Below are 57671 nucleotides of genomic sequence, written 5' to 3'. Positions count from 1 at the left end.
GACGAGCACCGCGCGGGAATTGGATTCGCCGGCCCAGCTCCGGGCCCGCTCGAGCGCGAGCGGCAGCGACGCGAGTGCTTCGACGGGCGTGTCGGGAATGGCCGAGTCAGCGATCGAGGCGAGCTCCTCGGCTGGCAGCGAGCGGGGCGAGTCTACCGGGGTGACGAACACCTGGTGTGCGATCGGCGCGAGCGTCTGCAGCAGGCCGTGCGCGTCCTTCTCCTCGAGCACACCGGTGACGAGCGCGAGCTCCTCGAACGCGAACGACTCGGTGACGGCGCGCACGAGCGCCTCGGCGCCGTGCGGGTTGTGGGCCGCATCGATGTAGACGATCGGGTCGGTGCCGATGAGCTGCAGGCGACCCGGTGAGGTGAGCTGGCCGAGGCCCTCGTCGAGCACCTCTTCGGGGATCGGGCGCTCGCCGCCGAAGAACGCCTCGACCGCGGCAATCGCGAGGGTCACGTTCTCGGCCTGGTGCTGGCCGTACAGCGGCACGAACGCCGGGTCGTAGGCGTGGCCGGTGATGCCGACGATGTCGACCTGGCGGCCGCCGACGGCAAGCCGGTCTTCGGCCAGCCTGAAGTCGGTTCCCTGGGCGTACAGGCGAACGCCCAGCCCCGCCGCTGTGTCGACGAGTTCGCCGAGCGCGTCGACGTCCTGCTCGGCGGTCACCGCGACGGCGCCCGGCTTCATGATGAGCGACTTCGTGTGCGCGATCGTCTGCGTGTCGGGGCCGAGGTGTTCGGTGTGGTCGAGCCCGATGGGGGTGAACACGGCGACCTGGGCGTCGGCGATGTTTGTCGCATCCCACTCGCCGCCCATCCCGACCTCGATGACGGCGACCTCGACGGGGGCGTCGGCGAATGCGACGAAGGCGAGCACGGCGAGGGCTTCGAAGTAGGTGATGCGGCCGTGGCCCGCCTCGGTGAGCTCGGCGTCGACGAGCTGCAGCGGCAGCTGGAGTTCGTCCCACGCCTCGGCGAGCGCCGCCTCAGCGATGGGCTGGCCGTCGATCTGAAAGCGCTCGGTGAAGTCGACGAGGTGCGGGCTCGTGAAGAGCCCCGTGCGCAGCCCGTGAGCGCGCAGCAGCGACTCGATCGCGCGGCTCGTTGACGTCTTGCCGTTCGTGCCGGCGATCTGAATGACCGGGTACGACAGCTGCGGCGACCCCGCGAGCTCCGCGAGCCGGCGCACCGGTTCGATGCGTGGGCGCGGGTTCGCCTCGCCCACGCGGGTGAGGAGCGCTTCGTAGACCCGCTGTGCGGTGCTCTGGCTCATCGTGCGTCCTCCGTCTCGGGCGCGTCGAGCCCGGTGGTGTCGATGGTGATGACGAGCGGTGCCTTCTCGACGCCGATCGCCTTCGCGCCGGTCACGAAGACGCCGCCGCCCGGGGACTGCAGGTCGTCGATGACGACGTCGAGGCCGATGGCCTCCTGCACGGCGATGCCGACCGCGAGGGTTTCTGCGGCGATGAGCGCAGCGTGTGTCTGCAGCGCGACCGCGTGCGCCGGTTCGGCGTTCAGCGCGAGCACGATGCGATCGCTGACCTCGAGGCCGGCGTTCTTACGCGCCTCCTGGATCGCGCGGATCGCGTCGCGGGCGACGCCCTCCGCTTCGAGCTCGGGGGTCGTGACAGTGTCGAGCAGTACGAATCCGCCGCCCTGGATGAGCGCGATCGCGGGTCCACCGTCGTCGGAGCCGGAGCCAGCCTGCAGCGTGAGCTCGTACTCGTGCGGCTCGAGCGCGATGCCACCGGCAACGATGACGCCGTCGGTCTCTGCCCAGTCGCCGGCCTTCGCGGCCTTGATCGCGGCCTGCACCTGCTTACCGAGGCGCGGGCCCGCGGCGCGCGCGTTCACGGCGAGCGTCTGCACGATGCCGTTTTCTGCCGCGCTCGACTCAGTCTCCTGGACGAGCTTCACGTCTTTCACGTTGAGCTCGTCGCGAAGGATGTCGGCGAACGGCGCGAGCGCGTTCGGGCGCTGGGTGACGACGGTGAGCGAGGCGAGCGGCAGGCGAACGCGAAGCCGGTTGGCCTTGCGCAGCGCGAGCACCTGTGAGGTGATCTGGCGCACTTCGTCCATCGCGGCGACGAGTTCGTCGTCGACGGGGAACTCGGAGGCGTCGGGCCAGTCCGTGAGGTGCACGGAGCGACCGCCGGTGAGGCCGCGCCACACCTCTTCGGTGACGAGCGGTGCCATCGGGGCGGCGACGCGGGCGAGCGTCTCGAGCACGGTGAAGAGCGTGTCGAAGGCCTGCTTGTTGCTTGCCTTGCCGTTCTCGCCGGTCGTCCCCTCCCAGAAGCGGTCGCGCGAGCGGCGCACGAACCAGTTGGTGAGCACCTCGGCGAAGGATCGGAGCGCCTCCGCAGCGGAGGTCGTGTCGAGCCCCTCGAGGTGATCGCCAACCTCGCGCACGAGCGTGCCGGTCTTCGCGAGGATGTAGCGGTCGAGCGGATCGGTGGAGTCCACGCGGCGCTCCGCCTCGATGCCGTCAGCGTTCGCGTACAGGCTGAAGAAGTACCAGCTGTTCCAGAGCGGCAGGATGAACTGCCTGACGCCCTCACGGATGCCCTCCTCGGTGACGATGAGGTTGCCGCCGCGCACGACGGGCGACGCCATAAGGAACCAGCGCATCGCGTCGGAGCCATCGCGGTCGAAGACCTCGTTCACGTCGGGGTAGTTCTGCAGGCTCTTCGACATCTTGTTTCCGTCGGAGCCGAGCACGATGCCGTGGCTGATGACGCTCTTGAACGCTGGCCGGTCGAACAGCGCGGTCGCGAGTACGTGCTGCACGTAGAACCAGCCGCGGGTCTGCCCGATGTACTCGACGATGAAGTCGGCCGGCTGGCTCTGTTCGAACCACTCGACGTTCTCGAACGGGTAGTGCGCCTGCGCGAACGGCATTGAGCCCGAGTCAAACCACACATCGAGCACGTCTTCGATGCGGCGCATCGTCGACTGGCCGGTGGGGTCATCGGGGTTCGGCCTGGTCAGCGAGTCGATGTAGGGGCGGTGCAGGTCGATTTCGCCGGCCTCGTTTCGCGGGAGCTCACCGAAGTCGGCCTCGAGCTCCGCGACCGAGCCGTAGACGTCCTCGCGCGGGTATTCGGGGTTGTCGCTCTGCCACACGGGGATCGGGCTGCCCCAGTAGCGGTTGCGGCTGATCGACCAATCGCGCGCGCCCTCAAGCCACTTGCCGAACTGGCCGTGCTTGACGTTCGCTGGGACCCAGTCGATCTCTTCGTTGATCGCGATCATGCGATCTTTGATGTCGGTGACGCGCACGAACCAGCTCGATACTGCGCGGTAGATCAGCGGGTTGCGGCAGCGCCAGCAGTGCGGGTACGAGTGCAGGTAGCTCTGCTCGCGCAGCAGCCGCTCGCTCGCCTTGATCATGCGGATGAGGGGGCGGTTCGCGTCCATCCACAGCTCGCCTGCGACGTCGGTGACCGCGTTGATGAAGCGGCCGCCCTCGTCGAGGCTGACGATCGTCGGCATGCCAGCGGCGGTCGTGAGGCGGTGGTCGTCCTCGCCGTAGGCGGGCGACTGGTGCACGATGCCGGTGCCGTCGGTCGTGGTCACGTAGCCGTCGACGAGCACCTGCCAGTAGTTCTCGGTGCCCCACACCTCGGTGTTCGCGAAGTAGTCGAAGAGCGGCTCGTAGCTCACCCCGAGCAGATCGGCTCCGAGCACCGTGGAGGCGATGGCCTCGCGCAGCGCGTCTGCCGATTCGTAGCCGAGGTCGGTGGCGTAGTTGCCGGCGAGGTCTGCGGCGATGAGGTAGCGCACCTCGCCCGCTGCTCCCCCGTCCGAGGCGCCCGCGGGTCCGGCCGGCACGACAGCGTAGCTAATCTCGGGTCCGACCGCGAGCGCGGCGTTCGTTGGCAGCGTCCACGGCGTCGTCGTCCAGGCGAGGGCGCGCACGCCCGTGAGGCCGAGCTCGGCGGCGCGCTCACCGGTGAACGGGAAGGTGACGGTCACCGACGGGTCCTGGCGCTCCTGGTAGACGTCGTCGTCCATCCGCAGTTCGTGGTTCGACAGCGGCGTCTCGTCCCGCCAGCAGTACGGGAGGATGCGCTGGCCTTCATAGGCGAGGCCCTTGTCGTAGAGCTGCTTGAACGCCCAGATGACGCTCTCCATGTATGACAGGTTGAGTGTCTTGTAGTCGTTCTCGAAGTCGACCCAGCGCGCCTGGCGGGTGACGTATTCTTCCCACTCAGCGGTGTACTCGAGCACGGACTCGCGAGCCTTCGCGTTGAAGGCCGCAACCCCCATCTCTTCGATCTCGCGTTTTTCAGTGATACCGACCTGCTTCATCGCCTCAAGCTCGGCAGGCAGACCGTGCGTGTCCCAACCGAAGCGACGCTCGACCTTCTTGCCGCGCATCGTTTGAAAGCGGGGGAAAACGTCTTTGGCGTACCCGGTGAGCAGGTGCCCGTAGTGAGGCAGGCCGTTGGCAAACGGGGGGCCATCATTGAAGACCCACTCCTCGCAGCCCTCGCGCTGGGCAATCGAGGTGCGGAACGTGTTGTCCGCGTCCCAGAACGACAGCACACGCTGTTCGACCTCGGGAAGTCGCGGAGATGGATTCACGCCGAACGCCGCGCCTTGCGCTGCAGCGTCGCCGGTCGTCTGCTGGGGATAGCTCATTGGGTACCTTCTCATCACGCGATTCTCACGCTGGGGCGAGAAAGTGAATCGATCCACTCCCCGCGGTACCACCCGGCTTGCGCTTGCCTGCTCCGCAGGAAAACACCACTTCATTCGGCTGTAACGGGCCACCCGTTCGGTTCTACTGAGCAGCCTGTGCGAGCTACCGTTCTTCCAAAGACTCCCCGGTGATGGCCGGATCGCAGTCGATTCAGCCATTCTACCCGAGATTTTGCCAGTGCACTCGCGTGACGGCGCACGGGCACAGAAAGACATTATGGGCGCGTTTGTCACGCCAGTGGGTAACGAATGGGTAACAACCGTAAAACGCGCTTATCCCTGATGGCAGCAGAATTCGGGCACATTCCTGTGAAACCAGTGTGAACATGCGATGCCGGTTCGGGGATAGCGTCGATGGAGGGGTTCTCGGTTCAACCACCGCCACACCGAGGCGGTGCTTAGAGCGCCAAAAACCCGCGGAAACACCGCACAGGAGGAACATGTTTGACCACAATGTCGACCAGCAGGCCGACTCGGAGGGCGACGAAATTGCGATCTCCGTCACGCACGCCACCAAAGTCTTTGGGCGCAGGCCGAAAGAGGCCGCGAAGCGCCTGAAACAGGGCGCCACCCGCGACGAGGTCAAGCCGCTCGGCACCGCAGCGGTGATCGATGCGAGCTTCGATGTTCGCGTCGGCGAAATCTTCGTTGTGATGGGGCTGTCCGGCTCGGGCAAATCCACACTTATCAGAATGCTCAACGGTTTGGGCGAGACCACCGACGGGGCAATCTCCGTTTTCGGCAGCGAGATCGTTGGCACCGCACCCGCCGAGCTGCGCGAAATTCGCCGCACCAAGATGGCAATGGTCTTTCAGCACTTCGCTCTGCTCCCACACCGCACCGTGCTCGATAACGCCGCGTACGGCCTAGAGATTCAGGGCGTCCCCCTCGAGGAGCGCCGGGCCCGCGCTCAGCAGTGGCTCGAGCGTGTCGGGCTCGCTACCTGGTCCGACTCCTTCCCCTCGGAGCTCTCCGGCGGAATGCAGCAGCGCGTCGGTATCGCGCGCGCGTTTGCCGCAGACACCCAGATCCTGCTCATGGACGAGGCGTTCTCGGCTCTCGACCCACTGATCCGCCGCGAAATGCAGGAGCTGCTCGTCGAACTCCAGCAGGAGCTCGGAAAGACCATCGTGTTCATTACTCACGACCTCAACGAGGCAATGTTCCTCGGTGACCGCATCGCCGTCATGCGCGACGGCCGCATCATGCAGCTGGGCACGCCAAACGATATTCTCACCGACCCCGCGAACGACTACGTCGCGCAGTTCGTGCAGGATGTGGATCGCGCCCGCGTGCTCACCGCGGGCGATGTGATGGAGCCACCACGCGCTGTCGTGCCGACCTCCGCCGGCCCGCGCGCCGCGCTGCGCATGATGCGCGACCTGCAGACCTCAGCATGCTTCGTCACCTCGAGCGGCCGCAAGCTCGTCGGCGTTGTGCGCGACAAAGACATGCTCCGGCTCGTTCGCGAGGGGGGAAGCAACATCAGCGATGCGCTCAAGCCCACGCCATCGATCGTCTCGCCCGAGCAGTACATCGCCGAGCTCTTCGAGTTGTCGGTCGAAAGCCCACTGCCCGTGGCGGTCGTCGATGAGCAGAATCGACTCATCGGAGTCGTGCCGCGCGTGACGCTGCTCGCGTCGCTCACGAACCTCCCGACAATGACCACGGAGATCCCAATCATCGAACCAACTCCCGACGTGCCGCGCGCGATCATCACCGCCACGCTCGACGCCACGACCGACGGGAATGCCGCGCCGGGCGGATCCTCGAGCCTCGCCGAAGGGAGCATCGCATGATCACCCGCATTCCCGTCGGCCAGTGGGTCTCGGACGGTCTCGACTGGTTCAACAGCACCTTCGACTGGCTGCTGCAGCTCATCACCACCGTGATCAGGTTCCTCGTTGAGGGCCTGTCTGACGCGCTCATCGCCGTGCCGTACCCCGTGCTCATCCTCGCACTCGCGCTCATTGGCTGGTTGCTGCGCTCGTGGCAACTCGCGATCGGCACCGCGCTCACGCTGCTGCTCATCGTCTTCATGGATCAGTGGGAGAACGCGATGCTCACGCTCTCGCTCACCCTCATCGCCGCGCTCGTCGCTGTACTCATCGCGGTTCCCGTCGGAATTCTCGCCGCGCGAAACGACACCTTCAGCGCAACGATCCGCCCGGTGCTCGACTTCATGCAGACGATGCCAGCTATGGTGTACCTCATTCCCGCTGTGGTGTTCTTCGGCATCGGCTTTGTACCCGGCGTGTTCGCGACCGTGCTGTTCTCGCTGCCCCCTGGCGTGCGTTTCACGGAGCTCGGGATCCGCGGCGTTGACAGCGAGGTTGTCGAGGCTGGTCACGCCTTCGGATCCACCCCCGGCAAGATCCTCCGCGGCATCCAGCTGCCCCTCGCGATGCCGACGATCCTCGCGGGCATCAACCAGGTGATCATGCTCGCGCTGTCGATGGCCGTCGTGGCTGGCATGGCCGGGGCAGACGGCCTCGGCAAGCAGGTTGTCGCGGCGATCTCGACGATGGACATCGCGCAGGGCGTCGAGGCGGGCCTGTCGGTTGTCATCCTCGCGGTATTCCTTGACCGGGTCACCGCGGCGCTCGGCGATCCGAAATCGTTCAAGCACTCAGCGCTCAGCGCGCTGCGCGAGCGCGGCCGGGCCCGCGCACAGCAGGGCACAGCGGTTCCCGCGTAGCGCCGAAGTGCCAACACACAGTCTTCACTGACCCACCCCAACCCGCACCGCAGGTGCGGACGAAAGGAACACATGAACAAGCGACACCTCACAGGAATCGTCGGACTCGCGGCCGCAGCAAGCCTCGCACTTGCGGGCTGCTCGGCTGGCGGGCCGGGCGCGGCAGAAGGCGGCGACACCGGCGACAGCAAGGGCACGATCACCCTCGGGTACCTTCCCGGCTGGACCGATGGGCTGAGCACGGCCTACCTGCTCGAAGATCAGCTTGGCAAGCTTGGCTACACCGTCGAAATGACAGAGCTCAATGAGGCAGGGGTACTCTACGCCGGCCTGGCCGGCGGCGACTTCGACATGTACCCCTCGGCGTGGCCCGAGGTCACTCACGCCGACTACATGGATAAGTACGGTGACAAGATCGAAGACCTCGGCGGGTACTACGACGGCGCTGTGCTCACGATCGCCGTGCCTGACTACATGACCGACGTGAACTCGATCGAAGACCTCAAGGGCAGCGCCGACCGCTTCGGTGGCGAGATCATCGGCATCGAGCCCGGTGCTGGTCTCACCGCCCAGACTCAGGACACGATGATGCCCGAGTACGGCCTCGACGGCGAGTACAAGCTCGTCACCTCGTCGACCGCCGCGATGCTCGCGACGCTCGGCGACAAGATCGACAAGCAGGAGGACGTCGTCGTCACGCTGTGGCGCCCCTTCTGGGCGAACGACGCGTACCCGGTGAAGGATCTCGAGGACCCGAAGGGCGCGATGGGCAAGCCCGAGACCCTCCACTTCCTTGGCACCAAGGGCTTCGCGGAGGAGTTCCCCGAGGCGGCCGAGTACATTGCGAAGATCAAGCTCGACGACGCGGCGTACGCGGCGCTCGAGGGCCTGGTTACGGGCGACGAGTACAAGAAGAACCCCGAGGGCGCCGTCGACGCGTGGCTCAAGGACAACGCTGACGCCTACGACGGGCTCATCGCGTAGTCGAGCCGACCGCTAAGCAGGGGTGGGGCCCAATCCACGCGATTGGGCCCCACCCCTGCCTTGGTCGAGCGCGGCTGCTGTCTGCTTAGAGCAGCTCTGCCCGCAGTTGCTCCGCCGGCTTTGGCGAAAGCAGCCCTGGCGCGACATCGAAGGGGGTGAGCGCGCCGGTCGTGCCACTGGCAGCAAGCCGCGCTGCCGCGCGGGCGTATGCGACGAGCACGCTCGACGTGAACTCCGGGTTCGAGTCGAGCGCGAGGCGGTACTCGATCGTCTGGGTCACACCTGGCGAAGACTCGCCGGAGCGAATCACGAAGCCGCCGTGCGGCATGCCCGCGTGATCGCGCGCGAGCTCCTCGGCCGAAATGAAGTGCACCGTCGTGTTGTACGGTTCGAAGTAGTCGGGCATCGTCACGATGGTCTCGCGAATCGCCTCGGGATCCGCCCCCTCTTCGAGCACGACGAAGCACTCGCGGTCGTGCTGCTCCCGCGTCGTAAGCTCCGGGTTCTCGCCCGCGCGCACCCGCTCGATCGCGCGCTCAGAGGGCAGCGTGTACTGCACGGCCCCCGCGACACCTGGAATGCGGCGCAGCGCGTCTGAGTGCCCCTGGCTCAGGCCGCGCCCCCAGAAGGTGTAGGTGTTGCCCTGCGGCAGAATCGCCTCGCCGAAGAGCCTGTTCAGCGAGAACAGGCCCGGGTCCCAACCCGTGGAGATGACCGCAACAGTGCCGCCGGCGCTCGCCGCGGCGTCAACGGCTGCGAAGTGCTCGGGAATCTTGGCGTGCGTGTCGAAGCTGTCAACGAGCGTGAACTTGGCCGCGAGCTCGGGGGTTTGCACGGGCAGATCGCTGCGCGAACCGCCGCAGAGAATGAGCACGTCGATCGCATCGGTGAGGCCGTCGAGCTCGGAAAGCGCGAACACCGGAGTCTCTGGCCGCGCGGTTTCGACGCTCAAGGGGTCGCGCCGGCTGAACACGCCGACGAGTTCGAGGTCGGGGTTCAACCCGATTGAAGTCTCTACGCCGCGGCCGAGGTTTCCGTAGCCAACAATGCCAACGCGAATGCGGTCTGTCATAGTTCTTCCTCCCGCTGCGGCAGCTGGGCACCGCAGCCTCTCTATGCTAGATGCCGCGCGGCTTGGGTGACGCAGTGTTACCGGGCGTGCTCGGGAAATTCGACCGGGTCGGGGCCGCCGAGTCCCGACGCAAACCTCGCGAGAAAGCTGTGAATGAGCGCGAGATCGGCCTGCGAGAGCCCGTCGCTCGCGGCGCTGACAAGATCGAGCCCCACCCCGACGAGCGTGACGTAGGCCGCCCTGCCAGCTTCGGTGAGCGACACGTACACGGAGCGCCTGTCTTCTACCGAGACCGCGCTCTCGATGAGGTTGGCTGCGCGCAACCGGGAGAGCGACTTCGAGAGGGCAGGCCGCGTGACGCCGAGTTGGGCTGCGACGTCTGCCGGGCTCAGCTGCGTTGTGCGAGCGCCGAGCACGTAGATGAGGCGAATCTCGCTGTCTTCGATCGCGAGGCCGGCGCTCTCGGCGATTCGCCCGGCGAGCGGAGTCGCACCCCACTGGCGGGCGACCGTGGCGAATGCCCCAAGCATTCCCAGTTCGATCTGCCGCGCGCCGGTGCCCATGCGGCCAGTATATATAGGTTGCGCACAATACATCTACGTTCTTTTCGGTGGATGCCGGTAGACTTTTGCGAAACACCTTCAGGCACCAGAGCCGATCTCCGATCGACTCGCTTACGCGGTGCCGTCCACATCGAACCCGACCTGCACGCCGTAATGCGCGCGAGCGTCGAGAAAACGGAGCCCACGCTATGAGCGCCATCCCCGACAAGCCGGCACTAGAGGGACTCGAGTCGAAGTGGGGGGCGGTCTGGGAAGAGACGGGCACCTACGCGTTTGACCGCAAGGGCGCCACCCGCGACGACGTGTACAGCATTGACACTCCCCCGCCGACGGCTTCGGGGTCGCTCCACGTCGGCCACGTGTTTTCGTACACGCACACCGACACCGTCGCCCGCTACAAGCGCATGAACGGCAAGCGCGTGTTCTATCCGATGGGGTGGGACGACAACGGCCTGCCAACCGAGCGCCGCGTGCAGAACTACTACGGCGTGCGCTGCGACCCGTCGCTGCCGTTCGACCCCGACTTCGTGCCACCGCACGACGGCACGAGCGGCAAGACAATTAAGCCCGGCGACCAGGTCGCGATTTCGCGCCGCAACTTCATCGACCTGTGCGAAGAACTCACTGTCGAAGACGAGAAGCAGTTCGAGGCACTCTGGCGCACGCTCGGCCTCTCGGTCGACTGGAAGCAGAGCTACCGCACGATCGGCAGGGAGTCGCTGCGCGCATCGCAGCTCGCGTTCCTGCGCAACATCGAGCGGGGCGAGGCCTACCAGGCCCAGGCGCCGACGCTCTGGGACGTCACGTTCCGCACAGCGGTCGCGCAGGCCGAGCTCGAGGATCGCGAGCAGCCGAGCGCCTACCACACGCTCTCATTCCACCGCACCGACGGCGGCGACGACATCCTCATCGACACGACGCGACCCGAGCTGCTCGCGGCCTGCGTCGCGCTGGTCGCACACCCCGACGACGAGCGATTCAAGCCGCTGTTTGGCTCCACTGTCACCACTCCGATCTTCGGCGTCGAGGTGCCCGTGCTCGCACACCACCTCGCGCAGCAAGACAAGGGCACCGGCATCGCGATGATCTGCACCTTCGGCGACGTCACCGACGTCGTGTGGTGGCGCGAGCTCGACCTGCCCAACCGGGCGATTCTCGGCTTCGACGGTCGCATCATCTCCGAGGCACCAGCTGCGATCACGAGCGAGGCCGGGCTTGCCGCCTTTGCGCAGATCGCCGGCAAGACCGTGTTCAGCGCGAAGCAGACCATGGTCGAGCTGCTGCAGGCCTCGGGTGAGCTCACCGGCGAAATTCGCAAGATCAACCACGCCGTGAAGTTCTTCGAGAAGGGCGACAAGCCGCTCGAAATCGTGTCGACCCGCCAGTGGTACATCAAGAACGGCGCGCGCGACGAGGGGCTGCGCGAGCGCCTGCTCGCGCACGGCAAGGAGCTCGAGTGGCACCCCGACTTCATGCGCGTGCGCTACGAGAACTGGGTTGAGGGCCTGTCGGGCGACTGGCTGATCTCGCGCCAGCGCTTCTTCGGTGTGCCGATTCCCGTCTGGTACCCGCTCGACGCAGACGGCAACCCCGTCTTCGACGAGCCCATCGTGCCGAGCGCTGATCAGCTCCCAGTTGACCCGTCGAGCGACGTGCCGGCCGGCTACACCGCCGAGCAGCGCGGCGTTGCCGGCGGCTTCCAGGGCGAGGTCGACGTGATGGACACGTGGGCGACCTCCTCGCTCACCCCGCAGCTCGCGGGCGGCTGGGAGCGCGACGAGGAGCTCTACGGCCTCGTTTACCCCTTCGACCTGCGCCCGCAGGGGCAAGACATCATTCGCACCTGGCTGTTCTCGACGCTCCTGCGCTCGGAGCTCGAGTCGGGCACGCTGCCGTGGCGCCACGCCGGCATTTCCGGGTGGATCCTCGACCCCGATCGCAAGAAGATGTCGAAGTCGAAGGGCAACGTCGTCACACCAGCGGGCATGCTCGAGCAGCACGGCTCAGACGCCGTGCGCTACTGGGCGGCATCGGCAAAGCTCGGCACCGACGCGTCGTTCGACCCGCAGAACCCGACGCAGATCAAGATTGGCCGAAGGCTCGCCATCAAGCTTCTGAACGCGGCAAAGTTCACGCTGTCGTTCGACGCGAGCGCCGCAGGCACAGTGTCAGAGCCGCTCGACCGCTCGATGCTCGCCGGGCTCGCCGACGTGATCGCCGACGCGACGCGCGCCTTCGAGGCCTACGACCACGCGCGAGCACTCGAGATCACCGAGTCGTCGTTCTGGACGTTCTGCGACGACTACCTCGAGCTCGTCAAGGAGCGCGCGCACGGCGGCACCGGGCAGGCGCAGGCCTCTGCTGTCACGACGCTGCGCGCCGCACTCTCCGTCTACGTGCGCCTGCTGGCGCCGTTCCTGCCATACGCGACCGAGGAGGTCTGGTCGTGGTTCGGCGAGGGCTCCGTGCACACGGCGGCATGGCCCGCGACTGCTGAGCTCGATGAGTTCGTTGGCGCGGAGGCAGACGCCGGGCTGCTCGCGCTCGTGGGCAGTGCGCTCATCGGCGTACGCGGGGCCAAGACCGATGCGAAGGTGTCGCAGCGCACGGCGGTCACCCTCGCGGTGGTGCAGGCCCCCGAGGCCGATGCCGACCGCCTGCGGCTCGCCGCGAGCGACCTCGCAGATGTCGGCCGCATCGCCGAGTTGCGCATCGAGGCCGCCGATACCGCCGAGGTGCGGGTCGCCGAGATCACTGTCGAAAGCGCGGAATAGGCGGCCTGCGCTGCCGCTGAGGCGCCGGGCACTCCCCCGGCGCCTCACCTCGTCGCTCGCGGACTCTTCGTTTTGGTCACGCGCAGCACAAACAAAGGAATTCAACATGCAGCTCGGATCTCGTTGGCAGACCTCGCAGCCCCCGCACCCCGCGGTGCCCGAGGCGCTGCACGGCGCTATCGCGGCGGCCGAGCGCGAGGCGTTCGAGGGCAACGCGGGTAGTGGTGCCGCCGCGGGCGGCGCTGCCGCGGGCGGGGCCGGGTCGTGGACGCTGACCTGGCTCGAGGGGCGGCCGAGGGTCGAGCTCATCGGCGCCGCCGGCGACGTGCTCGCCGATCTGCGGCTCTCGGCGAGCGGCGAGGTCGTCGCTCAGCCGATTCCGGGCGCGCGCGACACACACGATTCGTCTGGCACCGGCAGCGGGAGAGACGGTAGCGTGGCCGTAGCGGGCATCGGAACCGATGCCGCCGACGAAGACGACGATTGGCTGAGCTAGCATGACCCCGAACTTTCGCACTACCGGCGCATTGCTCGCGCTCGGGCTGCTCATTGCACCACTCGCCGCGTGCGCCCCTGAGCCGGGAACCGTGCGGCCAGACGGCACCGATCTCACCGAGAAGGTCGAGCCAGAGGGCGGGAGCTGGCCAGAGGAAAACCCAGACGAGGCCTACGCCAAGTCGCAGGCACTGCCCGACGATTTCCCCGACGCCTTCGCCGTGCCCGAGCAGGCCATTGTTGACGACGCCGGCAGCCGGGGAGCCGGCACCTGGTTCGTCGTGTTAAGGGCAGCCGACGCCGCGGCCGCGACCGCGCTGTGGGACGAGATCGTCGCAGGTGGCGGGTTCACCGTCAGCGACGAGATTGAAACCGGCGACGGCGGTCGGGCGGCCACGCTCACCTCCCCGACCCTGAGCGTCAGTGCTGTCACCCTCCCGGGCACCGACGGCGAGATGCTGCTGAGCTACGATCTCACCTCGGTGGTCGGCTAGGAGCCCCGCACCCCACCGCGCCGGGCTGCGTTCCACCGGGCTGCGTTCCAGCGGGCTGCGTTCCAGCGGGTAGCGTTCCACCGGGCCTGGCTCCGCCGCGCCGGTCTGCAGAACTCGAGCAGATCTACCGTAGATCGCCCAGATTCGGCTCGCTCCTGCCTTGGGAGCGCCGATTGCCCCGAATTCTGCTGAACCCGTTGGCGCGCAGCCGGCAGCCTACCGGCCCTGGGCGCCCTCGACACCCAGGCGGCGCAGCATTCAGGCGGGCCCGGAATAGCCGCGCGAGCTAGGCGCTTTCGCGGCCGCTCTGGGCAGAGAGCATGAGGGGCTGCTCGAGCTCGAGCACGGCCTCGCGGGTCACCACGACGCGCGAGATCTCCTCGTTCGATGGCACCTCGAACATCGCGGGCCCGAGCACGGTCTCGAGAATCGAGCGCAGGCCGCGCGCGCCTGTCTTTCGTGCGACCGCGAGGTTTGCGATCTCTTGCAGCGCGGCATCCTCGAACTCGAGCTCGACGTCGTCGAGCTCGAACATGCGCTGGAACTGTTTCACGAGCGCGTTCTTCGGCTCGGTGAGAATGCGCTTGAGCGCCTCGGTGTCGAGCGGGTCGACGGTGGCGACCACGGGTAGACGCCCGATGAACTCCGGGATCAGGCCGAAGCGGTGCAGGTCTTCGGGCTGCACATCGGCGAACAGCTGCGAGTCGTCGCGCTTTGCGCCCATGGGGCTGCCAAAGCCAATGCCGCCCTTGCCCTGACGCTGCGCGATGATCTCTTCGAGCCCGGCGAACGCCCCGGCGACGATGAACAGCACGTTCGTCGTGTCGAGCTGTATAAACTCCTGGTTCGGGTGCTTCCTGCCACCCTGCGGCGGAATAGACGCAACGGTGCCCTCGAGAATCTTCAACAGGGCCTGCTGCACACCCTCCCCCGACACGTCGCGGGTTATCGAGGGGTTCTCGGCCTTGCGGGTGATCTTGTCGATCTCATCGATGTAAATGATGCCCATCTCGGCGCGCTGCACATCAAAGTCAGCGGCCTGCAACAGCTTGAGCAGAATGTTCTCGACATCTTCGCCGACGTAGCCGGCCTCGGTGAGTGCCGTGGCGTCGGCGACGGCGAACGGCACCCCGAGCTGGCGGGCGAGCGACTGCGCGAGGTAGGTCTTGCCGCAGCCGGTCGGCCCGATCATCATGATGTTCGACTTCGCGATCTCGACCTGCTCGGTCGCGAACTCGGCACTCGTGATGGCGCTTGCGGCGCGCACCCGCTTGTAGTGGTTGTAGACGGCGACCGCGAGTGATTGCTTCGCGCGGTCTTGGCCGATCACGTACTGGTCAAGGAACCCGGCAATCTCGCGGGGCTTATGCAGCGTGAAGTCGCTCGGCTCGGCTGGCTGGTGCTCAGAGAGCCGCTCTTCAATGATCTCGTTGCAGAGCGCAACGCACTCGTCACAGATGTAAATCTGCGGCCCCGCAATGAGCTGAGCCACCTGCTTCTGCGACTTCCCGCAGAAGGAGCACTTCAGCACCTCGCTGCTTTCGCCAATACGCGCCATTCCGAAACCTCCTCGCGGCTACGCTTCGAGCCTAGTGGGCACCACCGACAAAGACTGACGGCGCGCCGCCCATCAGGGCCGCGCGCCGTCAGCTTGTGATCACACCGTTATCGTCAACCGACTACTGGCTGATGACGGGCTGCGGGTTCTTGCGGCTCGTCAGCACCTGATCGACGAGGCCGTACTCGAAGGCCTCCTGTGCGCTCAAGATCTTGTCGCGGTCGATGTCTTTGTGAATCTCCTCGACCGAGCGCTTCGAGTGCTTCGAGAGCGTCTCTTCGAGCCACTCGCGCATGCGCTGAATCTCGCGCGCCTGGATCTCGATGTCAGACGCCTGGCCGTGCCCGCCCTGGCCGCTCGACGGCTGGTGAATCAGCACGCGGGCGTTCGGCAGCGCGAGGCGCTTGCCTGGCGTACCGCCGGCGAGCAACACGGCTGCTGCCGAGGCCGCCTGCCCAAGGCAGACCGTCTGAATGTGGGGCCGCACGTACTGCATCGTGTCGTAGATAGCGGTCATCGCGGTGAACGATCCGCCAGGCGAGTTGATGTACATCGTGATGTCGCGCTCCGGGTCCTGGCTTTCGAGCACGAGGAGCTGGGCCATCACGTCATCGGCAGACGCGTCATCGACCTGCACACCGAGGAAGATGATGCGATCTTCGAAGAGCTTCGCGTATGGATCCTGCCGCTTGAAGCCGTACGCGGTGCGCTCCTCGAAGGTGGGCAGCACGTAGCGGGACTCTGGCATCTGGAGGTTGGTCATTTCGTCTCTTCCTATCGACTACTTGCTCGTGCCGCCGCCGCCGACGACCTCGGACGCACTGTCTCGAATGAAGTCGACGAAGCCGTATTCGAGGGCCTCTTCGGCGGTGAACCAGCGGTCGCGGTCGCCGTCTTCGTTGATCTGCTCGACGGTCTTACCGGTCTGCTTCGCCGTGATCTCGGCGAGGCGGTTCTTCATCGAGACGATGAGCTGCGCCTGCGTCTGGATGTCGCTCGCGGTGCCGCCGAAGCCGCCGTGGGGCTGGTGCAGCAGCACGCGCGCGTTCGGGGTGATGTAGCGCTTGCCCTTGGTGCCTGCTGTGAGCAAGAACTGCCCCATCGATGCCGCCATGCCGATGCCGACGGTGACGATGTCGTTGGGAACGAAGCTCATCGTGTCGTAGATTGCCATACCCGCGGTGATCGACCCGCCTGGCGAGTTGATGTACAGGTAAATATCCGCTTCCGGATCCTCTGCCGCGAGGAGCAAGATCTTCGCGCAGATCTCATTTGCGTTGTCGTCGCGCACCTCAGACCCGAGCCAGATGATTCGGTCTTTCAGCAGGCGGTCGAACACGCTGTTCACGGGCGACTGTTCAGCCATTCGGCGCTCCATTCGTAAGTTGCTTGATTCGAGAGTATCGACTGAGAATCGCCTCCGCAGGCGTGTTCGCCGTGGGCGTTGTTTCCGCCCCGAAATGTTCGCTGGAGACGAAGAATCCCCGGCCACAGGGGCCGGGGATTCCTCGAATGCGTCAGACGAGACTACTTCTCTTCTGCTGCGGCCTTCTTGGCTGCGCGGGTTGCGGCGGCCTTCTTGGCTGCTGCCGAACGAGCGGCCTTCTTCGCCTCTTCGTCAGCGTCGCCCTCTTCAGCGTCGGCCTTCGCCGCTGCCTTCTTGGCTGGAGCCTTCTTTGCGGCGGGCTTCTCAGCCTCGTCGGCCTTTGCCGCAGTCTTCTTCGCGGGGGCCTTCTTCGGCGCCTCGGTGGCGGCCTCGTCGGCGCCCTCAGCTGCGTCGTCACCCTCGTCGTCGGTGTCGACGGCTACGAACGCGCCGAGATCGACGGCGTTGCCGGCCTTGTCGACAACCTTGGCCTTGCCGAGTGCCACGGCGAGCGCCTTGTTGCGAGTGACCTCGCCGAGAATGACCTGCAGCTGGTTGCCCTGGCTGATCGCCTGGAGGAACTGGGTCGGCTCCATGCCGTACTGCTGCGCCGACTGGTAGATGTAGTCGGAGAGCTCGGCCTGGGTCGGGGTGACGTTCTCGCGCTCGGCGATTGCGTCGAGCAGCAGCTCCATCTGAATCTGCTTCTCGCTCGCAACGCGAACCTCTGCGCGGTGCTCGTCGTCTTCGAGGCGGCCTTCGCCCTCGAGGTGACGGTGCACCTCTTCCTCGACAAGCTCCTCGGAGATCGGAATCTCGGCCTGCTCGATGAGGGTCTCGGTGAACAGGTCGCGTGCCTGGCGGCCCTGCGCGAAGACCGAAGCCTGCGAGACCTGCTCCTTTAGGCTCTCGCGCAGCTCGGCGATGGTGTCGAACTCGCTTGCGAGCTGAGCGAACTCGTCGTCGGCCTCGGGGAGCTCGCGCTCCTTCACGGCGGTGAGCGTAAGCTCCACCTCTGCGTCCTGGCCCTCGTACTCGCCGCCGAGCAGCTGCGAGGTGAAGTTGGTGGTCTCACCGGCGGTGAGGGTCTCGACGGCCTCGTCGGTGCCGGCGAGCAGGTTGCCCGCGCCGACCTCGTATGAGACGCCGCTCGCCTGGTCAACTTCCTTGCCGTCAACCTTCGCGGTGAGGTCGAGCTCGACAAAGTCGCCGGTCTTCGCGGGGCGGTCAACAGTCACGAGGGTGCCGAAGCGCTCGCGCAGGCTGGTGAGCTCTGCCTCGACAGCCGCCTCGTCAATCTCAGCCTCGTCAACGGTGAGCTCGAGACCGGCGTAGTCGGGCAGGGTGAACTCGGGGCGCACCTCGACCTCGAAGAGCAGCACGAGCTCGCTCTTCGCGTCGGCAGCCTCTGGCATCTTCTCGATGTCGGCCGAGGGGCGACCCATCGGGCGAACGCCAGCTTCTGCGACCGCGCCCTGGTAGAAGTCGTCGAGCGAGGCGTTCACGGCCTCGGAGATCACGGCGTCGCGACCGAAGCGCTGGTCGATGATCTGCGCGGGGGCCTTACCCTTACGGAAGCCGGGAATCGACACCTGCTCGGCAATCGACTTGTACGCGGTCTTCAGGTACGGTGCGAGCTCATCCTGCGTGACGGTAACGGTCAGCTTTGAGCGGGTCGGTGTGAGCTTCTCAGCTTTCGTCTTCGGCAATTTGGCCTCTCATCGTCGGATCATGCTGCTATCAGCCTGTGTCGGGCCAAACGACCCTTGTCGGGGCGACAGGATTCGAACCTGCGACCTCCCGCTCCCAAAGCGGGCGCTCTAGCCAAGCTGAGCTACGCCCCGAGACTCTCGTCTCGCGGTTGCGCCGCGAGTGCGCAACCTGACCAATCCTAGTCCAATCAGCGGCCATTCAGCACACTGAGCGGAAAACGCGGGCGTTTATCGGCGTTTTCGCGCGGAATTCCGGGGGGAAAATCACGCCGCCAGGTGTGTCGCGCCGTGGTCTCGCTAGATTCCGCCGGGCTCGTCGGCGCCGCCCCGGCTGGCTGCAGTCGATAGCGGATCCACGGCGAATCTGCCAGAAACTGCTCACTACTACCTATTGACGGCTGATCGCCGATCTAGCGCCGGTCGCGCAGGGGGGGGGGGGGGGGCACGGAACCACACCGTGGCAACGAGACCGGCCACCGGAGGTCAGCGCGGCAGGGATTCTGCGCGGCGGAAACCTGCGTGGCAGGAATCACCGGGTGGAACTCCCCGGCGACGAATCTCCAAGCCCCGAACGGGCGAACGCAATATTTGGAGGGGATGACGGGAATCGAACCCGCGTAATCAGTTTGGAAGACTGAGGCTCTACCATTGAGCTACATCCCCAGACCACCCAAGCGGTCTGCAGCGCTGTGCGCCTCAATGAGCATACTGCATGAGGAGCGCGGCGTGCGAACGCAGTGCTGCGCGGGCGCGTCAGATTCGCCACGGTGGCTCCGCCCACAGCATCTGGCCGATCCACCGCGTGGGCAGCGGGCGGCGCTACCCCGCCGACTTTACGGTCAGGCCGCCGTCGACGACGAGATCCGTGCCCGTGATGAACTTCGCGCGGTCGCTCGCGAGAAACACCGCTGCCTCGGCCACATCCCACGGCTCGCCCATGTGGCCGAGTGGCACCTGGCGGTCGCGCTCCTCCCACATTTGCGCAACGTCGGCGGCGCCATACGTCGCGCTGAGTCCCGCAATACTCGCGACCATCGGGGTCTTGATATACCCGGGCGAGATCGCATTCACCCGAACGCCCGCGCGCGCGAACTCGATCGCGGTCGTGCGGCTGAGGTGCGTAAGCGCCGCCTTGGTCGCGTAATACGAGGCGTAGGCAGCGCCGCCCCACCTGAGCCCGGCGACAGACGAAATGTTCACGATCGCTCCCCCGCCCGCGGCGACCATGTGCGGGATAACGTGCTTCATTGCGTTGATCGCGGTCTTGAGATTCACCGCGATCACACGGTTCCACTCCTCGTCGGCGAGCTCGGTGACGCCGCCGAGTTTGCCGATGCCCACGTTGTTGTCGAGCACGTCGATGCGGCCGTAGCGTTGCACGACGTCTGCGACGAGCGCGGCAACCGCCGCTTCATCGGTCGCGTCGGCGCCGAGGCCCTCGGCCGTGCCGCCCTCGGCGACGATCATTTCGGCAGTGCGGCGCGCCGAGTCAGCATCCCGGTCGACGCACACCACGGTCGCGCCGTGCCTGGCCATGAGCAGCGCTGTCGCGCGCCCGTTGCCAATCTCGTCGCCGGCGGTGCCGGCGCCGACGACCATCGCGATCTTTCCCTCGAGATCATTCATCGTAACTCCTTTGTGTTGGTGTGGTCATGCGGCGGGCGCGGCGGGTCCGGGCACGGGCGCGCGAGCGGCCTCAGCGGCGGCTCCGCCCGCCGCGTCTGCGAGCCAAACCCCGGCGTCGCGAAGATCCTTCTTCAAAACCTTGCCGTTTGCGCTCCGGGGAAGCTTTGCGAAATAGAGGCGCTTCGGCGTGCGCACCGCGCCCAGCAGATCGCGACAGAACCCTCGGAGCTCTTCCTCAGTGGCATCGTGGCCAGCGTTCAGCTCGACGATCGCGGTCACCTGCTCGCCCCAGTCTGGGTGCGGCACGCCGATGACGGCGCAGTCCATGACCGCCGGGTGGCTCCAGATGGCCTGCTCGACCTCGCCGGGGTAGACGTTGAAGCCGCCGGAGATGATGAGATCCTTCGATCGATCGGTGATGAACAGGTACCCCTCGTCGTCGAGGTGCCCGAGGTCGCCGGTGCGCAGCCACCCGTCGACGATCGTCTCGGCTGTCTTTTCGGGATTCTTGTAGTACCCCCGCATGACAATGTCGCCGCGAACGCAGATCTCGCCGCTCTCGTTTGCTGGGAGCGCCTCGAACGTCTCTGGGTTGCGGGCGGTGACCTCGATGAGCGGGCCAGGGCGGCCGCACGAGGCGAGGCGCGCTGAGCTCGTGACGCTGCCATCGGGATCGAGATGCTCGGCCGGCGTCTTGAAGCTCACCCCGGCGATGGCCTCGGTCTGACCGTAGACCTCGAGGAAGATGGGCCCGAGCTGATCGATGCCCTGCTTGAGCTTCTCGGTCGACATCGGCGCTGCGCCGTAGAGCAGGTAGCGCAGCGTCGACAGGTCGCGCGGGGTTGCCTGGAGGTAGTCGAGCAGCCGATACACCACGGTCGGCGGGAGGAACATCTCAGTGACCCCGAAGGCTGCAATCGCGTCGAGAACGGTGTCGACCGTCGCGCGCGGGATAATTACCGTCGTCCCACCACGCGCGGTCGCCTGCAGCGAGAGAAACCCAGCCGAGTGAGTCATCGGTGCTGCCGCAAGATTCACCTGTCGATCGTGCGGGCCGTAGCCGAGCGCGAGCATTTGGTGGGCGACCATCACGCTCACGCTGCGGTGAGCGATCATGACGCCCTTCGGCAGCCCCGTCGTGCCGCCAGTCGGGGCGATCACCGCGAGATCCTCCGCCGAGACGGCCACTCCGGGATCGAGCTCCGAGAACTCCTGCACCCAGGAACGCAGATTCGTATCGCCCGCTGACGCTCCGAGCGCGACGATCGTGGCGGGCGCTCCCGGTAGCGTGCGCAGCTGATCGACGAGGGCGCGCAAGCTGGGGTGGTACACGAGCACGTCGACATCGAAGCGGTCGAGCAGCCCCGCCGTTTCGTCGACCGGATGATCCGGGTTCAGCGGTACCCAGATGCCGCCAGCGCGCCAGGTCGCTAAGACGCACAGCCACGCGAGCGGATCGTTGGGCGACAAGACCCCGACCTTCACATCCCGTCCGACACCGAGTGAGATCAGGCTGTGTGCAAGACGGTTCGTCATGCGCCCCGCCTCGTCGAAAGTCCATGATTCGTCGGCTGTGGCGTACGCGACGCCGTGCGGGTTGAGCTTCCAGCCGCGGTCAAAAAAGGATACTGCGGTGACCATGGCTACTGTGCTCCTAGCAGAATGACTGATGCGACGGCCTCTTCGCCGCGATGGAAGCCGCCCCCGTTTTCGGCGAGCGCGATCCGCGCACCCTCGACCTGCCGGCTCCCAGCAGTGCCGCGGAGCTGCTCCGTGAGCTCGAACACCTGGCCGAGGCCCGACGCCCCGATCGGGTGCCCCTTCGACTCGAGCCCGCCCGAGGGGTTCACCGGAAGCCTGCCCCCGATGGTGGTCTCGCCGCGCAGCGCTGCGGCGCCGGCCTCGCCTGGGGCGAACAACCCGAGCACCTCAAGCTGCAGCAGCTCGCCGAACGCGGTTGCGTCGTGCACCTCAGCGACGTCGACTGCCTCCGGGCCGAGCCCCGCCTGCTCGTAGGCGCGCTTGGCGGCGATTTCGCTCACGTGCCCGGCGAACGTACGGTAGTCGCGGTCGGTGCCGGTGGCGAGCGAGGTGGCAAGCACCCGAACGGCCCGGTCTGCGAGGAGCCGGGCGAGGCCGCGGTCGGAGCACACGATCGTCGCGGCCGAACCGTCGGTGATCGGGGCGCACATCGGAACAGTGAGCGGGAAAGCGAGCGCGCGAGCGCCGAGGATCTCTTCGATGCTCATGGGGGTCCGGTAGTGCGCCCGTGGATTGTCAGCCGAATGGCTGTGGTTTTTCGACGCGATGGCGGCGAGTTGCTCCTGGGTCGTGCCGTACTGACTCATATGGTTTCGAGCCATGGCCGCGTAGATGTCCATGAAGACGGAACGGTGTCCCTCGGGCTCCTCCACGTCACCGCCAAGGGTGCGCAGCACCGCCTCGAGCTCTTCGGGGGAGCTGACATCGTAGGCGCCGTCGAACACCGACATTGTCAGGCGGCGGTCGCCGACGTGCATTTTCTCGGTGCCGACCGCGAGGACCACGTCGGCGGCGCCCGATCGAACGTAGGTCACGGCGAGGTGGAAGGCAGATGCGCCGCTTGCGCACGCGTTCTCAACATTCACGACCGGGATCCCCTGAATCCCCATGTCGCGAAGCGCGATCTGGCCGCCGACGGTGAACTGCCCCTCGAGTGCAGACTGCGTGCTGTTGGCGAAGAAGGCCGCCTCGATATCTGTGAGTTCGGCCCCGGCATCGGCGAGCGCCTCGTTCACCGCGCTCGCGGTGAGCTGCTTCACTGAGGCCTGTTCGTGGATGCCGAATGGGGTCATGCCGACACCCGCAACCCATGCGTTGGTGGTCATTGTTAGTCGAGCTCCTTCTTGAAGGTTTCGGGGAGGAAGAACACGATGATGAGCGAGACGAGGCTGAGCGCCGCGATGTACCAGGGGAAGGCGGTGATGTTGCCCTGGGAGGCCATCGCCGTGGCGACGTAGGGCGCGGTGCCACCGAAGAGCGCAACCGAGGCCGCATAGGGCAGGCCGATGCCGGAGGAACGCATCTTTCGGGGGAAGAGCTCGCAGAACACGGCCTGCACGATCGAGGTCGCCGCGGCGACGAACGTGAGGCCAACGAGCTGCACGATCAGGAAGCTCGCGAACGAATTGTCGAGCGCGCCCATGAGGGGCACCGTGCCAAAGGTGAAGAACAGGCCGAACGCGATGAGCAGCGGCTTGCGGCCGATCTTGTCGGAGAGCAGACCCATGACCGGCTGCAGCAGCAGGAACCAGGAGAGCGAGATGAGGCTCGCGGTGAGGCCCTGCTTGATGTCGAAACCGACAGTGATGTTCGCGTAGGTCGGGAGGAAGCCCGTCCAGATGTAGAACACGAGCGCCGACGACGCCGTCATGCCAAAGACCATGAACACACTCTTCGGGTGCTGCTTAAAGAACGTGAACATGCGCACCTTCTCGGCGGGCTGCGACGGGGCGACCCCCGCCGGCTCCTGATGGAGCGTCTCCACGGAGAACGAGCGCACCCAGAATGCGACGAGCGCGGCGATACCGCCAACGGCAAATGGAATGCGCCAGCCCCAGGTGCTCATCGCCTCTGTCGAGAGCGTGAGGCTCAGGATCGTGGCGATACCGATCGCTGCGAGGTTCGCTGCGGTCGCGCTGACGTAGAGAAAGCTCGAGTACAGCCCGCGCCGGTTGTTCGGCGCAGACTCGATCATAAAGGCGGAGCCCGCGGCGTACTCGCCGCCAGCCGAGAGCCCCTGGAGGAGCCGGGCGGCCACGAGAATGATCGGGGCCACCACACCAGCCTGATCGTAGGTCGGAGAGCACGCGATCATGAGCGAGCCTGCTCCCATGCCGAGGACCGTGAGCACGAGTGTGAACTTGCGGCCGCGCCGATCGGCGAGACCACCGATGAGGAGGCCGCCGAGGGGGCGCGCGAAGAACCCGACGGCGAACACCGCCATGGAACCGAGGAGCGGCACCAGACTTCCCTCGGCGTCGCTCGGGAAGAACTGCGCCGAGAAGTAGATCGCCAGAATCGAATAGATGTACCAGTCGAACCACTCGACCGCGTGGCCGATCGAAGCCGCGACGAGCTGCCGCGGGCCGTTAATCTTCGCGGGCTTCGCCGCGCCGGGGATCTCCTGATCCACTTCACCAACACCTAGCGTCAACGCTCAACCTCCTTGTTGTGGCGCGAGGGTGGCTCGATGCGCTCGTGTCGCACCGTCGACGTCCCTGCGTTTCGTATGACTCGAGTCGAGTTTGCCGTTGTTCTAGATTCCAATCAACGGCTAGAATTCCAACAGATTTACCAGTCCGTTATGAAAAATTACAACGGCGATCGCCCGCGGAGGAGCAACCCGATGAACGCAAACGGCAGCGCGACAGACGGTCAGGTCGCCCCCGGCCCCGCGAGCGCCAGCCATGCGCTCGACGAGCGCCTCGGCAGCATCCTCGAAGAGCTCGCGAGCGACGGCACCGTCGCCGCAGACACGCTCGCGCGCGGCAGAGAACGCTTTCCGAGCTACGCCCGCGTGCCGGCGAATGTGATCGCAGCCTCAGTCGAACGCAGCAAAGCCGTCGCGATCCACACCCTGCGCACTGGCGTCGTGCCGCAACCCGAAGAGGTGTGGGCGATCGAAGAGGCGCTACACGAGCGACTCGCACTCGGCCTCACCGTCACCGAGGTGCTCGGCGGGTTTCGCGAGGCGCTCAAGGTGATTCAGAGCCGGGTACTCGCGGGCGCAGCAACCCACGGACTGCCCGCGGAGCACGCGCTGCGAGCCTCCACGCTGCTGTGGGATCTCGGCGACGTATTCACGCTCAGGCTCTCGAACGCCTTTCGCGAGCTCGAAGTGCAGCGCGAGGTCGCACTGCAGCAGGAGCGAGAGCAAGCGCTGCGTCGTCTGCTCGAGGGCGAGCTCACCCTCGGCGAGAGCCGCTTGGCAGAAGCTCACCTCGCACAGACCGGCCCCATTGTCGCGGTCGTCACAGCACCGCTTGCGACGCCGTCGCAGTTCGCACTCCCGGCGACATTGCTGCGCGAGCACGGGCGCGCTATTGGCTACCTCCCGGCGGGCGAGGAGCTCCCAGCGCGAATAGACTACTCGGTCGGCCCAGCGGTGCACTGGCGGCAACTGCCCGATTCGTTGGCGGCGGCCCACCAGGTACGGGCCGCCGCGGAGCTCGTCGATCTCGCCGGGCGCAGCGACGTCGCGAGAGCGAGTTGGCGCATCGGAATCCCAGCAGCCCCTGCCCTCGCCTCCCACTTGCACGAGAAGTACATCGCCCCGGTTCGGGAGCACGGCGAGTTCGGGGAGCTCGTGCTGCACACCATCGCCGTGTACCTCGAGCACGACATGCGCGTCAACGACGCGGCGCGACAGATTCCGGTGCACCCAAACACGCTCCGCTACCGCCTGCAGAAGTTCGAGGAGATAGCCGGCGCCTCGCTCGGCAGCTTCACGACGCTCGTCGAGGTGGGGTGGGCGCTCGCCGCAGCTGGCGTGCGCGCCTAGCTCGCGCACACCCGCCGCGGGCCCGACGTTGAGGCCGAGGGGCTACCTGGCGGTCGCGGCGCGGTGGTTGTCGGTGTACCCGAGATACGCCTCAGAGTTGACCCGCACCGCCTCGCGATCTTCCTCGCGCAGTTCACGCACGACCCGTGCCGGCACGCCAGCCACGAGCGAGTGCGGCGGAATCACCATGTCCTGCGGCACAACGGCCCCCGCGGCGACGAGCGACCCCTCGCCCACGACCGCGCGGTTGAGCACGGTTGCACTCATGCCGATGAGGCAGCCGTCTTCGACGGTCGCGCCGTGCACCACAGCGTTGTGGCCCATTGACACGTCGTTGCCGATGACCGTCGGCTGGCCGCGGAAGGTGTGAATCACGACGCCGTCTTGCGCGTTCGTTCGCTCGCCGATGCGCACCGCTTCGGAGTCACCGCGCACGACCGCGTTGTACCAAATGCTCGAGTCGCGCCCGATAGTGACGTTGCCGACGACGATAGCGCCAGGGGCGAGCCAGACACTCTCGTGTAGCTCGGGCGCCCCGTACGGGGCAACCGCAATAACCTGGCCGTGGTGATTCGTCATGACACACTCCTTCGGGTTCACGGGCACACAGAAGAAAAGGCCCTTACTCAAGAGTAAGGGCCTTTGCTGCTCCCCCGGTTGGGCTCGAACCAACGACATCCTGATTAACAGTCAAGCGCTCTGCCAACTGAGCTACAGGGGAATATTGCCGCAGCAACCTGATTAGCGTACCAAGCCTCCCACCGGCGGTGCAAATTGCGGCACGCCGGGCGCGTCTACTCTTCCGCGATCTCGTCGTAGGCGGTCGAGCGCAGTGCCTCTGCGAGCCGCTTCACGTAGTCGTGCTCGGTGCGGCGGAAGATCGTGTTGATCTCGCCGCGCCCGACGATGCGCCCCTGCTGCAGCACGACGACGTCTTCCGCGAGCGCCTCGAGCATGCCGATGTCGTGGCTCACAAGCACCATCGACGCCCCGGTGCGAGCCCGGTACCACTTCAGCAGCTCGACGATCTTGGGGCGGTTGTTGGCGTCAACGCCAAGCGTCGGCTCGTCGACAATCAGCACGCTCGGGTCGAGCATGAGCGAGCGCATCACCGCGACGCGTTGGCGCTGACCCTTGGAGAGCTGAAACGGGTACTCCTGCAGCTTCGCAAGCGGCAGCGCGACGATATCCATCATCTCGGCCACAACCTCGCCGAGCGGCGCCCTGTCGAAGCTTCTCACTCGCTCGGAGATTGGCTCGAACAAGACATCGCCGACGTTAAGCTCGGGCGTCAGCGTCGCCCCGGCGTCTTGCGCGAGGTGCCCGACGTAGGCGGTCAGGCGAGCCCGGCCCCGCCGCGACAGGCGCTCGAGCGAGACGTCGAGGCAGCGCGAGGCGCCTCCGGCAGACTTGATCTTGGCATTCTTGTCGCCCTCGCTTCCCCGCCCCGCGAGGTAGCGGGTGAGGGTCGACTTCCCCGAGCCGCTCTCGCCGAGCACCGCGAGCACTCCCCCGCGGCGCAGCTCTATACTGACGCCCTCTACCGCCTGAAACGCCTTGCCACCGGCGTGCGCGGGGTAGCGAAGGGACAGGTCTGAGGTGAAGAGAACCGGGTCTGCCTCGAGGTTTGGATGTGCCACAAATTCACCTTACTAGTCGGCGCTAGTCGTTGCGCAGGCCACGGCGTGCGAGTTCGAGGGCGGCAAGCTGCTCCTGCACGCGCCGCGAAGCCTCGCTCGTCGGGTCGCCGATGCGCTGCATGCGCGCCAGCAGCTCCTGCTTCAGCGAGATGAGATCGCGGTCGAGCAGCGAGATCACCACCTCGCGCGAGTACTCGGGAAGCAGCGCAGGGTCGCGTTGCGGCATCGAAGCGACGGCGAGCTCGCGCACCAGGCTCTGGTGGGTCTCGGGAGTCGCCGCGAGCACCGCCTCAACCCAGGCGCCGCCCGCAAGCTGCGGCAGAGCCGCCTGCAGTGCGTCGCGTACTACCCGCAGGTGCGGCTCGGTGACCTGTGCGGTCACCGCCTGCGACAGCAGCTCGTCGCCAACGGCGGGCCCCTGTTGTACCATCGCCATGATCGCGTCGCGCTCGAGCCACACTGTCGGGTCTTGCCGCAGCGCGGCGAGCGTGACTCTCGGCCGCTCAGGCTCGCGGTCGTAGTCGGTGCCCGCTGCGACGTAGTCGGGCTCCGGCGGCGCCTGCCTGCCTGCGTTGCGCACCGCGTGCTGCACCTCGCCGAGCTCGACGCCGAGCATGCGCGCGAGCGCGTGCGTGTAGCCGGGGCGCATGCCTGGGTCTTTGATGCCTGCAACGATCGGGGCGGCTTGGCGTAGCGCCGTGACCCTCCCCTCGACCGAATTCAGATCGAAGCGGCTGATCGCCTGTTTGAGCGCGAACTCGAACAGCGGCACCTTCTTGTCGAAGAGCTCGCGCACGGCCTCATCGCCCCTGTGTAGGCGCAGGTCTGCCGGGTCGTAACCCTCGGGCGCGACCGCGGCGTACGTTTGGGCCGTGAAGCGCTGCTCCTCGCCGAACGCGCGCAGCGCGGCCTTCTGGCCAGCCTCGTCGGGGTCGAAGGTGAAGATGACCTCGGCGGCCGCGTCGTCGCCCATGACCCGCCTGAGCATCGAGATGTGATCCTTGCCGAACGCTGTGCCACAGGTTGCGATCGCGTCTTCAACTCCGGCCAGGTGGCAGGCCATGACGTCGGTGTACCCCTCGACAATCACGGCGCGACCGCCGCGCGAGATCGCCTTCTTCGCCAGGTCGAGCCCGTAGAGCACCCGCGACTTGTGGTACACGGGGCTCTCTGGCGTATTGAGGTACTTCGGGCCGTTGTCGTCGTCGTAGAGCTTGCGGGCGCCGAACCCGAGAGTTTGCCCGCTCGTATCGCGGATCGGCCACACCACCCGACCGCGGAAGCGGTCGTAGACGCCACGCTGCCCCTCTGAGACGAGGCCAGCCTGTACGAGCTCTTGCGGCGTGTAACCGAGCTGCCTGAGATGCCCGGTGAGACTGTCCCACCCGCGCGGGGCGTAGCCGACAGCGAACTGCTCCCACGACGCGGCCGCGAAGCCTCGCTGCTCGAGAAAGGCACGCGCGGTCTGGGCCTCCTCGCCCATAAGCTGGCCGCGGTAGTAGTCGCTGGCGGCCTGATTGGCCGCGAGTAGTCGCGCCCGGTTGGGGCCGTCTTCGCGCCGCTCGAAACCCTCCTCGTAGGTGAGCACGTAGTTCGTGCGCGCTGCGAGGCGCTCCACCGACTCGGCGAACGAGAGGTGATCCATTTTCTGCACGAAGCTAATCGCGTCGCCAGATTCGCCGCAGCCGAAGCAGTGGAAGTAGCCGAGGGCCGGGCGCACGTGAAAGCTCGGGCTGCGCTCGTCATGGAACGGGCACAGGCCCTTCATCGAATCGATGCCGGCGTTCTTGAGCGCAACGTAGTCGCCGACGAGATCGGCGATGTTTGTACGCCGCTTCACCTCTTCGACGTCGCTCGCCTTAATCCGCCCTGCCATGAGCATCAGTCTAGTCTTTGGCGGGTGCGCGCATTCGCGGTTTCCCCCGGGGCGAAACAGGTGCCGTCGCGCTGCGCTGCCTCTGCGATCAGCCGCCAATAGGCCCCTGCGCGTGGAAACAGGCAGTGGCTGCGCAGATTACCGTTTGAAGGCTGCCACTCGTGGCAAACGCTGCGCGTTTGCCCCTAAACGAGCTGGCGCAGTGGCGCCAGTGCCACTCGTGGCAAACGCTGCGCGTTTGCCCCTAAACGAGCTGGCGCAGTGGCGCCAGTGCCACTCGTGGCAAACGCTGCGCGTTTGCCCCTAAACGAGTGGCACCTCACACAGCCGGCGGTGCCAGGCTATCGCCGACTGGTCGGTGAGCGACGCGACCTGGTCAACGATCACGCGCCGCGCGGCCGCCTCGTCGACGGCTCCGGCAAAGTCGGCCTGGAATGCCGGTTCGAGCTCGGCTGACTGGGTGGCCCAGAGCGCGTCGAGCAGCTCAGTAAGCAGCTCCCGCTGCCTACGATAGGTCGGCTGCCTGCGCCCGCTGGCCATCACGAAGGCGGCGACGATTCCCTTGAGCACTGCTATCTCGGCGCGCACCTCCTGCGGCACGACGATGCTCGCGCCGTAGCGCACGAGCCGCGCCTGACCGGCTGACTCCCGCGTGGCCGCGATCGCGAGGCGCGCGAATCGCCCAATCATGTCGCTCGTAAAGTTCTTCAGCTGCGCCTGGTGCTGCCGCGTCCCATCCCACCGGGTCAGCCAGGTTGGGGTTGTGGCGATGCGGTCGTAGGCTGCCGATAGCTCGTCTGTGGAGAACGATCCGCCGGCCCAGTCGGCAACATCGGCGATGAGCGAGTCGTGACCAGACCGCGACGTGAGAATGAGCGGGTCGATGTGATCGCTCACTATCGCGTCTTCGAAGTCGTGCACCGAGTAGGCGATGTCGTCAGACAGATCCATCGTCTGCGCCTCTGCGCTCTTCACACGCGCGGGCGCCCCGGCTCGCATCCACTCGAAGACGGGCGCGTCGTCGGCGTAGTAACCAAACTTGCCGCTCCCCGTCGGCGCCTCCTCGAGGCTCCACGGGTACTTGCAGCTCGCATCGAGGGTAGCCCTGGTGAGGTTGAGCCCGGCGCTCTCGCCGCTCTCGGTGAACCGCTTCGCCTCGAGCCGCGTCAGAATTCGCAGCGTCTGCGCGTTGCCCTCGAACCCGCCCGCGTCGCTCGCCCACTCCGAGATAGCGCGCTCGCCGTTGTGGCCAAACGGCGGGTGACCGAGATCGTGTGTGAGGCACGCCGCGTCGACCACGTCGCGATCGAGCCCGAGCGAGGCCGCGAGTTCGCGCCCGATCTGTGCGACCTCGAGCGAGTGCGTGAGCCGGTTTCTCGCGAAGTCAATCCCAGCGGTCGGGCTGAGCACCTGCGTCTTCGCGGCGAGCTTGCGCAGGCCAGATGAGTGGATCACGCGGGCCCGGTCGCGCTCGAAGTCGCTGCGCGCGCCGCTGTGGGTCTCGGGCACGAACCGCTCGAGGTCTGCCTCGGAGTAGGCGCCGGAGGAAGTAGCGGAGGAGGTAGCGGAGTGCCCGCCGGATGCCGGCATCGCGCTAGCCACCGGAATCGTCTCGCTCGGCCTCGGCGAGCTCGGCGAAGTCGATGTGGGCGCTGTCGCGCGAGTCGAGCCAACCGTCTGGCAGCTTCGGTTGCTTCGGGCTGCCTGCCCGGCCGCGCTGCCCCTCGGCGCCGACGCCGGGGTACGGCAGCGAGCGATCCATCGTCTCGTAGATCTCGTCGAGGTGCTCGAGCGACTCGACCATCGCGAGCGAGCGGCGCGTGTCTCCGCCGACACCGTAGCCCTTGAAGTACCAGGCGACGTGCTTGCGAATGTCGCGGCACGCGCGCGCTTCTTCGCCGTCGAAGAACTCGATGAGCAGCTCGGTGTGGCGGCGCATCGCGTCCATCACGAACCCGAGCCCGGGCTTCGCGATCGCCGCGTTCGCCTCGTCCCAGCTGAGTTCGCCCTGCTCGGCCTTGAACGCCGCGGCGAGGTCGCCGAACAGCCACGGGCGGCCGAGGCAGCCGCGGCCGACTACAACGCCGTCGCAGCCCGTCTCGCGCACCATGCGTATCGCGTCGTCTGCCGCCCAGATGTCGCCGTTGCCGAGAATCGGCACACTGGTAATGGTCTGCTTGAGCTCGGCGATAGCACCCCAATCAGCGGTGCCCGAGTAGAACTCGTTCGCGGTGCGGCCGTGCAGCGCGATCGCGGCGACGCCCGCCGCCTCGGCTGAGCGCGCGGCATCGAGGAACGTCAGGTGATCCGCATCGATGCCCTTGCGCATCTTCACGGTGAGCGGAATATCGCCGGCGGCCTTCACGGCCCCGTCGACGATCGCGCTGAACAGGTCGGCTTTCCACGGCAGTGCCGCGCCGCCGCCCTTGCGGGTGACCTTCGGCACGGGGCAGCCGAAGTTGAGGTCAATGTGGTCGGCGAGGTCTTGATCGACGAGAAAGCGCACGGCCTCTGCGACGGTCTTCGGATCCACCCCGTAGAGCTGGATCGAGCGCGGCGTCTCGCTCTCGTGGTGCTTGATCAGCCTGAGCGAGCCCGGCGTGCGCTCGACGAGCGCGCGGCTCGTGATCATCTCGCTGACGTAGAGGCCGGCGCCGTACTCGCGGCAGAGCCTACGAAACGCGGTGTTCGTGATGCCGGCCATCGGCGCGAGAATGACGGGAACGTCGAGCTCGAGCGGGCCGATTTTCAGGCGCGAGCCTGGAAGCGTTGAGGTAGTCATGACCGCTCTATTCTCGCAGATCGCGCGCGGCCCGGCGGCTACCTGCCCTTCGGCTTGTCGACCGCGCCGCCGAAGCGCCTATCACGGTCGTGGAAGATCTCGATCGCCTCCCACAGGTCGCGCCGCGAGAAGTCGGGCCACAGCTGGTCGAGGAAGACCATCTCGGCGTAGGCAGACTGCCACAGCATGAAGTTGCTCGTGCGCTGCTCCCCCGAGCTGCGCACGAACAGGTCGACCTGGGGCAGCTCTGGCACGTACAGGTGCTTTTCGATGACGCGCTCCGAGATGCCGTTGGGCGACAGCCTGCCGTCCGCGACTTCCTGCGCGATGCGCTTCACCGCGTCGGTGATCTCGTTGCGGCCGCCGTAGTTCACGCACATCGTGAGGGTCAGGCCGGTGTTGTTCGCGGTATACGCCTCGGCGAGCTTCAGCTCCTTGATGACCGAGCCCCAGAGCCGCGGCCTGCGCCCCGCCCACCGCATGCGCACGTTCCAGGCGCTGAGCTGCTCGCGCCGCCGCCGCAGCACGTCGCGGTTAAAGCCCATGAGAAAGCGCACCTCGTCGGGCGAGCGCCGCCAGTTTTCTGTGGAGAACGCGTACACGCTCAGGTGCGTCACCCCGGCCTGAATCGCCCCGGCGACGACGTCGAGCAGCACCTGCTCGCCCATGCGATGCCCTTCAACCCGCGGCAGACCGCGCTGGTTCGCCCACCGGCCGTTGCCATCCATCACGATGGCGACGTGCTTCGGGGCAGGGCCGCGAAACCTCGGCGGCTGCTCCCCAGTCCAGTCGACGGGCACGAGCGTATCGGGGGCAATATCCATGGGTTTGATTCTATGGCTGCCGGGTTAGGCCCGTGGTACTGAGAACGAACGCAAGCCGCGCTCCAGGTGCCACTGCGTGTACGCCGCCGCGATGCCGGCCGCCTGGCCACGCTCGCGCTCGCCGCTTTCGAGCGCCTGGGTCCAATCGCCGGCGAGCAGGGCCCGCAGCAGGTCGACGCTCGCGGGGTCGAGCCTGGGTGAGCCGGCCGGCCTGCACTGCTCGCAGACCACGCCGCCGAGCTGCACCGCGACCGCTGTGTGGGGCCCGGGCGCGCCACATCGCACGCAGTCGTCAAAACCGGGCGTCCAGCCCGCCGCCGCCATCGCCCGCAGCAGGTAGCCGTCGCGCACAAGCTCGGCGGGAATCTTGCCACCGGCGAGGGTGCGCAGCGCGCCGACGAGCAGCGTGAAGAGTTCTGGCGACGGGCCGCCCTCGGCGAGCCGCTCTGCGGTTTCGACCATCACGCTGCCCGCGCGATAGCTGTCGTAATCTGCGGTGATCGCTGGCCCGTAGGAGCCGAGCGTCACCGCCTGCGTGATGGTGTCGAGGGTGCGCCCCTCGTAGCACTGAATGTCGGCGACCATGAACGGCTCGAGCCTGGCGCCGAACTTCGAGGAGGTGCGCCTCACGCCCTTGGCGACGGCCCGGAGCACGCCGCGCTTACTCGTGAGGAGGGTGACGATGCGGTCAGCCTCCCCGAGCTTCTGGGTGCGCAGCACGACACCCTGTTCACGATAGAGCGGCACCCCACCATTATGGCGGGTTGGGGCGATGGGCGCGGGGTTGAGCGCAGAGTGGATCGCGGCCCCGGATTAGGCCCGAGGCCCGCTCCGGCGGCGGCCGCCCTTCGACTCGGCCTCCCGCCAGGCGCGCTGGGCGGGCGTCTCCCCCGCACCACGCACCGCTGCGGCGCGCTGCCGGTCGGGGGCGCCGCCACGACCCAGGTGCCACGCGTGCACGATCGCGAGCGCCAACGCGTCTGCGGCGTCAGCCGGTTTCGGCGGCGCGGCGAGCCCGAGCAGCCGGGTCACCATGTTCGTCACCTGAGCTTTGTCGGCTGCACCGTAGCCGGTCACCGAGGCCTTCACCTCGTTCGGCGTGTACATGGCGACAGGAATGCCTCGCGCCTGGGCGAGAAACATCACGATGCCGCTAATCTGGGCGACGCCCATCACGCTCGGCAGGTTCTGCTGTGCGAAGACGCGCTCGATCGCGATCGCGTCGGGCTTTTCCCCGTCGAACAATCGCTCGAGGGAGCTGCCGAGCTGGTGCAGCCGCGCGGGTAACTCGGCCCCGGCCGGGCTCGTCAGCACCTCGACGTGCTCGAACGTGAGCTTTCGGGAGCCCTCGGAGCTCACGATGCCAACACCCAGCCTCGTGAGCCCCGGGTCGATCCCGATGACGCGCATGCCTACTCGTCGTTTGCGAGTTCTGCCTGGACCTCGTCGGTCAGGTCGAAGTTTGCGTAGACGTTCTGCACGTCGTCGCTGTCTTCGAGCGCGTCGATGATGCGGAACACCTTGCGGGCGGTGTCGGCGTCGATCTCGACCTTGAGGTTCGGCACGAACTCTGCCTCGGCGGAGTCGTAGTCGATGCCGGCGTCGACGAGCGCGCCGCGCGCGGCAGCGAGCTCGGACGCGTCGGTGATGACCTCGAAGGCCTCACCGTTCGGGGTCGGGTTGACCTCTTCAGCGCCGGCCTCGAGCACCGCCATGAGCACATCGTCTTCAGTGGTGCCCTCTGCTGGCACGGTGATGACGCCCTTGCGCTCGAAGTTGTAGGCGACCGATCCGGGGTCTGCAAGCGTCGCGCCGTTGCGGCTGAGGGCTGTGCGCACCTCTGCTGCCGCGCGGTTCTTGTTGTCGGTGAGGCACTCGACCATCAGGGCGACGCCGTTCGGGCCGTACGCCTCGTACATCGTGGTGAAGTACTCGATCGACTCGCCTGTGAGGCCGGCGCCGCGCTTGATGGCGCGATCGATGTTGTCGCCGGGAACCGAGTTCTTCTTCGCCTTGTGCACGGCCTCTGCGAGGGCGGGGTTGCCCGCGAAATCGGCGCCACCGATGCGGGCGGCGACCTCGATCACCTTGATGTACTTCGCGAACGCCTTCGCGCGACGCGAGTCGAGAATTGCCTTCTTGTGCTTAGTGGTTGCCCACTTGGAGTGTCCGGCCACGGGTGCTCCTACTTTCCTACGAGTGTGTCTGCTGTGATCCTACGCTGCGCGCCCGACACGGGGCATTCCCGTGCGGGCGAAACTGCTGTTCACGCGATCTGGCGCGCAGCTGCGTGTGTGCGGGGCGCGAAAGCGCACCACCCTAGGCGTCAGGTGGGTCCGCCCACGCCGCCGCGATGAGGTCTCGCACCTCGCCGAGCAGCTGCGGCATCGCCTTCGTCTGCCCGATAATCGGGAAGAAATTCGAGTCTGACGCCCAGCGAGGCACGATGTGCTGGTGGAGGTGGGCGGCGACGCCGGCCCCGGCGATCTCACCCTGGTTCATTCCCAGGTTGAACCCGGCGCAGTTGAGCGCTTCGCGCGCAGCCCGCATCCCGGCCTGAGTGAGCGCAGCAATCTCGGCTACCTCTTCAGTTGTCGCCTCGTCGTAGCCCGCGACGTGCCGGTACGGGCACACGAGCATGTGCCCGCTGTTGTACGGGAACAGGTTCAGCAGCACGTAGGCGGTCTTGCCGCGGTGCACGATCAGCGACGACGCATCGTCGTGCCTGGGCGCCTCACAGAACGGGCAGTCGGTGTGGTCGGCCTGGTGATGGTCGGCCACGTACGACATACGGTGAGGCACCCAGAGCCGCTGCAGCGGGTTGGGCGTGCCAACCGTTCCGCGCTCGCCGGGCGCCTCTGCCTGCGCCTCGTCTGCTCCGAACACTTCCGTCACTCTCTCGAATCTTCGTTGGTTGCCCGGGGCAGTTTCGCTCCGGGCATTGCTGCCTGCGGCTATTCGGCCCAGGCCGTAGAGACCTGCTCGTGGCTCTTGATCGCGCCGGTGATGCGCGCGATCGCCTCGTCGACGGGCACGCCGTTGAGCTGGGTGCCGTCGCGGAAGCGGAAGCTCACGGCACCCGCCGCGCGATCCTCCTCGCCAGCGATGAGCTGGAAGGGCACCTTCATCTTTGTGTGCGTGCGGATCTTCTTCGGCATCCGGTCGTCGGAGTGATCGACGTGCGCGCGCACGCCCTCGGCCCGGAGGCGCGCGAAGATCTCCTCGAGGTAGTCGCCGTACTCGGCGGCGACGGGGATGCCGACGACCTGCTCGGGGGCGAGCCAGACCGGGAAGGCGCCCGCGTAGTGCTCGAGCAGGATCGCGAAGAACCGCTCGATCGAGCCGAGCAGCGCGCGGTGGATCATGATGGGCTGCTTGCGGGTGCCGTCTGCTGCAGCATACTCGAGCTCGAACAGCTCGGGCTGGTTGAAGTCGAGCTGAACGGTCGACAGCTGCCAGGTGCGGCCGATAGCGTCGCGCGCCTGCACCGAGATCTTCGGGCCGTAGAAGGCCGCGCCGCCTGGGTCGGCGACGAGCTCGAGGCCCGACTCCTCTCCGACCTCGCGCAGCGTCTGCTCTGCGTCTGCCCACTGCTCTTCGGTGCCGACCGACTTTTCGGGATCGCGCGTGGAGAGTTCGAGGTAGAAGTCGTCAAGGCCGTAGGCGCGGAGCGTCGCGAAGACGAACTCGAGCTGCTTCTTCAGCTCGTCTTTCACCTGATCGTCGGTGACGTAGATGTGCGCGTCGTCTTGCGTGAGCCCGCGCACGCGGGTGAGGCCCGAGAGCGTGCCCGACTTCTCGTAGCGGTAGACCGTGCCGAACTCTGCGAGGCGCAGCGGGAGCTCGCGGTAGCTGCGCGCGCGGGCGCGGAAGATGAGGTTGTGGAACGGGCAGTTCATCGGCTTCAGGTAGTAGTCCTGGCCCTGCTTTGTGACGTTGCCCGCTTCGTCGGTGACCTCGTCAAGGTGCATGGCCGGGAACATTCCGTCCTTGTACCAGTTGAGGTGCTGGCTCGTCTCGAACAGCGTGCCCTTGGTGATGTGTGGGCTGTTCACGACCTCGTAGCCGTTCTTCACGAGCTCGGAGCTCATGAACTTCTCGATCTCGTGGCGAATGATGCCGCCCTTGGGGTGGAACACCGCGAGGCCCGAGCCGATCTCGTCGGGGAATGAGAAGAGGTCGAGCTCGACGCCGAGCTTGCGGTGGTCGCGCTTCGCGGCCTCTTCGAGCCGGGTCTGGTAGGCGCGCAGCTCGTCTTTGGTGGGCCAGGCGGTGCCGTAGACGCGCTGCAGCATCGGGTTCGCCTCGCTGCCGCGCCAGTAGGCGCCACTCGAGCGCATGAGCGCCCAACCGTTGCCGATCATCTTCGTGTTCGGCAGGTGCGGCCCGCGGCAGAGATCTTTCCACTCGGTCTCGCCCGTCTTCGGGTCGACGTTGTCGTAGATCGTGAGCTCGGCGCCGCCGACCTCGACGCTCTCGTTGTCGGAGCCCGAATCGGCGCCGCCCTTGAGCCCGATGAGCTCGAGCTTGTAGGGCTCGCTCGCGAGCTCGGCCCGCGCCTCGTCTTCGCTCACAACGCGGCGCACGAAGCGCTGACCCTGCTTGACGATCTTCTGCATCTCTTTTTCGAGCGCCTTGAGATCTTCGGGGGTGAACGGTTCAGCCGAATCGAAGTCGTAGTAGAACCCGTCGGTGATGGGCGGGCCAATGCCGAGCTTCGTCTCGGGGTTCACCCGCTGCACGGCCTGCGCGAGCACGTGCGCTGCCGAGTGGCGGAGGATGTTCAGGCCGTCCTCGGAGTCGATCGTGACGGGCTCCACTGTGTCAGTATCCGTGACCTCCCACGCCAAATCGCGGAGTTCGCCGTTGACGCGCATTGCGACAACGGACCGGTCGGTGAACAGTGAAAAGCCGTCGGCCACTGCAGATCCCTTCGGAGACAACATAAAGACTCCGTAATTCTATCGGGTTGCAGCGGCCGACGGCCGACTCAGGTGGGTTACGCGCCTGCGCCGCCCTGCTTCAGAGCCTGCAGGCGGGCGTCGACCTCGCTGAGCGAGCCCAGGTCGTCGAGCTCGTTGAACTGCGCGTCGAGCGTGGAGGCCGCGAGCTCGGCCTGGCCGCGAACCATCGCCTCCTGGCGCTTGATCTTGTCTTCGAAGCGGCCGAGCTCGCTCGTCGGGTCAAGCACGTCGAGGTTCTTCACCGCGTCTTGCACCTGCGACTGCGCGTCGGCAACCTTGCCTCGCGCCACGAGCTCGTCGCGCTTCGCCTGCAGCTGCACGAGCTTCTCGCGCATGGTCTGCAGCCCCGTCTTCAGCTGGTCGACGACCTGCTGCTGCGCGGTCACGCTCGGCTCTGCCGTCGCGACCTCCTTCTCGAACGAGATCTGCTTCGACAGTGCGACGCGGGCGAGGTTGTCGAACTTGTCTGCGCCCGCCGCGTCACCAGACGCCCGCAGCGTTTCGGCCTGCGCTGATGCTGCGGCAGCCTTCGTGCCCCACTCGGTGACGGCCTTGCGATCCTCTTCGAGGTCTGCCTCCATGAGGCGGAGATTGCCGATCGTCTGCGCAACCGAGCTCTCTGCGTCGGCGATGCTGTTCTTGTAGTCGCGCTCCATCTGATTAAGCATCTTCTCCGGGTCTTCTGCGGAGTCGAGCAGCGCGTTGATGTTTGCCTTGGCGAGCTGTGCAATACGGCCAAGGATGGATTGCTTTGCCATGTTGGCTTCCTTTCCTGTGTTCCACCGAATCAGCTCGGAGGAGGTCTGTGCGAGCCCGTGCGGGCCACAAGTCTTGTTGATCGTCGAGCTACCGCGCCGCCGAGCAGGGCTGGCGCCAGCTCCGCCGGCTAGAACCGACCGCCGCCACCGCGCCTGCCTCCCCCGCCGAGGCCACCGCCTCCGCCGATCGATCCGCCACCACCCCAGCCGCCGGTGAAGCCGCCGTTCGAGCCGCTCCACCCGCCGCTCGAGCGGCCGCCTCCGCCGCCGCTGAGGAGCCCGCCGAGAATGCCGCCAAGCACAGCACCACCGAAGCTGCCGTCGGATCCGCCACCGTAGCCACCACCGCCCCCGCCGTAGCCGCCGCCACCGCCCCAGCCAGACACGTCGTTGACGGCGAGCTGATACGCCGCGCGCGCGTACTGCGTCGCCTGCTGCGCGGCCTGGTACGAACGCGTCGGGTCTTGCTCTGCGACCTGCTCGGCGAGCTGCAACTGCCGTTTGGCCTCGGCGAGTCGGGTGCGCGCCTGCGCCCCGATCGCGCCGCGCCGCGTCTCGATGAACTGCTCCGCAGCGAGCACCTCGGAGCGCGCGGGCACGAGCGCCTCGTCGCGCGCGGCAATTGCTCTCCGGAGTCGCTCGCTGTTCTCGCGCGCTGTTCCGATCGCGGCGTCGATCTCGACGTTGGCGGCTGCGGCAGCGGCCAGCGCGGCGACCGGATCGCCCTGCGTTCCCTTGGCAAGCAGCCCGCTGACGCGGTCGGCAGCCTGCTGGAGCGCCTGCCGATCCTGCTCGCTCGCCGAACCGATGAGCTGGGAGGCGACCTGCAGATCGCCCCGGAGATCTGCGGCAGCGGCCTCGAACTGATTCGCGCTCTCAGCGAGTTCGCCGGCCAACACCTCGGGTGACTGTGTCAGCGTTCGTGCTTGTTCGAGCGCAGCTTCGCCCGCGCGCAGCGACACCGCTGCTGCCGAGGGCTCGCCGGCAGCGAGCTCCGCTGTCGCAGCTTCGATGCACTCCGTCACGAACTGGAGCCTGCCAGTGGCCTCAGTCAGGTTCGCGTCGAGCTGCGCCACGATCGCGGGCGCGTAACTCGCAGACAGTGCTGCTGCGCTCTCCCGTGCGGCGACGAGCTGCTGGGCGACGACAGGCTCCTGGGCGCGTAGCTGCTCGAGCACCTCAGGCCCCCGCTGTTCGACCTCGCGCAGCCGCGAGAACGACTCGGTGTGGGCGTCGAGCGATGCTTTGGCCCCCGAGCAGCGTTCGATGATCTCCGTCAGCCACGCGCGGCGATCCTCGTCGGTATCTGGCACGCTGTCGTCGAGCAGCTGACGCTTTGCGAACGCGGCAGTGAGCTGCTCCTTCGCGGCAGCGATCGCCTCGGCGAAGGGAGCCGCAGCCGCCGCGCCGAACTGCGCCTCGGCGAATCCGAGTTCTTGCTCGCTACTGCGCAGATCGTCGTCGACGCGAACGAGCAGCGCGCTCGCCTTCGCTTCGAGTTCTTCCATCGTCAGCGGCGCCTCGCCCGCTGCAGCCTCTCGCTCCTTCTTCCTCTTGCGCGCGATGGCGACCCCCGCGGCGACACCGCCAACAACGACGACACCACCGATCACCGCGACCGCAACCCCCGTGCCGTTCGAACCGGGGTTGAGCACCGTTTTCTCGATTCCGGTGAGGGTCGTGCCGACAACTCCCTTCCAGTCGCTCGCCTTCAGCGCCGGTCGAACGTAGTCGCTCGCGAGCGTGTCGTACTGCTCGTCGCTCATGAGCGCCTGCGGCGCGTTCAGGTCATAGAGCCGGTCTTCGACAGCAACGCTCAACAGCACGCCGTCGTCGCCGAGAAAGTTCTTCTGCGCCGTTGCCGCACCCCACGCCTCTGGGTCTGCGGGGTTGTCGAAGCTGTCGACGTAGACGACGAACAGCTGCACTCCGTGCTCCGCGGCGAAGTCGCGAACCTCGTTCTCGAGCCGCTCGGCGTCGCCGCCAATCACGCCGTCACTCGTGCCATCGATGACGTATTTGCCAGCAAAGGCGGGCGGAGGGGTTGCGGTCGCAGCCGCGGGCATGACCCACGCGAACGCGGCCAACGTTGCCAGCCCGAGCATCGTTACGACCCTTCTCATACACGATCCTCCGTCTAGACAGGCCGCGCGGCGACTCCAACGCGTGTCCGATAGCCACAGTTTATGAGGGCGCGGGCCGCAATGCTAGTGAATTTGAGGCTGACCCTAAGCTAAAGCTTCGCTTTGCCTGTGAGCCCGCTTTGTGGTGCTGGATCGAGCCGCGTCGCGCGCCCAGGCGCGTTCGTGCGCCAATGCGCAGTCGACGCCGCTCTCCCCACCACCGGGTTTGCCAAAACAACAAAGAGCAGCGCGAGCCCTATCCCCCGCCCAATCATTCGCTATAGCATCTAGCGCGGCTGGGTCAGCCCCTTCGAATCACCGACTGGGGCGACCCGCCGCACACATCTCAATGAGGAGTACCGCTATGAAACCCATCACCTACGCGACCGCCGCGCTCGCGGCCGTCGCGCTCGCGCTCGGCGGAACGCCCGCTGGCGCTGCCGAACCGGCAACCAGTGCCGGCGACACCCGGTTTGGCATTCCATCTGGCCTACAGGGGCCCATCACGCCGGCCGGCAAGTGGCTCGTCGACGGCACTGGCCGGGTCGCGCAGTTCCACGGCTTCAATCTCATGCACAGGCTTGCGCCCTACACCCCGGCACCATTTAGCGCGGCAGACGCTTCGTGGCTCGCCGACCAGGGGTTTAACAGCATGCGCCTCGGCGTGATGTACGAGGCTGTAGAGCCGGAGCTCGACCGCTACGACGACGACTACATCGCAGAGATGGTTGACACAAACCGCATGCTCGCCCAGCACGGGTTCGTGAACACGATCGACTTCCACAACGATGTTTTCGCGCAGCAGTTCAACGGCGACGGCTTCCCCGAGTGGGCCGTACCGAGCGACCCGACGATGGAGGCGAGCTGGGAGCGAGTCGCAGCAACGCAGGAGTTTCAAGACGCTGATGACAAGTACTCGTGGCAGGCGCAGTACAACCCACTCGAACGTCACGCCTGGGACAGGTTCTGGACGAACGCGGAGCTGCCCAATGGCGTCGGGCTGCAAGACCAGTTCGTCGCGGCGTGGAAACACGTCGCGGAGGCGTTTGCCGCCGACCAAGAGGGCCTGCTGGGCTATTCGCCGCTGAACGAACCGCTGAACGGCAACTGCGTGCAACCGGTGTGCGACCACATTCCCGAACAGCGCATTCCGTTCTACGAGAAGTGGCTCGACGCCGTGCGCGACGTCGACCAAGACCGCATCGCCTACGTCGCGAGCGACCTCTGGTTTGCCGGCACCCAGGGGCAAGATGCGAACGAGAACGTCGCCCGGCTGCTGGGGGCGCTTGACGACCCTGCGCTAGCGATCGAGCGCCACAACTACGCGTTCGGCGAGCAGCAGCTCGAGCAGTACATCAACGACGACCGGCTCGCGACCAAGCACCAGACCCCGTTTGTCGTCAACGAGTTCTTCGCAGGCTTCGGCCCCGCAAGCAAGGCCGCGATCGATGTCGACATGGCGAACGCCCGCTCCCAGTCGTGGATGATGTGGTCGTACTACGCGGAATCTGAGATTTGCTGCTCGGGGTCTGGTTTCTTGCTCGACCAGACCGCCGCGGCCTCTGACGCCAACGCAAAGCCCGACGTCGCCGACGCGCTCATCACTCCTTACACACAGGCGGTTGCGGGAATCCCCGGCGACTACGCCTACGACCGCGCGGCGCGCACCCTGGAGTTTGAGTACTCGACGGCCGCAGCAGGCAAGGCCCGCTCGAGCGAGCGCACCGTTGTCTTTGTGCCCAAGCGCGTCTACGACACCGGCTACACCGTCGCGGCGACCGGCGCGACAGTGGTGTCAGACCCGACCTCTCCCTGGCTCGTGCTCGAGAACACACCTGGAGCCGAGACTGTGGCCGTCACCGTGAGCCCCGCAACCGACTCAACCGTGCTGTTGCCGAGCGAGTACTGCGCGGCCCAGAGCTGCGCTGTCGACGGCCCGGGCGACACGAAGACCCCGCCCGCGCCGGGCGATGGCGAAACGGGGCCCGAACCGGGCAACCGCGCCGCCGAGAACGGCCCACTTGCCCTCTCGGGCATGACCGCGAACACGGTCGCGATCGTGTCGGCCACGCTGCTGCTCGCCGTGGCGGGTGCTGCGCTCGCCGGGTACCGCCGATCGGCCAGGGTGCGGCGACTGCAGTAGCGCGCGGGAGCTACACCTCTCGCTTGAACTGCCGGTAGAGCTCGAGGTCGCCGCCCGTTTCGACGTAGCGATCCCACGCAACCGAAAAACGGGCGTGAATCGCTCGGGTCGACCACCGCGCAGGAACAAGTTCGGGGGGCAGTAGCGGATCGAGTGCGAGCGCCCGGGCGAACGGCTCGGCGAGCCGGAGCGCCCGGGCGGCGTGCTCGATTCGCCCGATGTCGCTGTGCGGGCCGGCATCTGCCCGCACGGCGGCATCGGCGATGGCGTAGGCATCGCCAGCCTCGGCGAAGCTCCACAGCCGAGCAACCAGCGCCGCCGGATCGCTCACCCCTGCAACATCGAGCTTCGTGACCTCCGCCACGATGAGCTCCCCCACCAGTCGCCGAACCGCTGGCGGCGCGTAGTGGCTGAGCGGCGCACGCGGATCCGTCGTCGAGAGATACAGCCCAGGGGCGAGCAACACACAGCCGAGCCGCGTCAGCGCGGCCCGGAGCGCGTCGCGGTCGGCTCGCCGCTCGTCGGGAAACGAAAATGATGTCAGTCGCCAGTTCCCATCCCAGGTCACGGTGCCGTCGGCAAGTCCGCGCGCGCGGCGCAGCCGACCCGCGGCAACCGGGTCTGGAAAGGGATTCGAGCCGGTGCGCTCGAGCACACCCCCGCGCCCTCGGCCGTGCTGAGTCGCCTCGCCCGCGGATTCAAGCCGCCGAATGGCGAGCCTGACGGGCTGGTTAGCGACGCCCAGCGCGTCAGCCACCCCGTAAACGAGCCCGAGATCGGCCCTGCCCGCGCTGTCGAAACACATTTCAACAATCGTGCGCGGAGCCGGGAGGGGTGTCGGTTCGGTTGCCACTCACTCAGCATAGGATATCTTCAGCAAAACTATCTTGCCATCGTTTAAGGTGAACATGACGATAGATTCGTGCAGCGTCGCCACCCGCGTCTTGCTGCCGACCCCCAGAGAATGCGAGCCCCACCCGTGGACCCCAGACGCGCAAGCATTGAGCACGCGGCCGGAGCGACTATCCAGAGCCTCCCCGCCACCCTGCGGCGACTCAGGGAGCGGCGGGGCGTTACGCTTGCGGCACTGTCGGCGCTGACGGGCGCGTCGGTGAGCACGCTGTCTCGACTCGAATCGGGTCAGCGTCGACCGACGGTTGAGCTCGTGTTGCGCATTGCCCTGGCGCTCGGCATCTCGCCCGGCGCCCTCATCGGCGCCCCTATTGCCGTCTCCGACTCTGCCGAGCGAGCCCAGCCCACTGCCGAGCTGTTGGCTGACGAGGCCGCGCCCGACTCCCAGAAGGCCACCCCGCTCACGCTACGCCGAGCGGGGCTGCGCGCCTTTCGCATCGCGCTGCCAGCGAACGCGCCACTGCCCCAGCAGCGAGCGCACGGCGGCCACGAGTGGATCTTCGTGCTCTCGGGCCGCCTGAGGGTGCGCATGGGGCCGCATGAGCTCCACATGGGCCCGGGAGATGCGCTCGAATTCCCCGGCTCCCGGCCGCACGCGTTCGCAGCGGCCGGCGCCGCACCTGCGCAGGTGCTTGCGCTGCTCAGCGGGCCCGGAGAGCTCGTGCACACGACCACGCAGGCCGGGGTGCCGCGCGCGGCGTGACACCGATCCGAAGAACGCAAAAACCCCCGGCAGAAGCCGGGGGTTTTGTCTGTGCGCGATACTGGGATCGAACCAGTGACCTCTTCCGTGTCAGGGAAGCGCGCTACCGCTGCGCCAATCGCGCCTAATGAAAGGCTATTCAGTTGTGCCCGAGGTGGCGACGGGATTCGAACCCGTGTATACGGCTTTGCAGGCCGCTGCCTCGCCTCTCGGCCACGCCACCGTAAGTGTTTGCCACCAAAAGCGGCCGAGATTACTCTCGGCCCCTCAGAGCGGATGACGAGATTCGAACTCGCGACCCCAACCTTGGCAAGGTTGTGCGCTACCAGCTGCGCCACATCCGCATTTTCGCCGCCGTGCTTGGCGACGTAGATAACTTTATACAGCTCGACCCCCTGGCGCAAATTCGGCCGTAACATCCGGGCGTGGCGAACGATCGTTACCCGCATGAAACCTGGGATCCAGGGGGTTTTGCAGCCCCGAAAGATACGATGGCCCGTATGGCAAAAAGTGTAGGGAAGCGCATTGCGCAGGGGGTCGCGGTAGCGCTCACGCTCGCTATTGCGGCCGGCGGAGTCATCGCGTACTCCAATCGCGGCGCAATCCAAGACCACTTTCTGGCCGCCGGCTTCGAGCCCTCCGACCGCATCGCGCAGATCCAAGAGGAGATCAAGCTCAACCCGACTGGCGAGCGCATCTTCCTCGCCTCGCAGCCCACAATCGGTGGGCGCGATGTGTTCAACCGCTGGTGCGCAGGTGTTGATCACACCGAAGAGGGGCACGTGCTCGGCTGCTACGCCGATCGGCGCATTCGACTCTTCGAGGTCACCGACGAACGCCTTACCGGCGTCGTCGAGACAACAGCGGCTCACGAACTGCTGCACGCAAGCTGGGCGCGCATGAGCCAAGACGACCGCGCGACTGTGTCACGGCAACTCATCGCCGAGTACGACGCCCTCGCAGCAACCGATGCCGAGTTCAAGCAGCGCATGAGCGTCTACGAGTCGCTCTCAAAGCCCGCGTTCGCCAACGAGCTGCACTCGGTGTTTGGCACGGAGGTGCGCGAGCTCTCCCCCGAACTCGAGTCGCACTACGCGAAGTGGTTTACCGATCGGTCAGTTGTCGTCGACTGGTACGACGGCTACCACGGCGTCTTCATCGAACTTACGGCAGAGGCCGAGCGCCTGAGCACCGAGCTCGAGGCGCTCCGCGCCGACATCGAACAGCGCAGCGCGAACTACGACATCGCCGTGCAGCAGTTCAACGCCGACGCGGCAGACTTCAAGCTGCGCAACGAGCAATACGAGTTCTCTGGCAACAAACCCCTCTTCGATTCGATTCGCGGGCAACTGCTCGATCGCCAAGAGGGGCTCGATGCCGTGCGCCGGGAGATTCAGGCCGACACAGACCGGTTCAACGACCTGCGCGCTCAGCTTGTCGAGCTCAACGACGTGAGCCTCGAGCTCAACGACGTGCTCGACAGCACGCTCGCCGAGCCGCAGGAGCGGGTCGACGCAACCTGATCGCGAAACGGGCGCGACCGGGCACGGCCCACCACACGCCTCGCGGCTCGCCCGGCGCGCCTCGATGTGCGATCGCGTGGCGCAGTGTGTATGCTTATCGAGTCGCAACAGCAATAGCTGAGCGGGCGTTTGGCGCAGTTGGTAGCGCGCTTCCTTCACACGGAAGAGGTCGTCAGTTCGAGTCTGGCATCGCCCACCACAAGAACCCCTGGTCAAGCCGGGGGTTCTTTCGTTTCTAGGGAAAGCGCTTTCGGCGGGGCCTATTGAACAAGAAGTGTGTAAAAGGGACCCTCGGCAGTAATGAGTTGATGTCGCGTCGCCCTCTGCCCGCGGGTTGCCGGCCAAACTGCACGTAGCTAGAGCCCTGCTTTCTGGGTCAACACCCTTCCGCGGTGCCCGAGCCTGCCCTGCTGCTCGGCAAGCTAACCTAGGACACATGATGAGTTGGCATCGCCCGAGAACCAAGCTGCACCCGGTTGCAGTCAGCCTTGAGATAGGGCGCCCACTCCAGCCTCGGGTTGGAGGACACAGTGGCCGCAGATGAGCAAATCGAGCACCCACTCGGGCTGCTTGCTGGAACCTTGTCGGCCGTGATCGTATTTCTCTCGAGCTTCTTCTACTTATTTGGGGGCGAAGCGCCAACAGGAATGTTCCCCGCCTTCGTTGCCGCAACCCTACTCATCGCGCTGATACCCGGAGCAGTAGCAAGCATTCGCCTGGCATCGGCAATCAAGTCTTCAGACAACACAGCCCAGCACACGCTCACTACCGGCAATGTCGTCACGCGGGCAATCTGGAGCGGCATCATCGTGAACGCTGCTTTCGCGATACTCGGCATCATCGCATCGATGGGGATGCTCGTCGGCTTCCTGTTGCCGTACCTGCTCGCGGGGTCAGCGCTGGTCGCAATCACAGCCGCTCTCTTGGGGCTCGCTGCAACGCGCATCGTTTCACGAAAGTTCGGAGAATAGCCAGCAGGTGCGCGGCGCGCTCACGCCCACATCGAGCCCTTCACCCGTGGCGCGCTTCCTCACCGTCGCAGGGCGCGGTTGCGGCCTTCGGCCCTATCTGCGCTGCGCGGCAGGCTCCCGCCCTTGCGCAGCTACCCACCGGTGGAGAAGCGCTCAGCTCGACCCGTTCACTGCACAAAACGGCTGCTCGAGTGGGTGCGGCATGCTTTGGTCACCATGCGCGACCCCATGCGCGCGCAGAATGGGCAGGCATGTAGAAACACGGCGAACTCGCACGTCTTGGCAGTGTGTCTGCTGCGGATCAGTACTCCATCGCATGGGTTCTAGTGCCTGTAGGGGGTAAGACGATTCTTCGCGGACACCTCGGTGAAAGGGGTCAAGCCGGGGCCTGTGACGTGGTGCTCTTGCGCACCTCCCCGGCGCGTCGCATCTTGGTGGATAAGGCGCATTTCTCCTTGATACGACGCTCCTCGGGACAGGCCGCGAGGCCACTCACACACGCACGCCTTCGACGATCCGTCGTGCATGTGAGAGGAAACCCCGTCATGATCCGCCAAGTCTGGCCCCTCAGCGCCCACACCCGTGCATTCCTGCGCCGCTACATGCCCACCAACATCCCCCTCGACGCTATCCGCACCCGAAAAGTACTCAACTGGGGCGTCCCCGCCCTGTGTCGGATGCACGGGGCGTTCCGAAGCGACACCGCTTCGCGTGGCGCCTGGGGCCCCAGCGCGGCTGTTCCGAGTGGCGCAAGGGTATGGTGAAGACGGCCTTGCTGCGCGGGAGATGGGCCCTGAGCTCCACCCGGAAGCTCCCGTGCGCACGGCACCTTCTCGACGCCCCCGGCGGGTGTACGTGCTCGCTGCTTCTCCATCGCGACCGCATCTCCGCCGCATGGGGGAAGCGGGTCGCAGTCACAGCTTGTTAGCGTAGGGCTTATGGCAGAGCGAGACAACAAACGACCGAACTGGTGGGCCGGAGCTATTGGCTTCGCCTTCATACTGCCGATTGCCTGGCTGTCGTTCGACAACGCCGCCTCGGCACTCATCATGGCGGGAGCAGTCGGCGGAGTCGCGCTGTTCCTCTTTCCGAGGCAGCAACGCTGACCCGGCTCCCCTGCGTGGAGCAGCGCGATTGCGCTGAGCTTGCCTGCTGATCACGCGACAACGACGTTTGGGGCGCCGATTCGTCGGTAGCGTGGCGTTAGAGTTGCAGGAGGGCGCGGCGAAGCCCTCCTCACGCAGCGGAAGGATCACCACATGCTCACACTCCCCGATGTCGAGGCTGCGCGTGATCGGATCGCGGGCCGCACCCGCCGCACTCCCCTGATCGAGTTCGATGCCAGTGGTGGAGCGGAGGTGTGGTTGAAGGCCGAGTACATGCAGCACTGCGGCGTGTTCAAGACCCGCGGAGCGTTCAACCGGCAACTCGCGGCGCGCGAGCGCGGTGAGCTGGATGCGCAGACCGGCATCGTGGCCGCCTCGGGCGGCAACGCCGGCCTCGCCAACGCCTTTGTGGCGGCGCACCTCGGGGTGCCAGCAACGGTGTTTGTGCCAGAGTCGGCCCCCGCAGTGAAGGTTGCCCGGCTCCGGAACTACGGCGCAACGGTCGAGCAGGTTGGCACGGAGTACGCGGAGGCGTACGCCGCCGCCATCGAGCACCAAGACCGCACTGGCGCACTGTTCTGCCACGCATACGATCAGCCGGAGATCGCCGCCGGGGCCGGGGTCATCGCTCTGGAGCTTCTCGAGCAGCTCCCCGGCCTCGACACGATCGTGGTCGCCGTCGGCGGTGGTGGCCTGTTTGCGGGCATCGAGGCCGTTGCAGCAGCGCACGACGTCGATGTCGTGGCCGTCGAGCCCAGCTCAATTCCGACGCTCAGCGCCGCGCTCGCGGCAGGCAAACCTGTCGACGTTGCGGTCTCGGGTGTCGCGGCAGACTCGCTCGGCGCGCGTCGCATCGGGGGCCTTGGTTGGGCCGCGGCCGAGGCTCGAGCGCCTTTCAGCGTGCTCGTCGACGACGCGGCCATCGTCGCGGCGCGACGCGAGCTCTGGCGCGACTACCGGGTGCCTTCAGAAACCGGCGCCGCCGCGGCCTACGCCGCGCTCTCGTGCGGCGAGTACCGGCCGAGGGCGGGGCAGCGCATCGCGGTCATCAACTGTGGCGCAAACACAGATCCGGCGACGCTCGACTGAGCGCCGCCGGAGTAATCGCCCAGACCGACACGACTGCGCGGCGGTCTGAGCGCGAGGCAGGTGTTACTTCTCGTTGCCGAAGGAGTCGTCAAGCTTCTGCTTGATCTCCTCGACCTTGTCTGCGTGGTTACCGCCGGTGACCTTGTTGGCGAAGTCTGCGAGCGAGCCGAGCACCTTGTCGCTGACCTCTTCGGCCTGGTCGCTCTGCAGCGCCTCCTTGACCTTGTCGGCGTTCTGCTCGACGAACTCCTTGGCCTTGCCGGCGTTCTCGGTGACAAAATCCTTCGCCTTTGCGGCCGCGTCGGCCGCCTGCTTGCCCAAATCTTCGTTCGCCATGAGTGGCTCCTTCCCGATGCGGCACCGAGCACTTCGGCGCACTGATTGCATTATGCACCGCGAATCCCCGCACAACAAGAGTTAATGTGTGGCGGCTATGTAAACCTTGGGAGACGCCCGGTCGATGTCATGCTCGACCGCAGCGACTGCTCAGCCCCGGCGCGGCCTACCAACAGCGATCGCAGTGCGCTCTGGTAGCGTTGAAGCGCCTGACCGTGGGCCAACTCCCCCGGCACCGCGGGCTCCCAGCACCTGAACCATCTCCTAGGAAGGGGCTGTGCGGTGAACCAGACGACTCACCAGCGAGAACTCGAGAACCGGGTGCTGCGCGCGCTCGCCGACGAAGACCTCAAAGACCTTGGCAACACGCTCCAAGACACGTCGCCAGACGATGTTGTCCTCGTGCTCGAGCGCCTCACCGCAAAGCAGCGCGCAATCGTGTTCCGCCTGCTCCACAAAGACGAGGCGCTCGAGGTGTTCGAGGCCCTCGACCCGTCGGTGCAGAGTGACCTCGTTCGCGGGCTCCGCGACGCCGAGGTGGCCGAGATCTTCGAGGGCCTCGACCCCGACGACCGCGTCTGGCTGCTCGACGAGCTCCCTGCCACGCTGGCTCCGAAGCTGCTCCACGGCCTGTCTGAGCGCGAGCGGCGCCTCACCGGCGTCGTGCTCGGCTACCCGCAAGACTCGGTCGGGCGCCGCATGACGCCCGAGTACGTCACAACGCGCATGGACTACACCGTCGCCGACACCATGGTGCGGCTGCGCGACCGCATCGACGACGCCGAGACAATCTACATGCTCCCCGTGCTCGACGATGCGCGGCACGTCGCCGGCGTCGTCAGCCTGCGCGACCTCATTGCCGCTGAGCCCCACACCATCATCGCCACGATCATGAGCGAGGCCCAGAGCGTGCCGGCCAGCGAAGACGCGGAGCGCGCTGCGCGCAAGCTCACCGAGGCCGGGTTTGTCGCGCTGCCCGTTGTTGACCGCGAGCGGCGACTCGTTGGCCTGCTGACGTTCGACGATGCGATGCGCATCATCGAGCACGAAGAGAGCGAGGACTCTGCGCGCCAGGGCGGTGTCGAGCCGCTGCGCAGGCCCTATTTCGCCACCCCGATCATGCAGCTGGTGCGCTCGCGCGTCGTGTGGTTGCTGGTGCTCGCGGTCGGCGCGACGCTCACCGTGCAGGTGCTCGACGTGTTCGAGGGCACGCTCGCCGAGGTGACCGTGCTCGCGCTGTTCGTTCCGCTGCTCATTGGCACCGGCGGCAACACCGGCAACCAGGCCGCAACCACGGTCACCCGCGCGCTCGCGCTCGGAGACGTCAAGGCGCGAGATATCGCCAGGGTGCTCGGGCGCGAGGCGCGGGTCGGGCTGCTCCTCGGCCTGCTCCTCGGCACCCTCGGCTTCACCATTGCCGGGCTCGTGTACAGCTGGGATATCGGCCTCGTCATTGGCCTCACCCTCGTCGCGATCTGCACCGTTGCGGCGACGATCGGCGGCATCATGCCGCTCATAGCGAGGTGGGTGAAGGTCGACCCAGCGGTCTTCTCCAACCCGTTCATTTCGACGTTCGTCGACGCGAGCGGCCTGATCATCTACTTCCTGATCGCACGCGCAATTCTCGGGTTGTAGCCGCGCTGCGGCGGGCCCCCGATCGGTGCGCGGCGGATCCGCAACTCAGACGCAGCACCGCCGGCTCAGCGGGTGGCGCTCGCGGCAACCGCGCGGAACAGCTGGCGCGCGGCTCGGTGACTCTCCACAGGGCTCTCAGCGGTCGCCGCGTCTTGCTGCGCGCTCCAGCGCACCCACCCGTGCCGCCACACCGCAACCCCGAGATCTGCAACGAATTCGAGGGCTGGCACTGGTTCGTGCGGGAGCAGCTCGCGCAGTCGATCGCGGAAGACGTCGGCGATCAGGCGATCCTGCACGACCGCGTGGGTGCGGATCGCCTGGTCTCGCTGAATCATCGCGTTGACCCTGCGATGTTCGGCGAGCTCGGGCTGCCCCTCGTGCTCGAGCACCACATCGCCAACACGCTCGATTGCCGAAAGGGCTTCGGTGACGTTGCTCGCTCGCATCGGCAGGGAGCGCGCCGCGGCGAGATAGCGCGCGTGGCCCGCAAGCACGGCGTCTTCCTTGCTGCGAAAGTGGCGGAAAAACGTTCGCCGCGATATTCCGGCGGCCGCGGCGAGCTCCGCGACGGTCACCGCATCCATGCCTGCTGGCTCACCGAGCTCGATCGCTGCGAGGTGAATGCGCTGACGCAACTCGCGATTGCGGCGCTCGCGCACGCCCTCGGGTCGGCCGCCTTCGTCGGCAAGCGCCCGCGTGTCTGTCATTGCATCTCCCTCGCACCGCAGTGGTCTCGCCAAAACGTATCGCGTTTCGGCCAGTCGCACAAAATTATGGCACTGTGTGTCACAATTTACTGTCGGCCGAACGAAGCCGACTGAAAGCGATACATCTCCGTGACCTCACCCACCACCGGCAGCATGCCCCTGCCGCCTCGCGCTCAACCCGAGCCCCCGACCGCACGCACCGTGACCGCCGTGATCTCCATCCTCGCGGTCTCCGCCTTCGTGATGATTCTTAACGAGACGGTACTGAGCGTCGCCCTGCCGCCGCTCATGGCGGAGTTCGGCGTTGGAGCGACGACGATCCAGTGGCTCACCACCGGGTTTCTCCTCACCATGGCCGTAGTGATCCCCACAACCGGGTACCTACTCGGCCGGTTTAGCGTGCGCGCGCTGTTCATTACCGCGCTGCTGCTCTTCATTGCCGGCACCGCGCTCGCCGCGTGCTCGCCAAACTTTGGGGTCATGCTCGTTGCCCGCATCATTCAGGCAGGTGGCACCGCGATCGTGATGCCGCTGCTGATGACATCGACACTCACGCTCGTTGCCCCGCAACACCGCGGCACCGTCATGGGCCTGAACTCCATTGTCATCTCGGTGGGCCCGGCGATCGGCCCGACCCTCTCAGGCGCCGTCATCGAGGCGCTGAGCTGGCGCTGGGTGTTCGGGCTCATGGTGCCCATCGCCGCGCTCGCCCTCGTCGTCGGGCTGTTCCTCATGCCGGCGCTCGGCGGCGGGCGCAAGGCCCCACTCGACCTGCCATCCGTCGCGCTGTCGCTGCTCGGGTTCGGCGGCGTGATCACCGCGGTATCGACGGCCTCTGACCTCGCAACAGGCTCGCTCGTGCCCCCGATCACCCTCGCCGTTGGCGTGGTCGCACTCGTCGTCTTTGCGCTGCGCCAGACCAGGCTGCAGCGCGACGGCGACCGCGCCCTGCTCGACCTGCGACCGTTTCGGGAGCGAAATTTCACGCTCTCGGTGACCGCGCTCACGATCGCCTTCGGCGTGATGCTCGGCACGGTCGTCGTGCTGCCGATCTACGCCCAGTCGGGGCTCGGCCTCAGCGTGCTCGCAACCGGCCTCATTCTGCTGCCGGGCGGCATCACCCAGGGGGCGCTCTCCCCCCTTGTTGGCAGGGTCTACGACATGGTCGGCCCAAAACCCGTCGTCATTCCCGGCATACTCGTGGTCTGCGCCGCCCAGTGGTGGCTCAGCACGGTTGGGCCAGATACAACCTCGGGCCGACTCATCGCGATGCACATGACGTTCTCGGCCGGCATGGCGCTCGTGCAGACGCCGCTGATGACGCACGCGATGACCTCGCTCCCGATGCCGCTCTACGGGCACGGCAGCGCCATTCTCAACACGCTGCAGCAACTCGCCGGCGCGCTCGGCACCGCTGCGCTGATCGGGGCGCTCGTCGTCGGCGCGTCGCTCTCGGGCGTATCGGGCGCGGCGGCGCAGGTCGCCGGCGCGCAGCTCGCGTTCGCAGTCGGCGGGTCGGTGACTGTCGCCGCCGTGGTGTGCGCGTGCTTCATCACCCGGCACCGGGCGCAGGAAGGGCGCGGCTAGTTCAGCCCGTGGTGCTTCAGCACCCCGCGCACGGCGGTGCTGAAGCGCTCTCGGGCGACCGTCGCGCCCTCGCGCCGCATGCCCGCGTGGGTGACGCGCAAGATTCGCTCGGGCGAGACGAAGCTCTCGCGCCCCTGCGAGTCCCACGGGCCGCTGCCAATCGAGATGAAATCGCGGTGGTACTTGGTGCTGACGTAGCACCCGAACACCGCGGTCGCGTCGATGCGGCCGATGATGAGCACCGGCCTGTCCTTGCCACGGCCGTCGTTTTCGACGTAAGGCACCCACGTCCACACGATCTCGCCTGGGTCGGGGTCGCCGTCCATGTTCGGCGAGTATTCGAGCGTGGCGCCGCGCAGCTCGCTCGCTTGCACATCGCGGGTAGCCCCCGCCCCGAACTGGCCGGGGCTCTCTGCGTAGTCGGCGCCCCGCGAGCCACGCCCGCCGGGCCGTGCCCCCTGGCGCTCCGGCGACGTCGGTGAGGGCTTCGGCGCGGGCGACTGCTTCAGCGCTGGCTGCGCGCCGGGCCTCGGCGATCCGCCCCGCGACGCGCTCTGCCCCGACCCGCCTGCACGGCCATCGAGGCCAAGCAGCTTTCGAAGCGCCACCCCGACCTGGTACCACAGGTTCGAATTCGCCATGACTAGCCGATTTCGTGCGAGGTGAGGGCGTTCAGCCGCGACTGGCAGCGCTGGTACTTCTTGCGGTAGCCGCCATCGATCATGCCGCCGCCGAAGATCTCGGTGAGCGCCAGGCCCGTCGAGCGAATCGGAATCTGCGCATCATACACCCGGTCGACGAAGGCAACAAATCTGAGCGCGGCCGACTGATCGGTGAGCTCGTGCACGCCACGCAGGCCGATCGTCTGCACGCCGTCGAGCAGCCCGATGTAGCTCGACGGGTGCACCGTCGCGAGGTGCGCGATCAACTCGTCGAAGCCGTCATCGGTCATGCGCACCCCAGACGATGCGGCGTCTGCGAGCGCGAACTGGTAGGCCTCGTCGCTGAGCACAACGGCCTCGCCCTCGAGGTCGCGCTGGCGGTAGTCGACGCCGTCGATGCGGATCGTCGTGAACCGGTCAGCCATCGCCTGAATCTCGCGCATGAAGTCTGCCGCGGCGAAGCGGCCCTCTCCGAGCGCGTTAGGCGGCGTGTTCGAGGTCGCGATGAACTTCGAGCCTGTCTTAGTGAGGTCGCCAATCAGCCGCGTCATGAGCATCGTGTCGCCCGGGTCGTCGAGCTCAAACTCGTCGATGCAGATGAGCTTCGCTCCCTGCAGCACGCTCACAGCGCCCGCGTAGCCGAGGGCGCCGACGAGCGCGGTGTACTCGATAAAGGTGCCGAAGTACTTGCGGCCCTGCTGCGCATGCCAGGCAGCGGCCAGCAGGTGGGTCTTACCGACGCCGAAGCCGCCGTCGAGGTACACGCCTGGTTTCTGCGAGGCGGCCGGTGTGGGCTCGGCCTTCTTGCGCCCGAAGCCAAAAAATCCGCCCTTCGCGGCCGCACTGCCCTTTGGCGAAACAAAGTTGCGCAGCAGGTCCCGGGCCTCTGCCTGCGACGCGTAGTTCGCGTCTGGCACGTAGGAGTCGAAGCTCGCCGAGGCAAACTGGGGCGGGGGCACGAGGGTGGCCACGAGCTCGGTGCCCGAGATCCGCGGGTGGCGGTCGATGAGGCGAGCGGAGCTGTGAGATTCGGTAGCAGACATCCGCACCAGTCTACTGCCCGCGCCAGCCCGGCCTCGGGAGGGCGGCGACAAAGGTGTGCACGCGCTGCTCCCACGTGTCGGGGTCGGCGTTCCATAGCCGCACGTGGCCGGCGCCCGGGATGCTGACAAACTGCACGAGATCGGGCCGCTCGGCTGCGAGCACCTGCGAGCCGTGCCAGGGCACGAACCGGTCGTTCGGGCTCGCGAGTACGAGCACAGGCACGTCGATGCCGCGGGCGAGCCGCTCGGGTCGCAGCGAGTCGAAATCGATGCCACCCGGCTCACCCGAGGCGACAACCCCGCGTTCGAGCAACCGCATGCCGAGATCGGCGACCCACTGCGGCACGCGCCGCTGCGCGGCCTTGTCGCGCAAGATTCCAGGCCAATCTGCGCCGGGAGAATCGAGCACTACGCCGTCGATGACGTCGCGGTGAGTGCCGCGGGCGACGCTCACGAGGCTCGCCGTGCCGCCCATCGACCACCCCATGAGGGTGACCCGCTCCGCGCCGCGGGCCCTCGCCTCGGCGATTGCGGCGTCGAGGTCGCGGCTCTCCGAGATACCCATGCCGTATCGCCCGTTGCGGCCAGCTGGGCCGCCGCGGTCGTTGCGGTAGCTGATGATGAGGCTCGTGACGCCGGCCCTGGCGAACGGCGCGATGCCCCTGAGAGTCTCAGCGGGGTCGGCACCGCGTCCGTGCATGTGGATCGCCCAGCGCCTCTTCTTCGCCCGCTTCGGGTGCACGATCCACCCCTCGAACTCTCCGGCCTCCGAGGTGTACGTGATCTCCTCGACGCGGTAGCCAAGCTCGGCTGGCGACGTGTACCACCAGCCGACCATGCGGCCGCGGGCGCCAGGCACGAGCGTGCCGCGATCGACTTTGACGACCCTGCGCAGCACTTCGTCTCCCGAGCGCGCGATGACCGGGCCGAGTCGCGCGTGCCCGCTCGCCTGCGCACCACGGCCGAGCCCCGGCACCTCGTGCGGCGCGTCGAACAGTAGCGACTGCGGCCCCTGACCCGCTGCGCCGCCGCCGCGAATCCAGACGCCCGCGACCTCACCGGCCGCGAGCCGCCGCACCTCAACCGGGCGCTCGAGGCCGCGATCCACCCGCACCGACAGCCGCGCCAGCTGAGCGCCGAGGGCGAGACCGGCGCCCGCAACTGCGGCCACCGCAGAGACGGCGCACGCCCCCGCGATCGCCAACGTCCGTGTCGTACTCACTGCAAACTCCGTCTCGGCCGTGGCGTGTATTTTGGCTGGCCCGGCGTGGCTGCGCGTTCGGGCACACACAGAACTCTAGTCTTCGGTTGTGCCCACACCGTCAACGGCTGTTCCCGCCGACTTCGCCAGCGCAGCTCAGGCGCTCCGAAGCGTCACGCTCCGCGCAGATCTCGCTGCCCGCGAAATAGCCCCGCCAGAGCGCATCGCGCCACACTCGGTCGCATTCGCCGCCGGCGTGCGCGAGGGCACTGGCGCAGACAAGGAACCGGTACTCGACTCCCCCGCAGGCGCCGGCCGCTTCGTGCTCATGCACGACCCAGACTCCGCCGAGGAGTGGGGCGGCCACTTCCGCATCGTCTGCTACGCGCAGGCACCGCTCGAGCTCGAGATCGGGGTCGACCCGTTTATCTCCGACGTCGCGTGGTCGTGGCTCATCGACGCGCTCGAGTCGCGCGGGGCTCAGTTCGGCTATATCTCGGGCACCGCGACCAAGGTGCTGTCAAGCAGCTTCGGGGCGATCGCCACGCGCGGCGACGGCGCCCAGATCGAACTCCGCGCGTCATGGACGCCTCGCGGCGAAGACTTTACGGCCCACTTTGAGGCGTGGGCCGAACTACTCTGCCTGCTTGCCGGGCTGCCCCACGAGGAGGGTGTCGCATCACTCACGCATCAGCGCGCACGCGCGAAACGTCAGGCCGAGGCTCAATGACAAGCGACTCCTGGTCGATGATCACTACCGATAGCGAGCTGCGCGCGGCGAGCGAACTCCTCGCCGCGGGCGACGGCCCCTTCGGCGTCGACACCGAGCGCGCATCGGGGTTCAAATACAGCAATCGCGCCTACCTCGTGCAGGTCTTCAGGCGGGGGGCTGGCACGTTTCTCATCGACCCCGTTGGCATGACCGATTTCGCGCCGCTCGCGGAGACCCTCGCGGGCGATGAGTGGGTGCTGCACGCCGCAGATCAAGACCTGCCGAGCCTCGCCGAGCTCGGCCTCGTTCCCGCGCGACTGTTCGACACCGAGCTCGGCTCGCGCCTGCTCGGCCTCGAGCGCGTCGGGCTCGGGGCTGTCACCGCGGAGCTGCTCGGCATCGAACTCGCGAAGGCGCACTCCGCGTCTGACTGGTCAACGCGCCCACTGCCCGAGGCCTGGCTCGAGTACGCCGCGCTCGACGTAGCGCTGCTGCCCGATCTGCGCGATGCCGTCGCCACCAGGCTCGAGGCCGCCGGCAAGCTCGAGTTCGCCGACCAGGAGTTCGCCGCCGTACGGGTGCGCCCGCCGAAGCCCAAGGCCGCAGAGCCATGGCGCAAGCTGACCGGCGGCAACCGCATGCGCTCGCCACGGCAGCTCGCGATGACCCGCGAGCTGTGGCATGCCCGAGACGAGCTCGCGCGCAGCAGCGACATCGCCCCAGGCCGGCTCATTCCCGACGCCTCGATCGTCGCGGCCGTTGGCGCAAACCCGCGGTC

General features: G+C 66.9%; 48 protein-coding genes and 7 tRNA genes (1 of these 55 running past the window's edge). 18 read left to right on the top strand and 37 right to left on the bottom strand.

Annotation, left to right across the window (positions count from 1 at the left end; translation table 11 throughout):
- On the bottom strand, positions 1-1278 hold the 5' portion of the coding sequence (locus ABD115_RS06845) for a bifunctional folylpolyglutamate synthase/dihydrofolate synthase (RefSeq protein ID WP_343959523.1). Its footprint begins 69 nt before the window's first position; the window shows 1278 of its 1347 coding nt (coding positions 1-1278); the start codon lies at positions 1276-1278; its stop codon lies off the left edge, out of view.
- The gene (ileS, locus tag ABD115_RS06840) at positions 1275-4652 is read right to left on the bottom strand and encodes an isoleucine--tRNA ligase (protein ID WP_343959521.1); all 3378 of its coding nucleotides are present in this window, start codon (positions 4650-4652) and stop codon (positions 1275-1277) included. Before ileS ends, ABD115_RS06845 begins: the two co-directional genes overlap by 4 nt.
- A gap of 500 nt (positions 4653-5152) precedes the next feature.
- On the opposite strand from ileS, the gene ABD115_RS06835 reads away from it, so the two are divergent.
- The 3 genes from ABD115_RS06835 to ABD115_RS06825 all read left to right on the top strand — a co-directional run bounded on the left by ABD115_RS06835 (position 5153) and on the right by ABD115_RS06825 (position 8394).
- Complete coding sequence (locus ABD115_RS06835) at positions 5153-6511, top strand: quaternary amine ABC transporter ATP-binding protein (RefSeq protein WP_343959519.1); 1359 nt, start codon at positions 5153-5155, stop codon at positions 6509-6511.
- A complete protein-coding gene (locus ABD115_RS06830; protein WP_343959517.1) occupies positions 6508-7410 on the top strand; it encodes an ABC transporter permease in 903 nt (300 codons plus the stop codon). The genes ABD115_RS06835 and ABD115_RS06830 overlap by 4 nt, the downstream gene beginning before the upstream one ends.
- 72 nt (positions 7411-7482) lie before the next feature.
- Positions 7483-8394, top strand: coding sequence for a glycine betaine ABC transporter substrate-binding protein (locus ABD115_RS06825; protein ID WP_343959515.1), 912 nt, complete (start codon positions 7483-7485; stop codon positions 8392-8394).
- A gap of 85 nt (positions 8395-8479) precedes the next feature.
- Here ABD115_RS06825 and ABD115_RS06820 read toward each other — a convergent pair whose 3' ends face one another.
- Positions 8480-9466: a diaminopimelate dehydrogenase gene (locus ABD115_RS06820; RefSeq protein WP_343959513.1), complete on the bottom strand. Its 987-nt coding sequence runs from the start codon at positions 9464-9466 to the stop codon at positions 8480-8482.
- A gap of 77 nt (positions 9467-9543) precedes the next feature.
- Positions 9544-10029, bottom strand: a complete 486-nt coding sequence (locus ABD115_RS06815; RefSeq protein WP_343959511.1) for a MarR family winged helix-turn-helix transcriptional regulator — start codon at positions 10027-10029, stop codon at positions 9544-9546.
- Positions 10030-10217: 188 nt separating this feature from the next.
- Here ABD115_RS06815 and valS point away from each other — a divergent pair, with 188 nt between their 5' ends.
- From valS to ABD115_RS06800, 3 genes are all read left to right on the top strand, one after another.
- A complete protein-coding gene (valS, locus tag ABD115_RS06810) occupies positions 10218-12803 on the top strand; it encodes a valine--tRNA ligase (RefSeq protein WP_343959509.1) in 2586 nt (861 codons plus the stop codon).
- A 106-nt stretch (positions 12804-12909) separates the two neighbouring features.
- Complete coding sequence (locus tag ABD115_RS06805) at positions 12910-13299, top strand: Fe-S oxidoreductase (protein ID WP_343959507.1); 390 nt, start codon at positions 12910-12912, stop codon at positions 13297-13299.
- A 1-nt stretch (position 13300) separates the two neighbouring features.
- A complete protein-coding gene (locus tag ABD115_RS06800; protein ID WP_343959505.1) occupies positions 13301-13792 on the top strand; it encodes a hypothetical protein in 492 nt (163 codons plus the stop codon).
- A 286-nt stretch (positions 13793-14078) separates the two neighbouring features.
- Here ABD115_RS06800 and clpX read toward each other — a convergent pair whose 3' ends face one another.
- The 10 genes from clpX to ABD115_RS06750 form a co-directional block, all read right to left on the bottom strand.
- Complete coding sequence (clpX, locus tag ABD115_RS06795) at positions 14079-15350, bottom strand: ATP-dependent Clp protease ATP-binding subunit ClpX (protein WP_343959503.1); 1272 nt, start codon at positions 15348-15350, stop codon at positions 14079-14081.
- Positions 15351-15471: 121 nt separating this feature from the next.
- Positions 15472-16113, bottom strand: a complete 642-nt coding sequence (locus ABD115_RS06790; RefSeq protein ID WP_343959501.1) for an ATP-dependent Clp protease proteolytic subunit — start codon at positions 16111-16113, stop codon at positions 15472-15474.
- Between the two features lie 18 nt (positions 16114-16131).
- A complete protein-coding gene (locus ABD115_RS06785; protein ID WP_343959499.1) occupies positions 16132-16716 on the bottom strand; it encodes an ATP-dependent Clp protease proteolytic subunit in 585 nt (194 codons plus the stop codon).
- Positions 16717-16877: 161 nt separating this feature from the next.
- Positions 16878-18425, bottom strand: a complete 1548-nt coding sequence (gene tig / locus ABD115_RS06780; protein ID WP_343959497.1) for a trigger factor — start codon at positions 18423-18425, stop codon at positions 16878-16880.
- A gap of 60 nt (positions 18426-18485) precedes the next feature.
- Positions 18486-18560: transfer RNA gene (locus ABD115_RS06775), tRNA-Pro, on the bottom strand.
- Between the two features lie 457 nt (positions 18561-19017).
- Positions 19018-19091, bottom strand: a tRNA-Gly gene (locus ABD115_RS06770).
- A gap of 156 nt (positions 19092-19247) precedes the next feature.
- A complete protein-coding gene (locus tag ABD115_RS06765) occupies positions 19248-20054 on the bottom strand; it encodes an SDR family NAD(P)-dependent oxidoreductase (RefSeq protein WP_343959495.1) in 807 nt (268 codons plus the stop codon).
- 24 nt (positions 20055-20078) lie between these two features.
- Positions 20079-21695, bottom strand: coding sequence for a class I adenylate-forming enzyme family protein (locus ABD115_RS06760; protein ID WP_343959494.1), 1617 nt, complete (start codon positions 21693-21695; stop codon positions 20079-20081).
- A gap of 2 nt (positions 21696-21697) precedes the next feature.
- A complete protein-coding gene (locus ABD115_RS06755; protein ID WP_343959492.1) occupies positions 21698-22921 on the bottom strand; it encodes a thiolase family protein in 1224 nt (407 codons plus the stop codon).
- A gap of 2 nt (positions 22922-22923) precedes the next feature.
- Positions 22924-24228, bottom strand: a complete 1305-nt coding sequence (locus ABD115_RS06750; RefSeq protein WP_343959490.1) for an MFS transporter — start codon at positions 24226-24228, stop codon at positions 22924-22926.
- Positions 24229-24441: 213 nt separating this feature from the next.
- Here ABD115_RS06750 and ABD115_RS06745 point away from each other — a divergent pair, with 213 nt between their 5' ends.
- Positions 24442-25596: a helix-turn-helix domain-containing protein gene (locus ABD115_RS06745; protein ID WP_343959488.1), complete on the top strand. Its 1155-nt coding sequence runs from the start codon at positions 24442-24444 to the stop codon at positions 25594-25596.
- A gap of 42 nt (positions 25597-25638) precedes the next feature.
- On the opposite strand, the gene ABD115_RS06740 is transcribed toward ABD115_RS06745, so the two are convergent.
- The 14 genes from ABD115_RS06740 to ABD115_RS06675 form a co-directional block, all read right to left on the bottom strand.
- On the bottom strand, positions 25639-26175 hold the full coding sequence (locus tag ABD115_RS06740) for a gamma carbonic anhydrase family protein (RefSeq protein WP_343959486.1): 537 nt from the start codon (positions 26173-26175) through the stop codon (positions 25639-25641).
- A gap of 69 nt (positions 26176-26244) precedes the next feature.
- Positions 26245-26317 (bottom strand) — tRNA-Asn (locus ABD115_RS06735).
- 73 nt (positions 26318-26390) lie between these two features.
- Entirely contained in the window at positions 26391-27236 is an 846-nt protein-coding gene (locus ABD115_RS06730) for an ATP-binding cassette domain-containing protein (RefSeq protein WP_343959484.1), read from the bottom strand.
- A 22-nt stretch (positions 27237-27258) separates the two neighbouring features.
- A complete protein-coding gene (dnaG, locus tag ABD115_RS06725) occupies positions 27259-29112 on the bottom strand; it encodes a DNA primase (RefSeq protein ID WP_343959482.1) in 1854 nt (617 codons plus the stop codon).
- Positions 29113-29415: 303 nt separating this feature from the next.
- Positions 29416-30702, bottom strand: coding sequence for a deoxyguanosinetriphosphate triphosphohydrolase (locus ABD115_RS06720; protein ID WP_343959880.1), 1287 nt, complete (start codon positions 30700-30702; stop codon positions 29416-29418).
- A gap of 4 nt (positions 30703-30706) precedes the next feature.
- A complete protein-coding gene (dusB, locus tag ABD115_RS06715; protein ID WP_343959479.1) occupies positions 30707-31894 on the bottom strand; it encodes a tRNA dihydrouridine synthase DusB in 1188 nt (395 codons plus the stop codon).
- 38 nt (positions 31895-31932) lie between these two features.
- On the bottom strand, positions 31933-32718 hold the full coding sequence (locus tag ABD115_RS06710) for an isoprenyl transferase (protein ID WP_343959476.1): 786 nt from the start codon (positions 32716-32718) through the stop codon (positions 31933-31935).
- A 24-nt stretch (positions 32719-32742) separates the two neighbouring features.
- Entirely contained in the window at positions 32743-33465 is a 723-nt protein-coding gene (gene recO, locus ABD115_RS06705) for a DNA repair protein RecO (protein ID WP_343959473.1), read from the bottom strand.
- A gap of 66 nt (positions 33466-33531) precedes the next feature.
- Complete coding sequence (gene ruvC / locus ABD115_RS06700) at positions 33532-34128, bottom strand: crossover junction endodeoxyribonuclease RuvC (RefSeq protein ID WP_343959470.1); 597 nt, start codon at positions 34126-34128, stop codon at positions 33532-33534.
- A gap of 2 nt (positions 34129-34130) precedes the next feature.
- Entirely contained in the window at positions 34131-34895 is a 765-nt protein-coding gene (locus ABD115_RS06695) for a YebC/PmpR family DNA-binding transcriptional regulator (RefSeq protein ID WP_343959468.1), read from the bottom strand.
- A 142-nt stretch (positions 34896-35037) separates the two neighbouring features.
- Complete coding sequence (locus ABD115_RS06690; protein WP_343959878.1) at positions 35038-35604, bottom strand: HIT family protein; 567 nt, start codon at positions 35602-35604, stop codon at positions 35038-35040.
- A gap of 68 nt (positions 35605-35672) precedes the next feature.
- Positions 35673-37664 carry a threonine--tRNA ligase gene (thrS, locus tag ABD115_RS06685; RefSeq protein WP_343959466.1) on the bottom strand — a complete coding sequence of 664 codons (1992 nt, stop codon included), beginning with the start codon at positions 37662-37664 and terminating at the stop codon, positions 35673-35675.
- A 53-nt stretch (positions 37665-37717) separates the two neighbouring features.
- A complete protein-coding gene (locus ABD115_RS06680; RefSeq protein WP_343959463.1) occupies positions 37718-38440 on the bottom strand; it encodes a PspA/IM30 family protein in 723 nt (240 codons plus the stop codon).
- Between the two features lie 128 nt (positions 38441-38568).
- Complete coding sequence (locus tag ABD115_RS06675) at positions 38569-40563, bottom strand: TPM domain-containing protein (RefSeq protein WP_343959461.1); 1995 nt, start codon at positions 40561-40563, stop codon at positions 38569-38571.
- Between the two features lie 364 nt (positions 40564-40927).
- On the opposite strand from ABD115_RS06675, the gene ABD115_RS06670 reads away from it, so the two are divergent.
- Positions 40928-42706 carry a glycoside hydrolase family 5 protein gene (locus ABD115_RS06670; RefSeq protein ID WP_343959459.1) on the top strand — a complete coding sequence of 593 codons (1779 nt, stop codon included), beginning with the start codon at positions 40928-40930 and terminating at the stop codon, positions 42704-42706.
- 10 nt (positions 42707-42716) lie between these two features.
- Here the strand turns inward: ABD115_RS06670 and ABD115_RS06665 are convergent, their stop codons facing one another.
- Positions 42717-43559: a hypothetical protein gene (locus tag ABD115_RS06665; RefSeq protein WP_343959457.1), complete on the bottom strand. Its 843-nt coding sequence runs from the start codon at positions 43557-43559 to the stop codon at positions 42717-42719.
- A gap of 126 nt (positions 43560-43685) precedes the next feature.
- On the opposite strand from ABD115_RS06665, the gene ABD115_RS06660 reads away from it, so the two are divergent.
- Positions 43686-44321 (top strand): helix-turn-helix domain-containing protein, encoded by a 636-nt coding sequence (locus tag ABD115_RS06660; RefSeq protein WP_343959454.1) that lies wholly within the window; start codon positions 43686-43688, stop codon positions 44319-44321.
- A gap of 52 nt (positions 44322-44373) precedes the next feature.
- Here the strand turns inward: ABD115_RS06660 and ABD115_RS06655 are convergent.
- From ABD115_RS06655 to ABD115_RS06645, 3 genes are all read right to left on the bottom strand, one after another.
- Positions 44374-44445 (bottom strand) — tRNA-Val (locus ABD115_RS06655).
- 28 nt (positions 44446-44473) lie between these two features.
- Positions 44474-44544 (bottom strand) — tRNA-Cys (locus tag ABD115_RS06650).
- A gap of 48 nt (positions 44545-44592) precedes the next feature.
- Positions 44593-44665 (bottom strand) — tRNA-Gly (locus ABD115_RS06645).
- A gap of 156 nt (positions 44666-44821) precedes the next feature.
- On the opposite strand from ABD115_RS06645, the gene ABD115_RS06640 reads away from it, so the two are divergent.
- The 5 genes from ABD115_RS06640 (at position 44822) to ABD115_RS06620 (ending at position 49010) form a co-directional block, all read left to right on the top strand.
- Positions 44822-45844, top strand: a complete 1023-nt coding sequence (locus ABD115_RS06640) for a hypothetical protein (protein WP_343959452.1) — start codon at positions 44822-44824, stop codon at positions 45842-45844.
- A gap of 123 nt (positions 45845-45967) precedes the next feature.
- Positions 45968-46043, top strand: a tRNA-Val gene (locus tag ABD115_RS06635).
- Between the two features lie 391 nt (positions 46044-46434).
- Complete coding sequence (locus ABD115_RS06630) at positions 46435-46815, top strand: hypothetical protein (protein WP_343959450.1); 381 nt, start codon at positions 46435-46437, stop codon at positions 46813-46815.
- A gap of 938 nt (positions 46816-47753) precedes the next feature.
- A complete protein-coding gene (locus ABD115_RS06625) occupies positions 47754-47921 on the top strand; it encodes a hypothetical protein (protein ID WP_343959447.1) in 168 nt (55 codons plus the stop codon).
- A gap of 153 nt (positions 47922-48074) precedes the next feature.
- Complete coding sequence (locus ABD115_RS06620; protein ID WP_343959445.1) at positions 48075-49010, top strand: threonine/serine dehydratase; 936 nt, start codon at positions 48075-48077, stop codon at positions 49008-49010.
- A 63-nt stretch (positions 49011-49073) separates the two neighbouring features.
- Here ABD115_RS06620 and ABD115_RS06615 read toward each other — a convergent pair whose 3' ends face one another.
- Positions 49074-49346: an Rv0909 family putative TA system antitoxin gene (locus tag ABD115_RS06615; RefSeq protein WP_343959443.1), complete on the bottom strand. Its 273-nt coding sequence runs from the start codon at positions 49344-49346 to the stop codon at positions 49074-49076.
- Positions 49347-49628: 282 nt separating this feature from the next.
- On the opposite strand from ABD115_RS06615, the gene mgtE reads away from it, so the two are divergent.
- Positions 49629-50981: a magnesium transporter gene (gene mgtE, locus ABD115_RS06610; protein WP_343959440.1), complete on the top strand. Its 1353-nt coding sequence runs from the start codon at positions 49629-49631 to the stop codon at positions 50979-50981.
- 65 nt (positions 50982-51046) lie between these two features.
- On the opposite strand, the gene ABD115_RS06605 is transcribed toward mgtE, so the two are convergent.
- Entirely contained in the window at positions 51047-51688 is a 642-nt protein-coding gene (locus ABD115_RS06605) for a TetR family transcriptional regulator (RefSeq protein WP_343959438.1), read from the bottom strand.
- Positions 51689-51817: 129 nt separating this feature from the next.
- Between ABD115_RS06605 and ABD115_RS06600 the strand changes: the two genes are divergently transcribed.
- Positions 51818-53275 carry an MDR family MFS transporter gene (locus ABD115_RS06600; RefSeq protein WP_343959436.1) on the top strand — a complete coding sequence of 486 codons (1458 nt, stop codon included), beginning with the start codon at positions 51818-51820 and terminating at the stop codon, positions 53273-53275.
- Here ABD115_RS06600 and ABD115_RS06595 read toward each other — a convergent pair.
- From ABD115_RS06595 to ABD115_RS06585, 3 genes are read right to left on the bottom strand one after another with little or no spacing between them, the layout of a single operon-like run.
- Positions 53272-53916 (bottom strand): type II toxin-antitoxin system PemK/MazF family toxin, encoded by a 645-nt coding sequence (locus tag ABD115_RS06595; protein WP_343959434.1) that lies wholly within the window; start codon positions 53914-53916, stop codon positions 53272-53274. The genes ABD115_RS06600 and ABD115_RS06595 overlap by 4 nt on opposite strands.
- 2 nt (positions 53917-53918) lie before the next feature.
- Entirely contained in the window at positions 53919-54980 is a 1062-nt protein-coding gene (zapE, locus tag ABD115_RS06590) for a cell division protein ZapE (RefSeq protein ID WP_343959433.1), read from the bottom strand.
- A gap of 10 nt (positions 54981-54990) precedes the next feature.
- Positions 54991-56202, bottom strand: a complete 1212-nt coding sequence (locus tag ABD115_RS06585; RefSeq protein ID WP_343959431.1) for an alpha/beta hydrolase family protein — start codon at positions 56200-56202, stop codon at positions 54991-54993.
- Positions 56203-56290: 88 nt separating this feature from the next.
- On the opposite strand from ABD115_RS06585, the gene ABD115_RS06580 reads away from it, so the two are divergent.
- Together ABD115_RS06580 and ABD115_RS06575 are read left to right on the top strand one after the other, a co-directional pair.
- A complete protein-coding gene (locus ABD115_RS06580) occupies positions 56291-56911 on the top strand; it encodes a DUF3000 domain-containing protein (protein WP_343959429.1) in 621 nt (206 codons plus the stop codon).
- Positions 56908-57671 (top strand): HRDC domain-containing protein (locus ABD115_RS06575; RefSeq protein ID WP_343959876.1); only part of this gene is annotated, 764 nt, incomplete at its 3' end. The genes ABD115_RS06580 and ABD115_RS06575, both read left to right, overlap by 4 nt.

The sequence above is a fragment of the Leucobacter albus genome (genome assembly GCF_039528015.1).
In the GTDB taxonomy this organism is placed as follows: Bacteria; Actinomycetota; Actinomycetes; order Actinomycetales; family Microbacteriaceae; genus Leucobacter; species Leucobacter albus.
The sequence above is the reverse complement of the archived record's forward strand: the minus strand, read 5'-3'. Positions and strand labels throughout refer to the sequence as shown.

Coding starts and splice junctions, on each gene's coding strand:
- ileS (WP_343959521.1), bottom strand. CDS start 4,652: ATGAGCTATCCCCAGCAGACGACCGGCGACGCTGCAGCGCAAGGCGCG.
- ABD115_RS06835 (WP_343959519.1), top strand. CDS start 5,153: ATGTTTGACCACAATGTCGACCAGCAGGCCGACTCGGAGGGCGACGAA.
- ABD115_RS06830 (WP_343959517.1), top strand. CDS start 6,508: ATGATCACCCGCATTCCCGTCGGCCAGTGGGTCTCGGACGGTCTCGAC.
- ABD115_RS06825 (WP_343959515.1), top strand. CDS start 7,483: ATGAACAAGCGACACCTCACAGGAATCGTCGGACTCGCGGCCGCAGCA.
- ABD115_RS06820 (WP_343959513.1), bottom strand. CDS start 9,466: ATGACAGACCGCATTCGCGTTGGCATTGTTGGCTACGGAAACCTCGGC.
- ABD115_RS06815 (WP_343959511.1), bottom strand. CDS start 10,029: ATGGGCACCGGCGCGCGGCAGATCGAACTGGGAATGCTTGGGGCATTC.
- valS (WP_343959509.1), top strand. CDS start 10,218: ATGAGCGCCATCCCCGACAAGCCGGCACTAGAGGGACTCGAGTCGAAG.
- ABD115_RS06805 (WP_343959507.1), top strand. CDS start 12,910: ATGCAGCTCGGATCTCGTTGGCAGACCTCGCAGCCCCCGCACCCCGCG.
- ABD115_RS06800 (WP_343959505.1), top strand. CDS start 13,301: ATGACCCCGAACTTTCGCACTACCGGCGCATTGCTCGCGCTCGGGCTG.
- clpX (WP_343959503.1), bottom strand. CDS start 15,350: ATGGCGCGTATTGGCGAAAGCAGCGAGGTGCTGAAGTGCTCCTTCTGC.
- ABD115_RS06790 (WP_343959501.1), bottom strand. CDS start 16,113: ATGACCAACCTCCAGATGCCAGAGTCCCGCTACGTGCTGCCCACCTTC.
- ABD115_RS06785 (WP_343959499.1), bottom strand. CDS start 16,716: ATGGCTGAACAGTCGCCCGTGAACAGCGTGTTCGACCGCCTGCTGAAA.
- ABD115_RS06765 (WP_343959495.1), bottom strand. CDS start 20,054: ATGAATGATCTCGAGGGAAAGATCGCGATGGTCGTCGGCGCCGGCACC.
- ABD115_RS06760 (WP_343959494.1), bottom strand. CDS start 21,695: ATGGTCACCGCAGTATCCTTTTTTGACCGCGGCTGGAAGCTCAACCCG.
- ABD115_RS06755 (WP_343959492.1), bottom strand. CDS start 22,921: ATGACCACCAACGCATGGGTTGCGGGTGTCGGCATGACCCCATTCGGC.
- ABD115_RS06745 (WP_343959488.1), top strand. CDS start 24,442: ATGAACGCAAACGGCAGCGCGACAGACGGTCAGGTCGCCCCCGGCCCC.
- ABD115_RS06740 (WP_343959486.1), bottom strand. CDS start 26,175: ATGACGAATCACCACGGCCAGGTTATTGCGGTTGCCCCGTACGGGGCG.
- dnaG (WP_343959482.1), bottom strand. CDS start 29,112: ATGGCAGGGCGGATTAAGGCGAGCGACGTCGAAGAGGTGAAGCGGCGT.
- ABD115_RS06720 (WP_343959880.1), bottom strand. CDS start 30,702: ATGCCGGCATCCGGCGGGCACTCCGCTACCTCCTCCGCTACTTCCTCC.
- dusB (WP_343959479.1), bottom strand. CDS start 31,894: ATGACTACCTCAACGCTTCCAGGCTCGCGCCTGAAAATCGGCCCGCTC.
- ABD115_RS06710 (WP_343959476.1), bottom strand. CDS start 32,718: ATGGATATTGCCCCCGATACGCTCGTGCCCGTCGACTGGACTGGGGAG.
- ruvC (WP_343959470.1), bottom strand. CDS start 34,128: ATGCGCGTCATCGGGATCGACCCGGGGCTCACGAGGCTGGGTGTTGGC.
- thrS (WP_343959466.1), bottom strand. CDS start 37,664: ATGTTGTCTCCGAAGGGATCTGCAGTGGCCGACGGCTTTTCACTGTTC.
- ABD115_RS06680 (WP_343959463.1), bottom strand. CDS start 38,440: ATGGCAAAGCAATCCATCCTTGGCCGTATTGCACAGCTCGCCAAGGCA.
- ABD115_RS06675 (WP_343959461.1), bottom strand. CDS start 40,563: ATGAGAAGGGTCGTAACGATGCTCGGGCTGGCAACGTTGGCCGCGTTC.
- ABD115_RS06670 (WP_343959459.1), top strand. CDS start 40,928: ATGAAACCCATCACCTACGCGACCGCCGCGCTCGCGGCCGTCGCGCTC.
- ABD115_RS06640 (WP_343959452.1), top strand. CDS start 44,822: ATGGCAAAAAGTGTAGGGAAGCGCATTGCGCAGGGGGTCGCGGTAGCG.
- ABD115_RS06625 (WP_343959447.1), top strand. CDS start 47,754: ATGGCAGAGCGAGACAACAAACGACCGAACTGGTGGGCCGGAGCTATT.
- ABD115_RS06620 (WP_343959445.1), top strand. CDS start 48,075: ATGCTCACACTCCCCGATGTCGAGGCTGCGCGTGATCGGATCGCGGGC.
- ABD115_RS06615 (WP_343959443.1), bottom strand. CDS start 49,346: ATGGCGAACGAAGATTTGGGCAAGCAGGCGGCCGACGCGGCCGCAAAG.
- ABD115_RS06605 (WP_343959438.1), bottom strand. CDS start 51,688: ATGACAGACACGCGGGCGCTTGCCGACGAAGGCGGCCGACCCGAGGGC.
- ABD115_RS06595 (WP_343959434.1), bottom strand. CDS start 53,916: ATGGCGAATTCGAACCTGTGGTACCAGGTCGGGGTGGCGCTTCGAAAG.
- zapE (WP_343959433.1), bottom strand. CDS start 54,980: ATGTCTGCTACCGAATCTCACAGCTCCGCTCGCCTCATCGACCGCCAC.